Source organism: Paraburkholderia humisilvae (assembly GCF_902859855.1).
Taxonomy (GTDB): Bacteria; Pseudomonadota; Gammaproteobacteria; order Burkholderiales; family Burkholderiaceae; genus Paraburkholderia; species Paraburkholderia humisilvae.
Map to the genome: position 1 here is coordinate 1 of NZ_CADIKH010000039.1, position 57,671 is coordinate 57,671.

The 57,671-nt window shown below is 60.3% G+C and carries 51 protein-coding genes and 1 pseudogene (1 of these 52 running past the window's edge); 14 read left to right on the top strand and 38 right to left on the bottom strand.

The features are described 5' to 3' along the window. The 9 genes and pseudogenes from HV796_RS29415 to HV796_RS29455 all read right to left on the bottom strand — a co-directional run. Positions 1 to 304 (bottom strand): annotated as a pseudogene (locus HV796_RS29415) (acetaldehyde dehydrogenase (acetylating)); the annotation flags it as partial. A gap of 140 nt (positions 305 to 444) precedes the next feature. Beyond that, positions 445 to 870 carry a DUF3331 domain-containing protein gene (locus HV796_RS29420; protein WP_175230593.1) on the bottom strand — a complete coding sequence of 142 codons (426 nt, stop codon included), beginning with the start codon at positions 868 to 870 and terminating at the stop codon, positions 445 to 447. Between the two features lie 41 nt (positions 871 to 911). Continuing rightward, complete coding sequence (locus HV796_RS29425) at positions 912 to 1,427, bottom strand: Ohr family peroxiredoxin (protein ID WP_175230596.1); 516 nt, start codon at positions 1,425 to 1,427, stop codon at positions 912 to 914. A 25-nt stretch (positions 1,428 to 1,452) separates the two neighbouring features. Further along, on the bottom strand, positions 1,453 to 2,244 hold the full coding sequence (locus tag HV796_RS29430) for an SDR family oxidoreductase (protein ID WP_175230599.1): 792 nt from the start codon (positions 2,242 to 2,244) through the stop codon (positions 1,453 to 1,455). Between the two features lie 199 nt (positions 2,245 to 2,443). Next, positions 2,444 to 3,472, bottom strand: a complete 1,029-nt coding sequence (locus HV796_RS29435; RefSeq protein WP_175230604.1) for a LysR family transcriptional regulator — start codon at positions 3,470 to 3,472, stop codon at positions 2,444 to 2,446. Positions 3,473 to 3,579: 107 nt separating this feature from the next. Then, positions 3,580 to 3,987, bottom strand: a complete 408-nt coding sequence (locus tag HV796_RS29440; protein ID WP_175230607.1) for a cupin domain-containing protein — start codon at positions 3,985 to 3,987, stop codon at positions 3,580 to 3,582. A gap of 75 nt (positions 3,988 to 4,062) precedes the next feature. Further along, complete coding sequence (locus HV796_RS29445; RefSeq protein ID WP_175230610.1) at positions 4,063 to 4,542, bottom strand: carboxymuconolactone decarboxylase family protein; 480 nt, start codon at positions 4,540 to 4,542, stop codon at positions 4,063 to 4,065. 163 nt (positions 4,543 to 4,705) lie between these two features. Then, entirely contained in the window at positions 4,706 to 5,596 is an 891-nt protein-coding gene (locus HV796_RS29450; RefSeq protein WP_175230613.1) for an RNA polymerase sigma-70 factor, read from the bottom strand. Position 5,597: 1 nt separating this feature from the next. Then, on the bottom strand, positions 5,598 to 6,017 hold the full coding sequence (locus HV796_RS29455; protein ID WP_175230615.1) for a VOC family protein: 420 nt from the start codon (positions 6,015 to 6,017) through the stop codon (positions 5,598 to 5,600). A gap of 596 nt (positions 6,018 to 6,613) precedes the next feature. On the opposite strand from HV796_RS29455, the gene HV796_RS29460 reads away from it, so the two are divergent. Genes HV796_RS29460 through HV796_RS29470 form a run of 3 tightly spaced genes read left to right on the top strand, consistent with a single transcriptional unit; the run spans position 6,614 to position 12,619 of the window. Continuing rightward, entirely contained in the window at positions 6,614 to 7,864 is a 1,251-nt protein-coding gene (locus HV796_RS29460; RefSeq protein WP_246356106.1) for an efflux RND transporter periplasmic adaptor subunit, read from the top strand. Positions 7,865 to 7,886: 22 nt separating this feature from the next. After that, positions 7,887 to 11,024 carry an efflux RND transporter permease subunit gene (locus HV796_RS29465; RefSeq protein WP_175230618.1) on the top strand — a complete coding sequence of 1,046 codons (3,138 nt, stop codon included), beginning with the start codon at positions 7,887 to 7,889 and terminating at the stop codon, positions 11,022 to 11,024. After that, positions 11,024 to 12,619: an efflux transporter outer membrane subunit gene (locus HV796_RS29470; protein ID WP_175230621.1), complete on the top strand. Its 1,596-nt coding sequence runs from the start codon at positions 11,024 to 11,026 to the stop codon at positions 12,617 to 12,619. Before HV796_RS29465 ends, HV796_RS29470 begins: the two co-directional genes overlap by 1 nt. A 118-nt stretch (positions 12,620 to 12,737) precedes the next feature. On the opposite strand, the gene HV796_RS29475 is transcribed toward HV796_RS29470, so the two are convergent. After that, entirely contained in the window at positions 12,738 to 13,307 is a 570-nt protein-coding gene (locus tag HV796_RS29475; protein ID WP_175230622.1) for a TetR/AcrR family transcriptional regulator, read from the bottom strand. A gap of 188 nt (positions 13,308 to 13,495) precedes the next feature. Between HV796_RS29475 and yghU the strand changes: the two genes are divergently transcribed. Continuing rightward, positions 13,496 to 14,371 carry a glutathione-dependent disulfide-bond oxidoreductase gene (yghU, locus tag HV796_RS29480; protein ID WP_175230625.1) on the top strand — a complete coding sequence of 292 codons (876 nt, stop codon included), beginning with the start codon at positions 13,496 to 13,498 and terminating at the stop codon, positions 14,369 to 14,371. Positions 14,372 to 14,516: 145 nt separating this feature from the next. Here the strand turns inward: yghU and HV796_RS29485 are convergent, their stop codons facing one another. Beyond that, positions 14,517 to 15,014 carry a winged helix-turn-helix transcriptional regulator gene (locus HV796_RS29485; RefSeq protein ID WP_175230628.1) on the bottom strand — a complete coding sequence of 166 codons (498 nt, stop codon included), beginning with the start codon at positions 15,012 to 15,014 and terminating at the stop codon, positions 14,517 to 14,519. Between the two features lie 223 nt (positions 15,015 to 15,237). Here HV796_RS29485 and HV796_RS29490 point away from each other — a divergent pair, with 223 nt between their 5' ends. Both HV796_RS29490 and HV796_RS29495 read left to right on the top strand, forming a co-directional pair. Beyond that, on the top strand, positions 15,238 to 15,873 hold the full coding sequence (locus HV796_RS29490; RefSeq protein ID WP_175230631.1) for a cysteine hydrolase family protein: 636 nt from the start codon (positions 15,238 to 15,240) through the stop codon (positions 15,871 to 15,873). 17 nt (positions 15,874 to 15,890) lie between these two features. Next, positions 15,891 to 17,468, top strand: coding sequence for an aldehyde dehydrogenase (NADP(+)) (locus HV796_RS29495; RefSeq protein WP_175230634.1), 1,578 nt, complete (start codon positions 15,891 to 15,893; stop codon positions 17,466 to 17,468). Positions 17,469 to 17,620: 152 nt separating this feature from the next. Here the strand turns inward: HV796_RS29495 and HV796_RS29500 are convergent, their stop codons facing one another. The 6 genes from HV796_RS29500 to HV796_RS29520 form a co-directional block, all read right to left on the bottom strand. Further along, positions 17,621 to 18,754, bottom strand: coding sequence for a porin (locus HV796_RS29500; protein ID WP_175230637.1), 1,134 nt, complete (start codon positions 18,752 to 18,754; stop codon positions 17,621 to 17,623). A gap of 266 nt (positions 18,755 to 19,020) precedes the next feature. Continuing rightward, positions 19,021 to 19,386 carry a DUF6984 family protein gene (locus HV796_RS45900; protein WP_377694869.1) on the bottom strand — a complete coding sequence of 122 codons (366 nt, stop codon included), beginning with the start codon at positions 19,384 to 19,386 and terminating at the stop codon, positions 19,021 to 19,023. Between the two features lies 1 nt (position 19,387). Further along, positions 19,388 to 21,562 carry a DUF6531 domain-containing protein gene (locus tag HV796_RS29505; protein WP_175230640.1) on the bottom strand — a complete coding sequence of 725 codons (2,175 nt, stop codon included), beginning with the start codon at positions 21,560 to 21,562 and terminating at the stop codon, positions 19,388 to 19,390. A 334-nt stretch (positions 21,563 to 21,896) separates the two neighbouring features. Further along, on the bottom strand, positions 21,897 to 22,739 hold the full coding sequence (locus HV796_RS29510; protein ID WP_175230644.1) for a MerR family transcriptional regulator: 843 nt from the start codon (positions 22,737 to 22,739) through the stop codon (positions 21,897 to 21,899). After that, positions 22,736 to 23,665 (bottom strand): non-homologous end joining protein Ku, encoded by a 930-nt coding sequence (gene ku / locus HV796_RS29515; RefSeq protein WP_175230647.1) that lies wholly within the window; start codon positions 23,663 to 23,665, stop codon positions 22,736 to 22,738. Before ku ends, HV796_RS29510 begins: the two co-directional genes overlap by 4 nt. A gap of 185 nt (positions 23,666 to 23,850) precedes the next feature. Then, a complete protein-coding gene (locus HV796_RS29520) occupies positions 23,851 to 24,828 on the bottom strand; it encodes a zinc-binding dehydrogenase (protein ID WP_175230650.1) in 978 nt (325 codons plus the stop codon). 548 nt (positions 24,829 to 25,376) lie between these two features. Between HV796_RS29520 and HV796_RS29525 the strand changes: the two genes are divergently transcribed. Next, complete coding sequence (locus HV796_RS29525) at positions 25,377 to 26,939, top strand: methyl-accepting chemotaxis protein (protein WP_246356107.1); 1,563 nt, start codon at positions 25,377 to 25,379, stop codon at positions 26,937 to 26,939. Positions 26,940 to 27,040: 101 nt separating this feature from the next. Here the strand turns inward: HV796_RS29525 and HV796_RS29530 are convergent, their stop codons facing one another. Further along, positions 27,041 to 28,066, bottom strand: coding sequence for a TauD/TfdA family dioxygenase (locus tag HV796_RS29530; protein WP_175230653.1), 1,026 nt, complete (start codon positions 28,064 to 28,066; stop codon positions 27,041 to 27,043). Between the two features lie 134 nt (positions 28,067 to 28,200). Between HV796_RS29530 and HV796_RS29535 the strand changes: the two genes are divergently transcribed. Then, positions 28,201 to 29,091 carry a LysR family transcriptional regulator gene (locus tag HV796_RS29535; RefSeq protein WP_175230656.1) on the top strand — a complete coding sequence of 297 codons (891 nt, stop codon included), beginning with the start codon at positions 28,201 to 28,203 and terminating at the stop codon, positions 29,089 to 29,091. Positions 29,092 to 29,116: 25 nt separating this feature from the next. Here HV796_RS29535 and tcuC read toward each other — a convergent pair whose 3' ends face one another. From tcuC to HV796_RS29560, 5 genes are all read right to left on the bottom strand, one after another. Next, positions 29,117 to 30,439: an MFS transporter gene (gene tcuC, locus HV796_RS29540; protein WP_175230659.1), complete on the bottom strand. Its 1,323-nt coding sequence runs from the start codon at positions 30,437 to 30,439 to the stop codon at positions 29,117 to 29,119. 102 nt (positions 30,440 to 30,541) lie between these two features. Beyond that, positions 30,542 to 31,693, bottom strand: a complete 1,152-nt coding sequence (locus tag HV796_RS29545) for a CaiB/BaiF CoA transferase family protein (protein ID WP_175230663.1) — start codon at positions 31,691 to 31,693, stop codon at positions 30,542 to 30,544. Positions 31,694 to 32,042: 349 nt separating this feature from the next. Beyond that, positions 32,043 to 32,813, bottom strand: coding sequence for an IclR family transcriptional regulator (locus HV796_RS29550; RefSeq protein ID WP_175230666.1), 771 nt, complete (start codon positions 32,811 to 32,813; stop codon positions 32,043 to 32,045). Between the two features lie 151 nt (positions 32,814 to 32,964). After that, positions 32,965 to 33,678 (bottom strand): response regulator transcription factor, encoded by a 714-nt coding sequence (locus HV796_RS29555; RefSeq protein WP_175230668.1) that lies wholly within the window; start codon positions 33,676 to 33,678, stop codon positions 32,965 to 32,967. A 201-nt stretch (positions 33,679 to 33,879) separates the two neighbouring features. Continuing rightward, the gene (locus tag HV796_RS29560; RefSeq protein WP_175230671.1) at positions 33,880 to 35,631 is read right to left on the bottom strand and encodes a sensor histidine kinase; all 1,752 of its coding nucleotides are present in this window, start codon (positions 35,629 to 35,631) and stop codon (positions 33,880 to 33,882) included. A gap of 856 nt (positions 35,632 to 36,487) precedes the next feature. Between HV796_RS29560 and HV796_RS29565 the strand changes: the two genes are divergently transcribed. Together HV796_RS29565 and HV796_RS29570 are read left to right on the top strand one after the other, a co-directional pair. Continuing rightward, positions 36,488 to 37,288, top strand: a complete 801-nt coding sequence (locus tag HV796_RS29565; RefSeq protein WP_246356108.1) for an EAL domain-containing protein — start codon at positions 36,488 to 36,490, stop codon at positions 37,286 to 37,288. 174 nt (positions 37,289 to 37,462) lie between these two features. Beyond that, complete coding sequence (locus HV796_RS29570) at positions 37,463 to 38,461, top strand: ligand-gated ion channel (RefSeq protein WP_175230674.1); 999 nt, start codon at positions 37,463 to 37,465, stop codon at positions 38,459 to 38,461. An 84-nt stretch (positions 38,462 to 38,545) separates the two neighbouring features. On the opposite strand, the gene HV796_RS29575 is transcribed toward HV796_RS29570, so the two are convergent. Further along, positions 38,546 to 38,995 carry an ester cyclase gene (locus HV796_RS29575; RefSeq protein ID WP_175230676.1) on the bottom strand — a complete coding sequence of 150 codons (450 nt, stop codon included), beginning with the start codon at positions 38,993 to 38,995 and terminating at the stop codon, positions 38,546 to 38,548. Between the two features lie 326 nt (positions 38,996 to 39,321). Here HV796_RS29575 and HV796_RS29580 point away from each other — a divergent pair, with 326 nt between their 5' ends. The 3 genes from HV796_RS29580 (at position 39,322) to HV796_RS29590 (ending at position 43,418) form a co-directional block, all read left to right on the top strand. Beyond that, complete coding sequence (locus HV796_RS29580; protein WP_175230679.1) at positions 39,322 to 39,783, top strand: (2Fe-2S)-binding protein; 462 nt, start codon at positions 39,322 to 39,324, stop codon at positions 39,781 to 39,783. A 3-nt stretch (positions 39,784 to 39,786) separates the two neighbouring features. Continuing rightward, positions 39,787 to 41,994 carry a xanthine dehydrogenase family protein molybdopterin-binding subunit gene (locus tag HV796_RS29585; protein ID WP_175230682.1) on the top strand — a complete coding sequence of 736 codons (2,208 nt, stop codon included), beginning with the start codon at positions 39,787 to 39,789 and terminating at the stop codon, positions 41,992 to 41,994. 218 nt (positions 41,995 to 42,212) lie between these two features. Continuing rightward, positions 42,213 to 43,418, top strand: coding sequence for a M14 family metallopeptidase (locus HV796_RS29590; protein WP_175230685.1), 1,206 nt, complete (start codon positions 42,213 to 42,215; stop codon positions 43,416 to 43,418). Positions 43,419 to 43,526: 108 nt separating this feature from the next. Here HV796_RS29590 and HV796_RS29595 read toward each other — a convergent pair whose 3' ends face one another. From HV796_RS29595 to HV796_RS29615, 5 genes are all read right to left on the bottom strand, one after another. Then, the gene (locus HV796_RS29595; protein WP_175230687.1) at positions 43,527 to 44,348 is read right to left on the bottom strand and encodes a hypothetical protein; all 822 of its coding nucleotides are present in this window, start codon (positions 44,346 to 44,348) and stop codon (positions 43,527 to 43,529) included. 135 nt (positions 44,349 to 44,483) lie between these two features. Further along, a complete protein-coding gene (locus HV796_RS29600; protein ID WP_175230690.1) occupies positions 44,484 to 45,140 on the bottom strand; it encodes a DapH/DapD/GlmU-related protein in 657 nt (218 codons plus the stop codon). A gap of 48 nt (positions 45,141 to 45,188) precedes the next feature. Continuing rightward, positions 45,189 to 45,989, bottom strand: coding sequence for a phosphonate ABC transporter, permease protein PhnE (gene phnE, locus HV796_RS29605; protein WP_175230693.1), 801 nt, complete (start codon positions 45,987 to 45,989; stop codon positions 45,189 to 45,191). Continuing rightward, a complete protein-coding gene (gene phnC / locus HV796_RS29610; protein WP_246356109.1) occupies positions 45,986 to 46,837 on the bottom strand; it encodes a phosphonate ABC transporter ATP-binding protein in 852 nt (283 codons plus the stop codon). Before phnC ends, phnE begins: the two co-directional genes overlap by 4 nt. Positions 46,838 to 46,842: 5 nt before the next feature. Beyond that, a complete protein-coding gene (locus HV796_RS29615; protein ID WP_175230698.1) occupies positions 46,843 to 47,742 on the bottom strand; it encodes a phosphate/phosphite/phosphonate ABC transporter substrate-binding protein in 900 nt (299 codons plus the stop codon). Positions 47,743 to 48,405: 663 nt separating this feature from the next. Here HV796_RS29615 and HV796_RS29620 point away from each other — a divergent pair. Continuing rightward, positions 48,406 to 49,617 (top strand): pyridoxal phosphate-dependent aminotransferase, encoded by a 1,212-nt coding sequence (locus tag HV796_RS29620; RefSeq protein ID WP_175230701.1) that lies wholly within the window; start codon positions 48,406 to 48,408, stop codon positions 49,615 to 49,617. A gap of 107 nt (positions 49,618 to 49,724) precedes the next feature. Here HV796_RS29620 and HV796_RS29625 read toward each other — a convergent pair whose 3' ends face one another. The 9 genes from HV796_RS29625 to HV796_RS29665 all read right to left on the bottom strand — a co-directional run. Beyond that, positions 49,725 to 50,468, bottom strand: coding sequence for a hypothetical protein (locus tag HV796_RS29625; RefSeq protein ID WP_175230704.1), 744 nt, complete (start codon positions 50,466 to 50,468; stop codon positions 49,725 to 49,727). A gap of 340 nt (positions 50,469 to 50,808) precedes the next feature. Then, positions 50,809 to 52,164, bottom strand: a complete 1,356-nt coding sequence (locus HV796_RS29630) for a DUF445 domain-containing protein (RefSeq protein ID WP_246356110.1) — start codon at positions 52,162 to 52,164, stop codon at positions 50,809 to 50,811. An 80-nt stretch (positions 52,165 to 52,244) separates the two neighbouring features. Beyond that, on the bottom strand, positions 52,245 to 53,072 hold the full coding sequence (gene phaZ, locus HV796_RS29635) for a poly(3-hydroxyalkanoate) depolymerase (RefSeq protein ID WP_175230707.1): 828 nt from the start codon (positions 53,070 to 53,072) through the stop codon (positions 52,245 to 52,247). A gap of 76 nt (positions 53,073 to 53,148) precedes the next feature. Next, on the bottom strand, positions 53,149 to 53,571 hold the full coding sequence (phaP, locus tag HV796_RS29640) for a TIGR01841 family phasin (protein WP_175230710.1): 423 nt from the start codon (positions 53,569 to 53,571) through the stop codon (positions 53,149 to 53,151). A 61-nt stretch (positions 53,572 to 53,632) separates the two neighbouring features. Next, on the bottom strand, positions 53,633 to 55,267 hold the full coding sequence (locus tag HV796_RS29645; protein WP_175230758.1) for an alpha/beta fold hydrolase: 1,635 nt from the start codon (positions 55,265 to 55,267) through the stop codon (positions 53,633 to 53,635). A gap of 91 nt (positions 55,268 to 55,358) precedes the next feature. Beyond that, entirely contained in the window at positions 55,359 to 55,859 is a 501-nt protein-coding gene (locus HV796_RS29650; RefSeq protein WP_175230713.1) for a MaoC family dehydratase, read from the bottom strand. Positions 55,860 to 55,868: 9 nt separating this feature from the next. Continuing rightward, on the bottom strand, positions 55,869 to 56,246 hold the full coding sequence (locus HV796_RS29655) for a BON domain-containing protein (RefSeq protein WP_175230715.1): 378 nt from the start codon (positions 56,244 to 56,246) through the stop codon (positions 55,869 to 55,871). Between the two features lie 30 nt (positions 56,247 to 56,276). Beyond that, positions 56,277 to 57,428 (bottom strand): porin, encoded by a 1,152-nt coding sequence (locus tag HV796_RS29660; RefSeq protein WP_175230718.1) that lies wholly within the window; start codon positions 57,426 to 57,428, stop codon positions 56,277 to 56,279. 97 nt (positions 57,429 to 57,525) lie between these two features. Continuing rightward, on the bottom strand, positions 57,526 to 57,671 hold the 3' portion of the coding sequence (locus HV796_RS29665; protein WP_175230721.1) for a 3-(methylthio)propionyl-CoA ligase. The gene runs 1,486 nt beyond the window's last position; only the last 146 of its 1,632 coding nucleotides appear in the window; its start codon lies beyond the right edge, outside the window; its stop codon occupies positions 57,526 to 57,528.

Genomic DNA, 57,671 nt, shown 5'->3' on the forward strand with positions numbered 1-57,671 from the left:
CCGGCGTCAGGTCGATCGCGAACTTTCCGGCCGCCGAGAAAAACGCGTTATGTTGCGCATGCGCGTACGCCGACGTCGCATCGAATACGATGTCAAATGCGTTGGCATGGGACTTCAGGAAGTCGATCCCTTCTGAGGATGTCTCGACGTGACGCTCTTTGGCAATCGCGAGACCGGTGCTCTTCGCATCGCGCCCAACCATGAACGCAAGATTGAAGACTTCCGATTCGATAACCTTGCACATCAGGTCGGTCCCGATCGTTCCGGAACCGATAATGGCAACCGACGTACGTGCAGCTTTCATTTCACGCCCCCCGAAAGTGAACAGGTCACACGCAGATTCACTGTGACAGGCGACAACATCGCCGGGATGATGATCACGCATTTCGCATCGCGCATCTGTCAACATTTGTGAACTGCGCGATCGGAGGGGAGTCGCTGCCGTCAGAGCATGAGTTGCACGAGTGGATCGCCGGATAGGCGCATGCAGGCAAGCGGCAACGCGCTAGCCAGAATCATATCGAACGCGTTGAGCGGTTTCGCACCGCCACGCACGACCGGTTTGTAAACCGCATCTCCACGGCACACCGGCATCCCTGTCAACCCGCAAACGCCAGGCCTACGCGCAAAACCGGCTCGCCATGTCTGATCCTGGTAACGGCCGAGCGTCGGGTCGCTCCATGAAACCAGCAGGGTCGACTCGGTCTGCCGTTCGATACGGCGAATAGTCGAAACATTGGCCATCGAGAATGGCGGCCGTTCGTCGAAATCGCACGATGCGTACGCCGCCCGGCGAATCGCGTGTGCGATTTCGGGAGCACGTCCGCGCAAGCCTTTGACGATATGCGACCAGCGGTCGATGCCATTCATATCCCACATCCCTTCGACTTCAGAATTGCAGACAGGCAGCGTTACGACTCACCCACCCGATCCGGTAGGACAAGCGCAACGATATTGTCGATTCCTTGTCGTGCCATCTTCGTATACGGACAAAATCGCTCTGTATTGCGAACCAGTTCTTCAGCAACGGCGCGCTCGACGCCCGGCAAATGGACCGACGTGCGCGTGCTCAGCATGAACAGGCCGTCCACCGGGTCGCGGTTGAAATCGACCGATACATCGACCGATGCATCGGGTATGCGGATGCCGAGCCGCTCGGCTAGCAGACTTAGCGCGCCATGAAGGCACGCCGCATACGCGGCGGCGAATAGCTGCTCCGGATTCGTGCCGCCACCCGGACCATCGAGCGCGACCGGCAAGCGCAGTTCGACGGCGAGATTGCCGTCGTCGGAACGTGCGATACCCGACGCGCGCCCATTCGATGCGCAGCCTCCCGTTACGGTGACGGTGGTCGAATACAGCGTTTTGACGTCTTTGCCGTGGTATTTGTCGAGCAACGTCAGCGGGAGGGGACGCAAATTCGGCATGGCGCGCGTGGTCCGTGCTTGCCGTTTATCGCGCGACCTGCGGCTTGGCTTGCGGCTTTTCCTGCGATTCCGCTTGCGACTGTGCGAACCATGTATCGAAGTGAGTCGCACCAAGGCGCGCATTCGCGCGCGGCACGAGCGTGTCGTCATCCAGCTCCGCGCCGAAGTATCGGGCCTGCGGATCTTCGATCACGTTGCGCGCATCGTCCGTCGCAATCAGATAACGGCGCACCAGTTCGGCAAGCCGCACGCGATCCGGGCCGGCAATCTCGACAACACCGTTACGCGGGGACTCAACCACAAAATCCGCGACGGCTGCCGCCACGTCGTCCGACGAGATCGGCTGAAAGAAGGCCGAGGGAATCCGTACGTTTTTCCCTTCGCTGCCCGATTGCGAAATACCGCTGAGAAACTCGAAGAACTGTGTCGACTGAATGATCGTGTACGGCACGCCCGATTCGCGAATCCGTTTCTCTTGCGCGATCTTGCCGCGAAAATAACCGCTTTGAGCAAGACGGTCCGTCCCGACGATGGATAGCGCGACGTGATGCTGTACGCCCGCCTCAATCTCCGCCGCAAACAGATTCCGGCCTGACGTCTCGAAGAATTCGAGCACGGCTTGATCTTCGAACGACGGTGAATTGGAGAGGTCGATCACCACGTTTGCGCCCACCAATGCGTCCCTCAGCCCTTCACCGGTGATGGTGTTCACGCCCGATGCAGGCGACGCTGCAATAACGGAGTGGCCGCGCGCGCGCAGGTTCTTCACGACTTTACGGCCAATCAGGCCCGTACCGCCTATCACTACGATGTTCATGGTCTTCCTTCATGAGCTTGTGTGGCCATCAGGCCATCCGCGATGTTCGGATCCGGTCAGCGCCATCGTGTCGCGCTGCCGGTGTTCTGCCGGATTCACCGCAAAGCGTATGGCGTCCGTGCAGCAATCATCGTAGGGGCGCATGCCATCAAACGGTAGCACCGCGATGCCACGCATGGTGTTGCCTGTGCGGCATCAATTAGCGTGTGACCGCCAACGGCATCGACGATAGACTCGTCACAGCCGCAGGCATCCTCGTCAAACAATCGAGATCGAGTTTCCTCGTGTGCTCGATCATGTAGTCGACGAAGACCCGGATTCTCGCCGGCAAATGTTTGCGGCTCAGATAGCAGATATAGTGGCCGCCGTCGTCCGGCGCATACTGCGACAGGCAACTGACAAGCTGTCCTTGCTCGATCAGATTGCACACCTGATAAGCCGGCAGCTGCGCGACGCCATGCCCGTCAAGCACCGCTTGCACGATCAGGTCCGGGTCGTTGAACGTATGCCGCGCAACCGGCAGGCGCCGGTACGGGAGACCGCCGACCTTGAACTCCCACTCCTTGACGCGGCCCGACGCCATCCGGAAGTTGATGCAGCGGTGCGCGGCCAACCCGTCGATATCGCATGGCAAGCCGTGAGCACACGCATATTCGCGCGATGCGCAAACGATCATTTGCATTGGTATCAGCTGCCGCGCGACGATTTCGCTATCCGCCAGTTGCCCGTCGCGAAACGACACGTCGATACGATCGGCGGTGAAGTCCGCGAGACGCTCGTTGAGCACCAATTCCAGCTTGATGTCCGGATACTGAGCGTGAAAGCCCCGCAGCAGCGGCGCAACAATCTTGCGGCCGAATCCGGGCGTCGAGCAGATGCGCAAGTGACCTCGCGGAGGTCCGTTGCGCAACTCGCGCATCTCTTCGAGCGCCCGCACGATGCGCTCGACGCCTGGCCGACAGTTCTCATAGAAGCGTTCGCCCTCGCGCGTCAGCGACGTGTTTCGCGTCGTACGAAGAAAAAGACGCGTATCGAGCTGGGCCTCAAGCTTCTGCACATTACGGCTGACCGATGAACGGCCGATGCCGAGGCGGTCTCCCGCTCTGGCAAAACTGCCTTCATCTGCAACAGCAAGGAAAGAGACGACGCCGGCATAACTGGTTGCAAAACTGCTGGCAAACGGATCATCGGCGCCGCTAACGCATCGTCGGGAGTCGGTGTCTGACATGGAAGCGCAAAGTAGTTGGGTCCACACCCACCTAGACGTTTGAGCGCCACCGTTTGTGACATCGACCGCCGTTTTTTTCCGCTGGATGTCGGCGGCGCGAGCCGCGCTTACTTGACAGGTACGAGAACCGGCGCGCCTTTTTTCTTCAGCAGCAGCACGAGAAACTTCGCCGGCTTGGTCTGACTCGCGTTGCGTCCCACGGTGTGGATATCGTTAGGGCCTTCATAGAAGGACTGCCCGGGCGTCAGCGTGACTTCCTTGCCGCCCTTCAACTGCATCACGATGGACCCTTCAAGCACGTAGACAAACGCATCCGCGTTGTGCCGATGCACCGGATCGACTGCGCCGGGCGGATACTCGACGGTGATCATCAGCGCTTCCTTGCCGGGGTAATCGGGAAGCGGCTGCGTCATCACAGGTGTGACGATGGCTTGGGGCGCCGCAGCGTGCGCCTGTCCGATCAACGATCCCGCTGCGACGAACGTGGCGATGGCAGTGGCTTTCAAGCGAAACATAATGCGTTCTCCAAAAGGACGCGGCCCGCGACGCGGGCCGACGATGGGCAAAGAAAACAGCAATGCGTCACGCATTCAGGCGAGGTTGGCCTTGTCGAGACCGTATGCCTTGTCGGCGGAACCGGGTGCGGTCCTGAATGCGACATTCGCACGATTCCAGCCGTTGATCGCCATCACAGCATAGGTCAAATCCGACAACTCCTTTTCCGAAAATTCGCCGCGCACACTCTCGTAAATGTCGTCAGGTACGCCGTGCTCGGGCAGTTTGGTCAGCACCTCCGTCCAGGCCAGCGCCGCACGCTCACGCGGTGCAAAGAGCGTCGACTCGCGCCAGATCGCGGTATGGTAGAGGCGCAGTTCACGCTCGCCGTGGAGGCGCGCCTCCTTTACGTGCATGTCTAGGCAAAATCCGCAACCATTCATCTGTGATGCACGGATTGAAACGAGGTCGAGAATCGTCTGTTCGATCCCGCAGTCCTTCACCTGATTGCTAAATGCCTGAAACTTCTTGAACAGCTCGGGCGATTGCTGAATGTAGTTGATACGCTGAGTCATGATGTCTCCTTGCGACGATAAACGGCGGTGGTCGTCATGGCGACGGCCGCACGAGATCATGTTAAGTCTGTAGCGCGCACAGCGCTAGATAGACGATTGGACTCACGGCGTTGCCCGTCAGGCACCAATCGATTACCGCCACGCGCTGCCGCGCCGGAGCGCTTCAGCGTTCGGGGGGAGTGCCGTGTGTCGCGGCAATCAGCGCTAGCTTGTCGGGATTGCGTTGAAGGAAGACACGAACGATGCGATGGCCATCTGTTTCGAACGATTGTGCCGATTCGAGCCTGCCGTCCAGAAAGCGCAATAGCGCCCACCGCCCATTGAGTTCGATAAACTCGAAGCGAAGCTCGCTTTTGAAACGCAGCAACGTCGCATAAAAAAGCTGCGCGATGCGCTTGCCGCCCACCAGCGGCTTCGGGAAGCTGATCACCTTGCCTCCGCCATCGCTGAACAGCATCGCGTCCTCGGCAAGCAACGCGTTGATCGTCGCGAAGTCGCCGCCCTCCACCGCCTGCGTGAAGCTCAGCAGCAAGCGCCGGTGGGTCTCGCGCGACACCTCGAAGCGCGACCACCCATCACGCAGTTGCGCTTTCGCGCGGCTCACCAGTTGACGGCATGCTGCCTCCGTTTTGCCGACCGCCCCGGCCACTTCGTCATAGTCCATATCGAACACCTCGCGCAGCAGGAACGCCGCGCGTGCCTCCGGCGTCAGCCGTTCGAGCAGCAGCATGAACGCGACCGACACGTCGTCGGCGCGTTCGCTGACCTCTTCCGGCGTAGCCGGCGACTCGCTCAACAGTGGCTCGGGCAGCCAGATGCCCGTGTACTGTTCGCGTTGAATCTTCGCCGCGCGCAGACGGTCGATCGACATCCGCGTGGTCACCGCGACCAGCCACGCTTCCGCGTTATCGATGCCGTCACGGGCCACCGAATGCCAGCGCAGCCAGACGTCCTGCACGATGTCCTCGGCTTCGGCCACGGACCCGAGCATCCGGTACGCCAGTTTCTGCAAACGTGGGCGGAGCGGATCAAACGCGTGGAGGTTCTCGTCCATATCAGCGCACGCGGTAACCGCGCTCCTGGAGCGTCCAGGTGTTGCCGTCCGGGTCTTCAAAGTCCGCAAAGCTCGCGTAATCGCGACGCTCAGCATCGAGCCCCGGACTCCATCCGCCGGCCCATGTATCGAGCGGCGCCTTGTGCCGGAACGCGCCGACCGCGACGCCCCGTTCGATCAGCGCCTCCCGTTCGGCCGCGAGGTCGGCCGTGACGAGATACAGGTTACGCACTCGCGCGGGCGAGTCGGCGGCCACCAGTTGCACCGAACACGACGACCCGGGCGGCGTGAGCTGGACGACCCGGAACGTCGGAGTCGGATGATAGTCGACATCGAGATTGAAACCGACCTTCTCCTTATAGAAGGCAAGCGCGCGGTCGACGTCGGCAACCGGCAGCGAAACGACTTCCAGGGCAAGCATGACGGCTCCTGCGAGAGTGGGTCGACGCTATCGTAGGTGGGGAGCGTGCGCCGTAAGGGCGCGAGGGTGAGCGGTCGACGTTGAACAAATCACGAGGATAGCTCGAATCGGGTGAAGCCGGCAAAACCTCGCCGCAGCCCTTGTAATGTAGGGCAATTGCATGGCCGAACACGAAAAAAAAACGCACGAGCGAGGCTCGTGCGTGACAACAACAAAAGGCCAAAGGTATGGAGGGAGTCGTCCTTCTGTTGTGGCGCCAAGATTACCGTATCGGACCCCCGCGGATATATCCAGCTCGCTTGAATTCACTTGCCGACACGCGTGAACAATCTCGCGAACGCCCGCCAGACATGAGGTTCAGCCCATCTGAAGCGCAGCGATCGCAACGCTTGATCAAATTTGCCTTGACCATTTAGATTACACATGCAATCTTTCTGCACGATTAGAAGGTCAATAACATCTATACGATCGCGAAACCGCACGCCTCTCGCGCACGCGGTCCACGTGGATGCAAGCCTTCCTCGCACGGCATGACAGATCACGCCCGTGCACCGATCGTTCAGATGGCTCGTCAACATTGCCAAGGATGCAATCAGGTGGATACGGAAACACAACTGCAAGACGATCGGGTGCAGGAGCGCGACGCCCAACGCACCCGCAAGCGTTCGCCGCTGAAAAGCTGGAGCGCGGTGCTGCTCGCGATGGCTGCGATCAGCGGCGGCTGGTGGCTATACCTGCACCGCGGCGGTAACGCGTCTCCTGCGGCTGGGCAGCCCGCCGCGCAGCCGGAAGTGACGGTGAGCAAGCCACTGCTGGAAAATCTCGACACGCGTCTTGGCTTTCTCGGGCAATACTCAGCGGTCGATCAGGTTGAGCTTCGCGCGCAGGTCGGCGGCACGCTGACGGGCATTGACTTCAAGGACGGCAACATCGTTCATAAGGGCGATCTGCTGTTTACGGTCGACCCCGTGCCCTATGAGATCAAGCTCGCGCAGGCCAAAGCGCAGCTCGAAAGCGCAACCGCGAGGCGCGTGCTCGCAGACCAGGAGTTGCGCCGCGCCCAGGAGCTCGAGCGCAACGACGCGGGAACGGTCGAAAACGTGCAGCAACGCACATCGGACCTGAACGCCGCGCAGGCCGCCATAGACGATGCCCAGGCGCAGATTCGCGATGCACGCTTTGACCTCGATCATTGCCGGATCACCGCGCCGTTTACCGGCCGCATCGGCAGGCACCTGGTGTCGATCGGCAATCTGATCGCCGGCAGCCGCGCGGCCACCAGTCCGACCACCCTGTTGGCGACCCTCGTGTCACTCGATCCGATTTATCTGGATTTCGACATGAGCGAGGCCGATTTCAAAACGTTCACCCGTTACCGGACCAACGTGAAAGCCCCGCTCGCGAACAAAGTCGAGCTGATGTCGGGCAACGGTAACGATACGGTCGCGACACGGCAAGGGACGCTTGACTTCGTCGACAACGTACTGGACCGCTCGAGCGGCACCATCCATGCGCGCGCAACGGTTGCCAATCCGGACCTGCGCCTCACACCGGGCGAGTTCGCGCGCGTGCGCCTCGCCGTCGCGGCGCCGGAGCCCACCTTGCTCATCCCCGACGCGTCGGTGCTGCCCGATCAGTCAGAGCATATCGTGCTGACGGTCGCCGCGGACGGCACGGTCGTGCCGAAGCAGGTGGAAGTGGGCGATCTGCGCGGCGGACTGCGTGTGATCCGGTCCGGCCTGACGCGCGACGACCGCGTCATCGTCGACGGCCTGCCCTATGCGGCGCCCGGCTCCAAGGTGAAGACGCGTGACAGCGCGCTTCGCTACGCGGCCAAACAGGACTAGCCGAACAGGACCGAACGAAGCCATGCGCATCGCCCATTTCTTTATCGACCGCCCGCGTTTTGCGACGGTGGTCAGTGCCTTCCTGACGTTGATCGGCCTCGGCGCAATGTTCGTATTGCCCGTCGCGCAATATCCGGAAATCGTTCCGCCGACCGTGCAGGTGACCACGACCTACCCCGGTGCGTCGGCGGAAACGATCGCACGGACGGTCGCGACACCGCTCGAGCAGCAGATCAACGGTGTCGAAAACATGCTCTATATGAGCAGCCAGTCGACCGGCGACGGCAAGCTGACCGTCACGGTGACGTTCCGCATCGGCACCGATCTGAACGTCGCGCAAATGCTCACGCAAAACCGCGTGCAGGACGCTTTGCCGCGCTTGCCCGACGATGTTCAGCGACTCGGCGTGCAGGTCAGAAAATCGACGCCCAGTATTTTGCTGGCCGTGCATCTGGATTCGCCGGACAAATCGCGGGACACGCTCTATCTGTCCAACTACGCGACGCTACATGTGAAAGACGCATTAGCCCGCTTACAAGGGGTCGGCGATGTGCAGTTTATCGGTGGCCGCGAATACGCGATGCGTATCTGGGTCGATCCGGACAAGGCCGCCGCAAGCAACCTGAGCGCCGGCGAAGTGCTCGCCGCGCTGCGTGCGCAGAACCTGCAGGTTTCCGCAGGCGTGCTGAACCAGCCGCCGACCAGGAGCAATGCCGCTTATCAGATCAACGTCGAAGCGCTCGGCCGCCTGTCCACGCCGGATCAATTCGCCGACATTGTCGTGAAATCGGACCCACAAGGGCGCGTCACGCATATTCGCGATATCGCGCGCGTCGAGGTCGGCGCCGCCGACTATGGATCGACCGCGTTCATGGACCGCAACAACGCGGCGACCATGCTGATCTACGCCGAACCCGGTGCCAATTCGCTGGCGGTCGAACAGGAAGTGTTGTCCACGATGCGCGACCTGAGCCGCGACTTCCCGCCAGGTGTCGAGTACAGGATCATCTACGACCCGACGATCTTTATCGGCAAATCGGTCCACGAAGTCGTGTTGACGATTTTCGTCGCGATCCTGCTGGTGGTCGGCGTGGTCTTTCTGTTTCTGCAGAACTGGCGCGCGACGATTATTCCGGTGGTGGCCATTCCGGTTTCGCTGCTGGGTTCGTTCATTGTGCTGTCAACCTTCGGCATCTCGCTGAACAACCTGTCGCTATTCGGACTGGTGCTTGCGGTCGGTATTGTGGTCGACGATGCGATCGTGGTTGTTGAGAATGTCGAGCGTAATATGCGTGGGGGTATGTCTCCGGTGGAAGCCGCACACCGGACGATGGACGAAGTGGGCGGCGCGCTGCTGTCGATCGCGCTGACACTGTGCGCAGTGTTTGTACCGTCCGCGTTCCTGAGCGGTATATCCGGGTTGTTCTTCCGCCAGTTCGCGGTGACGATCGCCGCATCGACGGTGATTTCCTGCTTCGTATCGCTGACGCTGAGTCCCGCACTCTGCGCGGTGCTGTTCAAACCGCATGCCGTGCACGATACGCGTCCGGCAGGGTGGGCTTCACGGCTGCTGCACGCCGGCTTCGAGCGGTTCAATCACGGTTTTGAAAAGCTGTCGTTCGGCTACGGCAATCTCACGAAGCGTCTGGTTCGCGGCCTGACTGTGATGCTCGCCCTCTATGTCGTGTTGATCGGTCTTGCGGCGGTCGAGTTCTCACGCACACCGACCGGCTTTATTCCTGAGCAGGATCAGGGCTATCTGATCACGGTCGTGCAATTGCCGCCGGGCGCATCGCTCGAACGCACTGAAAAGGTCGTACGCAGTGCCATCGACATCATTCTGTCGACGCCCGGCATCGAGCACGTTGCGCCGTTCGTCGGCCTCGACGCAACGACACTGACGGTCGCGTCGAATTCGGGAACCATCTTTTCCGGATTACCGTCGCTGTACAACCACGAGCTTCCCGGCGTGACCGCGGAAACGGTGCTCGCCGACTTGCGCAAGCGCCTGTCGGTCATTAAAGACGCGTACGTGCTGACCATTCCACCCCCGCCTGTCCAGGGCATCGGCAATGCAGGCGGCTTCAAGATGATGCTCGAAGACCGCGCGGGGCTCGGGCCGGATGCGCTCGTGCACGCCGCGAAAAGCCTCGTCGCCGCAGCCAACAAGGACCCGGATTTCGCCGGCGTGTTTACGCTCTTCAATGCGGGGTCGCCGTCGGTGTTCGCGGATATCGACCGCGTCAAGGCGGAAAAAGTCGGACTCACGCCAACCGACGTTTTCTCGACGTTACAGGTGTACCTCGGCTCGCAGTACGTGAACGACTTCAACTATCTCGGCCGCACTTACGAGGTGATCGTTCAGGGCGATGGGCCCTATCGAGGCAGCGCCGAAGACATCACGCGACTCAAGGTACGCAATCAGTCAGGCGAAATGGTGCCGATCGGCACGGTCGCGCGGATGGAAACCCGCACGATTCCGTATCGCGTGCCGCGCTACAACCTGTATCCGGCCGCGGAAGTCCAGGGCGTCGCCGCACCGGGCGTCGCGACCGGCACCGCGTTGCACCGGATGGAAGAGCTCGCGCACCAGGTGCTGCCGCAAGGAATCGGCTTCGAGTGGACCGAACTCGCCTATCAGCAGCAACAGCGCGGTACGCCGACGTTACTGGTGTTCGGTGCGGCCGCACTGTTCGTGTTCCTCGTGCTGGTCGCGCAGTATGAAAGCTGGAAACTGCCGCTCGCGATCGTGCTGATTGTGCCGATGTGCATTCTTGCATCGGTGACGGGGCTCGCGATTCGCGGCATGCCGATCGATATCCTCGCGCAAATCGGCTTCGTCGTGCTGGTCGGGCTCGCCGCGAAAAACGCGATTCTGATCGTCGAGTTCGCGCGACAGAAAGAGGATGACGGCTCGTCGCCGGCAAGCGCCGCCGTGCATGCGGCGCGCACGCGCCTGCGGCCAATCCTGATGACGTCGTTCGCCTTTATCCTCGGCGTCGCGCCGCTCGCGGTCGCGACCGGCGCGGGCGCTGAAATGCGGCAATCGCTGGGCACCGCGGTGCTGTTCGGCATGCTCGGGGTCACCGGCTTCGGCCTGCTGTTTACGCCAGCGTTTTATGTCTTCATTCGCAAATTCGGTCGTAGGGAGCGCACGTGATGGCTTTTGTCTTGTTTGATGCCGCGCCGTCACCTGCCGCGCGATCCGAACCATCAGGTTTATCGTCGCCGGTTCGCATACCTGTCACAGATGTCAACCTTCAGGCTCGACGCCGGATCGTCGGTATCGCATCGGCGTTGACATTGGCGGCGACGCTCGCGGGTTGCGCGGTCGGGCCCGACTATGTGAAGCCGGCGCAGCAGTTTGCGCCCTTCCACAACCGGATCTCCACCGCCGAGCAGACCGGACCCGTTGCGCCGCCACCGCTCGACACGTGGTGGACCGGCTTTAACGATCCGATGCTGATCACGATTGTCCAGCGAGCGCTGGCGCAGAACCTCGATCTCGCAGCTTCATTCGCCCGCGTCCAGCAGGCACGCGCGGCCGCCGCGGCGGCCGGCGCGCAGCTGCTGCCGACGGTCGATCTGGACGCCGCGGCGTCAATCGAGCATCAAAGTACGGTCAGCCCGCTGGGTTCGGTCGCCAGCACCTTCCCCGGCTACTCGCGCGATCAGCGTGAGTACACCGTCGGCGCCGCGGCCAGTTGGGAAATCGACCTGTTCGGCGGCTTGCGGCGCGACGCCGCGGCGGCGCGAAACGAGGCGCAAGCCGCGGACGCCGACCAGTTGGGCACCCGCGTCACCGTGGCGGCGGACGCGGCCGACGCGTATATGCAGATCCGCGGGTTCCAGGCCCGCCTTGTGGTTGCGCAGGATCAGATCGATACCGACGCGCGCCTGCTCGAACTGGTGCGCGTGCGGCGTCGGGCTGGCGCGGCGGACGAACGGGAAATCGCGCAGGCCGACGCGCTGCTGAAGCAGGCCAGAACGATCGTGCCGACGCTGCGCACCGCACTGGAAGCGCAATTGAACCGCCTCGATGTGCTGATGGGTGCGCAGCCCGGCACCTATGCAAAGGAACTATCGCAACCCGGCGACATTCCGGGCATTCCATCGATCGACGACAACAGTCAGCCATTGGACGTGCTGCGCCGCCGGCCCGACGTGATCGCCGCCGAACGCCGGCTTGCGGCATCGAACGAAAGGATAGGCGCGGCGATTTCCGACTATTACCCGAAGATTTCGATCTCCGGTTTGCTCGGCGTCGACAGCATCAGCTCAGGCGATCTGTTTACCGCGCGCGCTTTTCAGCCTGCGGTGACAGGCGGCCTGCGCTGGCGCCTGTTCGACTTCGGCAAGGTCGATGCCGAAGTCGCGGCCGCACGCGGCGCGAATGCGCAAGCGCTCGCTCAATACCGTCAAACGGTGTTGAAAGCGGCCGAAGATGTCGAGAACGCTTTCACGACGTTATCGCAGACGGACACGCGCCGCCACGAACTTGAGGACGAAGTGGCGGCGCTAAAGCGCTCGCGCGATCTTTCCGAGCGCGCGTACAAGGCCGGCGCGATCACGTTGACCGATGTGCTCGACGCTGACCGTCAATTGCTGTTTGCACGCGACGATCTCGATGGCACTCGCGCGGATGCCGCTCGTGCCGCGGTGGCCACGTTCCGCGCACTGGGTGGAGGGTGGCAGGTCGATGCGACGCCGCAAATCGCCAGCAGCGACGCGACGAAGGCTGCTACGCCGCGTTGATATCGCGAGTCATCAGGATGTGCAGCGGCGTGAGCGGATCAGCAGATCGAAGCCCTGCTGCCGTATTGAGTCGAAACGCGAGCTGGAAAACGAGCCGAAACGCGATCGGAAACGCGCTTTACGGATATAGCGACTTGCGCGCGTCGCGCAGTATCGACGCCGACAGTGCATCATCGTTGACCATCCGCGCGATACTCAACGCGCCGACCATCGTCGACAGCATGACCCACGCTTTCTTTCGCGCAGCGGCCACCGGCATATCGGGCAGCTGCGCGACAAGCAGCTCGACAACTTCCGTCAGACCCGAGGTCACGACCGCGCGGACCTCGTCACTGCAGCGCGTCAGCTCGCCGGATAGCGCGACGAACGGGCAGCCTTCCATCACGTTGTCGCGATGTTCGGTCGAAAGATACAGGTCGACGATGCCCTTGAGGCCGCGGCCGGCCGGTGGCGCATCCGACGCTTCGTGCAGCTTGTCACGCAGCGCGTCGACCGCAAGCGCGACCGATTCCTGTACGACCTGCTCCTTCGACGCAAAGTGTTTGTAAAACCCGCCGTGCGTCAACCCGGCTTCGCCCATGAAGTCTGCAAGACCCGTGCTGCCGATACCTTGCAAACGGAACCTGTTCGATGCGGCTTCAACAATGCGCTGCCGTGTTTCGGCGGCTTCCTGCCGTGACTTTCTCATGGCTGCGATCTCCATCTATGCCGTGGGCGTCGGATCTCCAATAGCTTGGATTGACTATAACATCCAATCGCACCGGCACAGTACTTGCGGCGCATAAGTTTCCATGCCTAATCAGCTTTCAGCGCGTTATGTGGCGATTTGCTAAGCTTGCCCGACATGCAATTCTCAAAGTAAGGAGACTTAAAGCAATGACGCAATCATCCGAATACCACCCCCCTAAAGTCTGGGCGTGGACCCAACCCAACGGCGGTCAGTTCGCCAGCATCAACCGGCCGGTTTCCGGTCCCACGCATGACAAGCCGCTGCCCGTCGGCCGTCATCCATTGCAGCTTTATTCGCAGGGCACGCCGAACGGCGTCAAGGTCACGGTCATGCTGGAAGAGTTGCTCGCGCGGGGTCACCGCGGCGCCGAATACGATGCGTGGCTCATTCGAATCGGCGATGGCAACCAGTTTGGCAGCGGCTTCGTCGAAATCAATCCGAATTCGAAAATTCCCGCGCTGGTGGATCGTAGTGGCGCCACGCCTGTCCGTGTGTTCGAATCTGGTGCGATCCTGCTCTATCTCGCGGAGAAGTTCGGCGAGTTTCTGCCGAAAGACACGGCCAAACGGGCTGAATGCCTGTCATGGCTGTTCTGGCAGATGGGCAGTGCGCCGTATCTCGGTGGCGGCTTCGGGCATTTTTATGCATACGCGCCAGCGAAGATGGAGTATGCAATCGACCGCTTTGCGATGGAAGTGAAGCGTCAACTCGACGTGCTCGACAAACAGCTGGCGAACCACGAGTACGTGGCCGGCGACGAATACACGATTGCCGATATCGCGATCTGGCCTTGGTACGGCGGCCTCGTCAAAGGCAGGCTGTACGACGCAGCCGACTTCCTTTCGGTGCAGGACTATCAGCACGTGCAGCGCTGGGCCGATGCGATCGACAAACGCCCCACTGTGCGACGCGGACGAATGGTCAATCGGACTTCGGGCGAACCGTCCGGCCAGTTGCTCGAGCGCCATGACGCGGCCGACTTCGAGACACGCACGCAGGACAAGCTGTCCGCGCAAACGTAACGCGCGTTGCCGGGCATGGCGAGGGCGATGTTTGTTGTCGATACACTCATCGCCCGCGCCCGCCTGCCGCTGCCACGCAGAAGGTTGACAGATGTGTCATGCATGAAGTTGTCGAGCCAATGATCACCGCGGCCTGTTCCGCTCTTTATTTGCCCTTGAACGCGGCGCGGCGTTCCTCACGCTCCCGCTTGTACCGGCTGCTCAGCGTCGCTTCGAGGTCTTCCCGCTCCACCGGTACACCGCAATTCGGGCATACGTTGCCCAGCCCGACATCGTGGCCGCATTCGCGATGCACGAAGCCCACCGCGACGCCCTCGCTCGCGTCCTTGCACCAGGTCTCGCCCCACTGACGCAATGCATAGATAACCGGATAAAACGCCCGAGCCTTTTCGGTCAACCGATACTCATACCGCAACGGCTTTTCGCTATACGGATGCCGCTCGACCATCCCATCCGCCTCGAGCGCCTTCAGACGTCCCGCCAGCATTTGCGGCGTCGCTTCGGTCTGAATCTGCAGTTCTTCGAACCGCGATGCGCCCATGTACATCTCCCTCAGGACCAGCACGGTCCACCGGTCGCCGACGATATCGAGCGACCGCGCGACCGGACACACGGTACTCACCTTCTCCGCAACACGCGCCACGACTTTCTCCCACTGAAACTATTAATTTCATAGTAACACATCGCTCGCGCGCCCCCGCCAGCGCGGGAATCCCCATCGAACTTGACGCTATGATTTTCATAGTGATAAATTGCCTGCACTGTCGCGATTCGTGAGGCGTCACGAAATCGTCTGATCCAGGCAGCCGGCGCCGACTGCGACACGCGAACCTGTTCGCACACTTATTCCCGAAAGGAGAACCGAGATGACCAATCCTGTGTATCCCGTCGAGCGCACCGGCCTGCTACTGGTGGACCCGTACAACGACTTCCTGTCTCACGGCGGCAAGCTCTTTCCGATGATCGAGTCGATCGCGAAAGACGTCGGATTGCTGGACAACCTGCGCGCCACAGTCGCCGCCGCGCGCAAGGCCGGCATCCAGGTGTTTTACGTGCCGCACCGCCGCTGGCAACCCGGCGACTATGACCACTGGGACCATCCGAACCCGACGCAGCGCCTCGTTCAGCAACGTCACACGTTCGAAAAAGGATCGTGGGGCGGCGAATGGCATCCGGACTTCCTGCCGCACGATGACGACATCATCATTCACGAACACTGGGCACAAAGCGGCTTTGCCAACACCGATCTGGATTTCCAGCTGAAGCAGCAAGGTGTGACGCACGTCATCGTGATCGGCCTGCTGGCCAATACCTGCATCGAATCCACCAGCCGCTTTGCGATGGAGCTGGGTTACCACGTGACGCTCGTGCGCGATGCGACGGCCGCGTTCACGCAGGAAATGATGCGCGCCGCACACGAATTGAACGGCCCGACTTTCGCGCACGAAATCCTGACGACGGCGCAACTGGTCGCCGCGCTGCCCTCAGCCCTTCCTGTTTGAAGCGCAAGGAAACCCCTATGAAACTCACCGGCAATCTGTTTATCGGCGCACAGGAAGTGTCCGCGACCGCGGGCACAATGAAAGCGCTCAATCCCGCGACCAACGCAGAGATCGAACCGTCATTCGCATTCGGCGGCCCCGCCGAAGTCGATCGCGCGGCGCGTCTCGCCGACGCCGCATTCGATAGTTACAACAACACGAGTCTCGCCGAACGCGCCGCGTTCCTCGAACGCATTGCGGTTGGACTCGACGCGATCGCGCCCGAACTCGCACAACGCGCGTCGCTTGAAACCGGGCTGCCCGTCGCGCAACTCGAAGGCGAAGCCACCAAGTCGGCCGCCCAGTTTCGCCAGTTTGCGACGGTGGTCCGTCAAGGACGTTTTCGCGACGCGACGATCGACGTTGCACAACCGGAACGTCAACCACGCGCGCGGATGGACCACCGGATGCAGAAGATCGCGCTCGGGCCGATCGCGATCTTCGGCGCCAGCAATTTCCCGATCTCGTATTCGGTCGCGGGCGGCGATACGGCATCGGCACTGGCCGCCGGCGCTCCGGTCATTCTGAAAGCGCACAACGCGCATCCCGGCGCATCGGAATTGCAAGCGCGCGTTATTCAGCAAGCCGTCAAGGATTCGGGCTTGCATGAAGGCGTGTTTTCAATGGTACGTGGCGCGGGTAACGAAATCGGCGAGGCGCTCGTTGATCACCCGCTGATTAAAGGCGTGACGTTCACGGGCTCGGAAGCCGGCGGCATGGCGCTGTTCCGGCGCGCACAGCAGCGGCCGGACCCGATCCCCGTGTTTACCGAAATGACCAGCGTCAATCCGACTTTCGTGCTTCCGACCGCGCTCGCAGCACGCGGCGCGGCGCTCGGCGACGGCTTCGCCGAGCGGATGCTGGTCACCGTCGGACAAGCGTGCCTGAAGCCTGCGATTCTGCTCGCCATCGATGGCCCCGGCTACGCCGAACTGAAGCACGCGATGATCACGCGTGTCGGGGCAATGTCGGCTCGCACGATGCTGACGCCCGGTATTGCGACCGCGTACCGCAAGAATGTCGAACGGCAGCACGACGCGGGTGCCGAGCGCATCGCCGCAGGCGGTGATCCGCAACGCAAGTGGGACGGTCAATCGATTCTGTTCGAAGTCGATGGTGCGCACATGCTCGAAGACGCTTCGCTATCCGAAGAAGTATTCGGTCCTGCGGCACTGCTGGTGCGCGTGAAAGACGTGACTCAGTTGATCGCGCTCGCAAAGAAGTTCCGCGGCCAGCTTTCGGCGACGATGCAGATCGATCAGCCCGATCATCCGCTCGCCGCGCGTCTGTTGCCGATATTGGAACGGCGCACGGGGCGCATTGTGATCAACGCGTTCTCGCATCCGCAAGAAGTGTCGTACGCATCGATTCACGGCGGCCCGTTTCCCGCAACCTCCGATAGCCGCTTTACTTCTGTCGGCATGAGCGCGATCGAGCGTTTTTTGCGGCCCGTTTCCTACCAGGGCTTCCCGGATGATCTGTTACCGGAGGCGCTGAAGTATGACAATCCGCTCGGATTGTGGCGTGTCACGGACGGGGAGGTTTCGAAAACGTGATTTGGTCGGCGTAGCGCCGCCGCTTTGGGAACCGGGCGCATGCGTGCTGCTGAGACAGCCGGCATGCGCCCGATGTAATTGAAACAACCTGATTGCGGCAGTGTGCGCGGCGCACTGGCCGCGCACACTGCCGTCAGATCAACGCAGCGCGATCAGAAGCGCGTGCGCATACCCACCGTCGCCACAACCTGATTGCCCGTCGAAGACTGTGCGAGGCCATTGATAAACGCACCTTCGAACGCGGTGCCGGCAGCACCGTACGCGTGCTGATAGACACCTTCCACGTAGACATCCGTGCGCTTGCTGAACGAATAGTCCGCCATCAGCGTCACCTGATGCCACTTCGGATCGGCCGTGCCGGTCGCGCCGCTCACCGAGGCTTGCGTGAACGTGTAGGCGCCGGCCAGCGAGATCGCCGGCGTCACCGCATAGTGGACGTTGAATTCGTAGTTGTCGAAGTGCAGCGAGTCGAACGGTTGCTGAATCACCGAGTTCGCGCCAGGCTGCGTGTTGTCAAACAGCGAATGCGTCCACAGCAAGCCGATCACGGCCGGTCCGATCGTATAGTTGCCGCCCACGCCCATCACACGCTGCCGCGAAGCGGGGAAATTGACGAAGTCGTTGTTCGACACCGCGCCGCTCGAGCTCAGCGAGCCGTTGTTGAGCTGCAGGTAAGCCGCCGCGAGGTTGATCGGACCGATGCTGTACGTCAGGCCGAAGCTATATGCGCGGTTGTCCGCAAAGCCACCCGCCGCGTTGCTGAAGCCATACAGCGCCTCGGCTTGCACGCCACGATAGGCCGGGCTTACATATTTGACCGAGTTGTTGATATAGAACGAATCGTCGACGTTGTCGTTATCGAACGGGTGCGCGGCGAGGTTGTTGCCGTCGCCGTTGTTGGCGAGTGCGATCGGGCCGAGATCGTCAACCACGGAGTCGTACTGGCGACCGAGCGTGACCGTACCGAACTGGTCGTGCTGCAGACCGACATACGCCTGACGGCCGAACATCGTATTCGCGTAAGTGGTCTTGCCGTTCTGGATATTGAATCCGTTCTCGAGCTTGAAGATCGCATGCAGATTGCTGCCGAGGTCTTCACTACCCTTCAAGCCCCAGACTTCGTTCGACAGCATGCTGCTTTGTACCTGCCACGCGCTGCTGCCACCCTGGTTATTCGTATAGACGATACCAGTGTCGATCAAGCCATAGAGCGTGACGCTGCTTTGTGCGTGAGCTGCCGCGGCAAAGACGAACAATGCGGCGGCGCCGATAATCTTCTTTTTCACTTAATCCCCAACGAAAGATCAAGCCGGGCGGGCGTACCCGGGGTACAACACAAAGCCCGGGTGACGCTCGGCTTGCTTGACAAGCGTGTTCAACGAAAGACCCGTACAACCACGAGAGTGGGCCGTCCCTTGCATGAGGTCCGCCTGGGTACCTATAGCCCGACGATTCTATGAAGTTTGTATGTGAGGTGCATCAAAAGAGTTGAGGGGTTTTTGCAAAGAATGTATAAACGGCACGGCCTTCGTAGTCGTAGCTAAAGCGAGTATCAGCGTGACCTTTGCCCCTCGATCAACTTTAAGCTAGCCCAGTCTGGGGCCTGCAGCGGGCCGTCCCCCCACCGCAAAAACTCGAGTTCGTATAGCCTGTCAGCCGGGTCCGCGTACAGCAGAACGTGTACAGGCGTACCGTCACAATCATTCAATTGACCTTCCACGGGATAGGTGTGTTGCCCGTGGTAGTCACCTCGCTCATATCCGAAGAGATGAAAGCGGATTAGCGAAGCATCGTCCAACATCTCTTCAGCGCGAGCGAGGCTCAAGTCTGAAAGAAGCCTGCGCTTTTGGGCAGAATCGAGTTTTTCTGCCAAAGCGCGAACGAACGATACTTCTCCTGCTGTTAGATCTCTCAACATGTCAGCGCACCGGAAATATGGTTCCGACGGTTATCTGGCCATCGGAGTGCATGAACGCCCGAAATTCCACCAACACACCATCGACGGTAATTCGCCGGATCTCGATCTTGTCGGGCGTCATTTCAGTTCTCATCATGTCAACCTCCTCTGCGACCCTTGCCTCAACGGCCGAGACATCAAGTCCTTCCTTTTGGAGTCTGGGAGAATAGTGCTCTGTTTTGAAGCTAACGTTGTTTCCGACCTGCGCGCCCGTGCTTTTGCAATGTCCACTGCTATTCCGGGCAATCGACATCCACCAGTTCACCGCTTCCGCGGTCCATCGGACCGGAGGCAGCACGCACTCGACGCAAACATGCTCAAGTCCCGGCTCTGGCAACGCTCCAAGCGCCTTGAGCAACGCAAGCGGGCCACCCGACGGCGTTGTCGCCAGCGCTCCCGCCTCGTAATTATCTATCCACAGATCAATTTCGTCGCTGCTGACTACCAACTCCGCGCCACCGTTCGTCGCAACGGTGCCAGTCCGGGACACCACTCGCCCATCCGCAGAATACCCATAGCTAACGGTCAATCGCTTTTCTATCTTCTCGTTAGCCGGAGTCGCGAATTCCGTGTACGAGAACTTACTGACCCGACCACGAACGTCGTAGCCCACCCTGACATCAATGACATCTGTCGCGAGATTCAACGGCCGATGCGCCGCATCCCTCATGAAAATGCCAACCCTCCGCCCGCTGACCAGTTCGCTCCAGCTACGACTGTTGCCGCTCGCATCTGTCATCAAATGCCAGTTCTCGCTCAACTCGTCGTTCGTGTGCACCTGCATCGTCTTCAAATGATTGAACGAGTCATACGTCATCCCGTATGTCCGTTTCTGGCCTCCAGCCGTCGACGCATCGAGTCCGCGTGCACCCGTCGGATCGTCGGTAGTCAGTTCGCTTATGCCCGTCGTGTTGCCCTCGTTGTCGTAGACGAAAGCCCGCATCTTGCCCGGCATTGCGACCAGCGACGGGCGAAGGCTCGTATCGTCCGCGTAGCGCATTGTCGTGATCTGCGTGCCGAGGCGGTTGTGTCGCACGGACCGCACCGGTCTGCCCGCCAGGTCGTAGCTGAGCTCGATGTCGCTGCCGTCGGCTACCGCGTCTGTCAGCAAATTCCCCGAGGCGTCCCACCTCGTACTCGTCGACCCGGCAAACGAACTACTGCTCACCGGTCGCTGAATGCCGCCAATGGAAGCGAAACCTATTGTGGTGCTCCGCTGGCTGTCCGTGACTGTCGTCGTCCCAGTACCGTATGCGAACTGCACGTTGCGCGTAGTGTCCGGATGGCTGACCGCAATCGCCCTGCCTTTCGCGTCATACGACCAGGTGGAAACGCGCGAGCCCGTCTCGTCAATTACACCCGTCAACAGCGTCCAGAACGCCGTGTTCTCGTATGCAAAGCGCCGAACATAACCGTCGGGCCATGTGACCGAAATCAGGTTGTCGTGCTGGTCATATCCGTAGCGTGTTACAGCGCCGCCTGGAGCAGTCACTTGCGTGATACGCGATCGCGTGTCGTAAGCAAAGTTCAGCACGAGATCGTAATACGCGACGGAGTCAGCCGCGTGCTCAGTAACGGCGATGAGCAAGCCAGGCCCAGGCGCGACCGAAGCCGGCGTCGTCGCGTTGCTATAGGTCAGCGACGTCACCCGCTGCTCGCGCGTGCGAACCGTCTGTAGAACGCCGCTTGTCGAGTACTCTTCACGCGTATCGGTGGTCAGGTTCGTGACGATCCAGCCTGACGCCTTCTCCGCGAGCGTGAACGGCATGCCTCCCGTTGCCCGCCACATTCCGGCATCCTTGACGAAAGTCAGCTTCGCCCCGTCCTCGCGATAAGCGATCACTTGTGGCGAAACGCTACCAGTCTTCGCCACATCCAATTGGCGTTGCCAGTTGTGAAACCAGTTGGTGCCAAACCCGGAGTCAGTCCGTGTGAATGGTGCGGAGCGATAGGTTCGCTTGAGCACCAACGGCACGTCACCGCCGCTGACGAAGTCCGTTTCACCAAGCGTCGTCACACCCGTCGCCGGATAGACCGGATCGCCGACTGGGCAGCTCGCCTCGGGCGGAAGGGTAGACGGCGTGTTGCAAAAGCTGTCAATCAACTCAAGCCGGTTGATGCAGCTATAGTTGCCCATCCCGCCTGGCGTACCGCCAGCCACGCTGATCGCACAACCGCGTGTGCCCGGCACCGCGTGAGATTGTGAGTACAGCCCAAAACACGATGCATCTCCCGAATTCGCCTGTGCACCGGTTGCGAAGACAACGATCAACCCTATAGCGAGCACGCACGCAACGCGTGCACATCCCTGACTCAACGTCCCTAGGTCAAACATAAGCGCTCCAGATTCATTGTTTGGTATCACCTTTTACGAACAGGTCTGCCAAACATATCTAGAGAACCGCGCCTTGGATCTACGAACGCACTGAAATCGGATGCAGAAACTTCTGCAATGCATTCAAGCATCGCCGCTAGCTGCTGAGCTTGCGATACGCGCTCATATGCCGGACGAGCCCTTGCTGGTCGCCAAGTTGTTCTTTGATCAACGCGAGGTTGTGATGCGCGTCGGCGTAACGCGGATTGATTTCCAGACAGCGCGCGTAACTCCGTTCCGCTTCGATAAGCCGGCCGAGCAGTTCAAGCGCCACTGCCCGATTGAAGTTCAAAACCGCGTCTTCAGGAAAATGCGCAAGGGCTTCGTCAAAAACCGCTAGCGCGTCAAGATAGCGCGAGTCGCTCTCGCACAATAACGCACCCAGGTCCACATAAGCGCTATAGAAAGGCATAGGCGAAATCGCGAGTGCGTTGCGATATGCCCGCTCGGCCCCGGTTGCATCCGCATCGGCCGCCATCTGATCCGCCAGCGCATACCAGTCGTCAGCCTGCTTGCGCGCGTCCTTTTTTGCCGATGATGCATCCAGAAAGACAACATCACCTTTGATATCGGCGACTTCGAAATCAAACGCAAGCTGCCCGGTATTCGCGTCCCACTGCGACGGGCCGGTCCTGACCATGATCGTATTGCCCACCGCGCTCACCCGTATGCCGGAAAGCGGAATCTCGTCGGGAAGTTGCGCACGCAAACGCTTGAGCGCCGCAAGAATCTTGCGTGACGATATCCTTGCAGATTGCAACTGAAATGCCGTACGCAACAGCACCACGTCCTGAAACGTAAAGCGCAGTTCGTTGCGTGACCCGCGCGCCGGCGTCACGAAACCAGCGTCGATGAGCCCGGCAAGCACGCTTCGCGAAACGCCGAGCAATGACTGGAGCTTGCGTACCGAGATGTCGGCGCGATCGGTCTGATGCTTCACTTGCGCGCGCGGACCTTGGCGGGAGCGGCGGAAACAGCGGGCGCCTTTTCAGCACGCTGCGCAGGTTTCCTCGTTCGCGGCGCAGGAATCTCGGCCACCTCGGCCTCTTCTTTCGCTTTGCGCGCCGCAGGCTTTTGCCGCGCGCCACCGCCGCCCTTCGACAAACTCGCGCGCAGCGCCTCCATCAGATCAATCACCTGACCGCTGGATTCTGTCTCGTCGGGTTCGTTCGACACGACTTCCTTGCCTTCGATTTTCTGGTCGATTGCAGCAAGAATGCGCTTCTTCTCTTCATTTTCGTACGCGGTCGGGTCGTACGATTCCTCGGTGCCTTGTTCAATGATTTGCAATGCCAGCTTGAGCTCCGCAGCCGACACCGGAACCTGCTCGATATGCAAATCGGCAAGCGAACGGACCTCGTCCGCGAACAGCAGTTGTTGGAAAATCAGGCCGTCTTGTGCCGGCCGAATCAGCACAATGTGCGTTTTGCCCTTCGACGCCCATTTCGCCAGCGCCCCTCTCTGGCTTTCGCGCAGCGCCTGCTGCAGCAGGCTATACGGCTTGCCGCCGCGTTTATCCGGCGCGATGAAATAGGCCTTGTCGTAATAGATCGGATCGACCGACTTCTCCGGAATAAACGCGACGATCTCAACGACGTGACTCGCGCTGTCTTCAAGTGCCTTTAGCTCGTCCGCGGTAAATACGACGAATCGGTCTTTTTCGAACTCGTAGCCTTTCTTCATCGTGCTACGCTCGACGACCTCACCGCTCGCTTCTGAAACGTACTGCTGCTTGACCCGGGAGCCGTCCGACGCGAGCAGATTGAAGCGGACATCCGCCGCACTCTCCGTTGCGGAATAGAGCTTGACGGGTATCGACACAAGACCAAAAGACAGAGAAAGCGATGCGATCGAGCGCGCAGGCATGGGCTTCTCCTCATGAACCGGCGCGAGCGCACCGGCTCCTGCCGCAACTGCCCCGCGGGCGGCGCGGTCAGTTACAAGTCGGCCCCGAGGGCCGGGGCGAGTTCTGGAAGAATAGCACCGCTCCCGGCCCTATGTCGTCCTGTGACAAACGGCAGCTTGCAATTGCGCGCAGCGCTGTCTACGGCTCACTCGTCATGCACCACCACCATCTTGCCCTTCGCTTCACCTGCTTCCATGATCCGGTGAGTCTCGGGAACCTCGTCGAAGCGGAACACCCGCCACGGTTTCGCCGTGAACTTGCCGGCCTCCACGTCGGCGGCAATCGCTTGCAGCGGAACGTCCGAAAACGGGAAGCCCGGCGTGCCGAACACGAAGCTCCCAAAGAACGTCAGATCGACCCCGCTCGGCATCTGCAGCAGCGGGTTGAAATCCGCAATCGGCGCGAGGCCACCCAGCCAGCCCGCGAGGCACACCTTGCCCTCGCGGCGCACCATATCCAGCGAATCGAGCATCGTGCTGTTGCCGACCAGATCCAGCACGCCATCCAGTTCCTTGCGCTCCGCGATATGCTTCGACAGATCCGGCCGCTCGATTTCGCAACGGCTTACGCCATGCGCCTTTAGTTGTGCAAAGCTCGCTTCGCTGGTTGTCGTGCCAATCACCTTCACGCCGGCGTTCACCGCCAGGTTGACCGCAGCCAACCCGAACGCTGACGACGCGCCTCGAATCACAATCGTTTGTCCGCGCTGAATTTTCAGGTTACGAAACAGGCACGTCCACGCGGTCGCATACGATTGCGGAATCGCAGCAAGCTCGGCCCACGGCAGATCCGATTCGATCGATGCCACGTTGCTTACCTTTGCACGCGTGTACTCGGCATAGCTGCCATTGATCGTGCGACCGAGTCCGCCCATCATCGTCGCCACTTTGGTGCCCACCGCAAACTCGCCGCCGGGGCATGAGTCGACGATACCCACGCATTCGATACCGCTCACCGGCGCGGCTTCGGCCCATTCGCCGCGACGCATATGCAGCTCCGCGTGGTTGATGCCGAATGCCTTGATCTTGATAACGACAGTTCCTTCCTGCGGCTCCGGCTTCGGGATGTCCTTGTACACCAGTGCTTCCAGGCCACCAAAACCATCTAGAACAATCGCCTTCACGTCACTCTCCTATCACACGTCCCATTGACTGACTTCGCCGACCTGAAAGTCACCCGTCAATCACCCGGCGCTTCCCTGACGTCGACTCGACGAAACGCATCATAGCGATGCGACGTAACTTATCAAAGATATTTTTATAGGTTACATAGCGTCCAGCTACGATCGTCTTGCGATCTGAACGAATCGGGCATGCCGGATCCGGACAGCCGTTGAAGCGCGCAACGCACGCGGATCAAGGCGCTCCGACGCGAACGCGTCCAGACATCGAAACCAGGATGGCGGAACGCGAAACTCCGCCCGCATTTCAGAATCTCGGTGCGCAATACAATCCGGCGCCCAGAGGACCCCATCGGACGATTGACAGCCGTGTGAAAGCTAAGGGAGCAGCCCGAACGATCGCGAGCCGCGAATATGACATCTGGAAGTCTAAACGACGAACGTCAGCGTTAACCCTTATTCATCAGACGCACAAACGTTCCGTTACCTGCAAGGAACGACCGTGAATTTTCATCCCGTGCACAGCACACGTGTTTCTCAAGGAGTAGCAATTGAGCCGTCTCAGCGTAAATACAAAACTATGGATGGCGCTTGTCGTGACCTGGTTGGGTCTCCTCATCCTCGGCGGCTGGGCTGCGCGCGAATCACGCAACACGATGCTGGCCGAGCGGCAAGGGGCCGTGCAAAACGTCGTGGAAGCCGCATACGGCATCGCGGATCAGTACGCGAAACTTGCCGACGAACGCAAAATGCCGCTTGAACAGGCTCGCGCGGAAGCGATGGCACGGATTGGCGCGATGCGTTACCCGAACAACGGCTACATCATTATCTGCGATGCGCATCCGACAGTGATCATGCATCCGATCCTCGCCGATATGCGCAATCGCGACGTCACCCACTACAAAGACCCCAATGGCAAGCTGTTCTGGCTCGACATGGTCAAGATCGCTCAGGAGAAAGGTCAGGGCTTCGTCCAGTATGAAGGCCGGCTTAACGATGGCATTGCGACCAAAATCGCGTTCGTCAAGCGATTCGCCCCATGGGACTGGTATCTGACGTCCGGTGTCTACGTTAACGATATCGACAGCGCGTTCTACGCAAACCTGCGAAATTACCTGATCGTCGTGCTCGCAATCGGTGGACTGATCACCGTGGCGATGGTGATGATCATCCGCAACGTCGAGCGTTCCCTTGGCGGTGAGCCGTCGTACGCGGTAGAAATCGCGGAAACGATTGCAAGCGGCGATCTGACCAGCACGCTCAATCTGCGCGCCAATGACAAACAAAGCATGTTGTTCGCGATGCACAACATGCAGCAGCGTCTGATTGATACGATCGCGCGCATTCGCAGCGGCACGGAAACGATCACGGTCGCCGCCCAGCAGATTTCCGCCGGTAATCAGGACCTGTCGTCGCGCACCGAGGAGCAGGCGGGCTCGCTAAGCGAGACCGCCGCCAGCATGGAACAGCTCACCGCGACCGTCAAACAGAACGCCGACAATGCGCGCCAGGCAAACCAGCTGGCCGCGAATGCCTCGGAGATCGCCGGCGAAGGGGGCAACGTCGTACATCAGGTGGTCGACCGCATGCAAAGCATTGCTGCCAGTTCGAGCCGCATTGTCGAAATTATCTCCGTGATCGAAGGCATCGCGTTCCAGACCAACATTCTCGCGCTCAACGCGGCCGTCGAAGCGGCGCGGGCCGGCGAGGACGGCCGGGGCTTCGCGGTCGTCGCCGGCGAGGTGCGCAGCCTTGCGCAACGCAGCGCGGAAGCCGCGAAGGAAATCAAGGCGCTCATCGAAGCGTCGGTGCACGAAATCGAGTCGGGCCGCGGGCTTGCGGAACGCGCGGGCGAGACCATCGATTCGATCATGAAGGCGGTCAAGCACGTGACCGATATCATCGGCGAGATCTCAGCGGCTTCGTCCGAACAGACTCAGGGAATCGAACAGGTCAATATCGCGATCGCGCAGATGGACGAAACAACGCAGCAAAACGCCGCCATGGTCGAACAGGCGGCTGCGGCCGCGCAGTCGATGGAAGAACAGGCGCGCAGCTTGCGGGAGACCGTCAACGTGTTTCGTGTGGACACCCACGCATTGATGCCGGCGTAGTCCGCCACAGCGAAGGTCATAAAATGGGGGAATCGAACGATTCCCCCATTTTTATTCCGCGCCGTTCGGCTGCGCCAAACCGCCCGCTAAACGCAATACGGTTAGCCGTTATAGAAGCGCCGACCCGCATTGCGCAACCACAAACGCACCAGGTGCCGCTTGCGCTCGGGTTCGGGATAGTCGACGAATCCGGTGCGGCGATGCCCGCAGCGCCTGTTGTCGACGATCTGAATCTGTCCGGGCTCGAAGAAGAACTCCCTGCATAGATGCGGCTCGCGCATCGTCTGCTCAAGCGCTTCAAGCGCTTCAGCGGTTTCGTCGTCCATCACCAGGCCCGCCATGGCGTAACCGTTAACCACATGGCGATGCGACAGCCGGCAAAGCAGTTGCTGACCGACCGTCTGAAACAGCGGATGGCTGATCACGGTCGCGTCGTCGGGCGCGTGCTCGCGCTGCCGATCAAACAGATAAGGCCGATAGAGCCGCGGCAGCAGATCCGGAGTGCGCTTGAGCATTTCGTTATACACCGTATAGAAGCTGACGATACTGCTCACCCCGCCTTCCATCGCCGGTTGCAGACACAACAATGCGACATAGTCCGGCGGATACAGGTTGTAGCTGTTATCCGTATGAAAGTTTTGCTCGGCATTCGTGATGTCCGGGCGCACGCCGTTGCCGGGCGGCTTGCCGAGATCGCGCACGTCGTAAATCATCTTGCCGTCCCAGCTCTGCGCAACGGGCCTTGCGACGAGTTGCGACAGAATCCAGTAGACCGCCTGAGACGCTTGTACGCCGTATTCGTGCACCGGCAGCTTGTCGATGATCACAAACCCGGGGCCCGCTTCGAGTTCGGCTTGCGCATCGAGCATCATCTGTTTGCAGGCAGGCAGATCGAAGTCCGCGGCATCGAGCAGGACCGTCGGCAACGGATTCGCACGCAAGGTGCCGACCAGTTCATCGAGCTCGCGACGACATGCGGCACTGACCTTGATCATGCCGTCGTGCGGGCTCAGGCTTTTGCCGGTCCACGCAATACGGCCGTCAAATGGCAGGGTTCGGATGTCCGGGCTCGCGGACGGGGTCCCCTCTTCGAGTATCAACGCGCTGTGGTTCACGCTGTCATTCATTCACCCGCTCCTGTATGAAGTTGTCTGCACGGCATAGCCACTCTAGGGTTTTTGCGTGCTGCCGAATAGCGATATATTTCGATCAACCCCGATCGAAAAACCCGATGAACGGTGCGAACTTCCGACTACACCCTATGGATATCCGACAGCTCGAAACCCTGATCCGTATCGTCGAAACCGGCAGCTTCGCAGGCGCCGCCGACGCGCTCTGCGCCACCCAGTCGACCATCTCCGCACGCATTGGCGCGCTGGAGCGATCGCTCGGCGTGGAGCTGTTCGACCGTTCGTCGCATCGTGCCCGGCTCACGCCGAAGGGTCAGGAACTGCTGAAGCCAGCGCAGGAAATCGTCGCGCTCGCGGCACGCGTACGGCATCAGATCGGCAATGCGCAAGCCCTCACCGGCACCGTGAGAGTGGGCGTGGTCGGACTCGTCGCGCTCACCTCGCTGCCGAAGCTGATGTCCGCCGTGCGCGATCGCTATCCTGGCGTATCGGTCATGCTCGACATCTCACTGACCGCGTCGCTGGTCGACAAGCTGCGCGAAGGCGCGATCGATGTCGCGATCGTCACCGGCCCGCTCGATAAGTCCGGTGTCACGTGCGTTCCCCTTGGGCACGACGAGTTTGTCTGGATCGCACCCAGTACGCTCAATGTGCCGTCCGGGCGCATGACGCCGGTCGACCTCGCACGCTGGCCGGTACTGGGCCTGTCGTCGCAGTCGCATCATTACCCGGTCATCGAACGCTGGTTCCGCGAAGGCGGCGCGGAGTACAACCCGGTCATCTCATGCAATACCGTGCGCGTATTAGGCGACCTGACGCTTGCCGGACTCGGCGTCAGCTTGCTGCCGCGCCGCTCGTATGCGGCGGAAATCGCCGCCGGCATGCTAAAGGTGCTCAACACCACGCCGGAGATCGCTCCCGTTGAACTGGTCGCGCTATACCGCACCAGCACAACGAATTCGCTGACCCACGCGATCGCCGCGCTGGCCAGCGAAATCAGCGAGTTTTCAGGTCGCCTTTGAAGCCATCGCGTGTCGCGTGTATCGCTCACGAGTGACGCTGTGACAGCCCCTCTTCGAAGGCCATGCCGGCCGAAGCCGATGACGCTTCGGCTTTCGGAAACATCCGGAATGTCGCGATCAGCGCGACCGCTGCCGCACCACTCAACCAGACGGCCGGCATCGCGTTGTTCCCGGTCGTGTGGATCAGCAACGTGCAAATGACCGGCGTAAATCCGCCGAAAACCGCCTGCGCAACACTCCAGACCAGCGAGAACCCGGTGCTGCGAATATGCGCAGGCATGATCTCCGTCAGCGCGACGACCATCCCCCCCTGATACGAGCCATAAATAAACGCATACCAGACTTCGACCGCCATTAGCCGCGCAAAGCTAGGCGCCTGAACGAGCCAGTACATCGCCGGATAGGCAGTCAGGATGACGAGCGCCGCGCACACGGTGAGCACGGGCCGGCGTCCCACCTTGTCGGAAAGCGCGCCGATAATCGGTAGCATGGCGAAGTTGGTCAGACCGACGGCCATCGTGACGAGGAACGTGTCCATGGCCGGCAGCTTAAGCACACTTTGACCATAAGTCGGCGTATACGCGGTAATCAGGTTGAACATCACCGCGGTCATTGTCACCAGCATCACCGCACCGCCGATCTTGCGGCGATGGTCGCGCAGCGACTGGAAAATCTGCCGCGGCGTGGGCGTCGTTTTACGCGCTTTGAATACATCGGTTTCGCGCAAACGGCGGCGCATCGAAAACAGCACAGGGATGATCAGGCAGCCGATCACAAACGGAATGCGCCAACCCCATGAATCCATCTGCTGCGGGGTCAACTGCCATCGCAACACGACGCCCAGCACCGCTGCAAACACCACCGCCAGTTGCTGACTGGCCGATTGCCAGCTGACGAAAAATCCACGCCGCTTTGGCGGCGCGATTTCGGCGAGATAGACAGACACACCGCCCAGCTCCGCGCCGGCGGAGAACCCTTGCAGCAAACGTCCGCACACGACGATGATCGGCGCGGCGATGCCGATCGTCGAATACCCGGGCACACAGGTAATCATCAGCATGCCGATCGCCATCAAACCGAGCGTCAGCAACAAACCCTTGCGCCGTCCCTTCCGATCGATATATCCGCCGAGCACCAGCGCACCGATGGGTCTCATCAGGAAGCCGACGCCGAACGTCGCAAGAGACAGCAACAGCGAAACGAACTCATTGCCGCGCGGAAACAGCGCGTGCGCGATGGAAACCGCATAAAAGCCGTAGACGGAGAAGTCGTACATCTCCAGAAAGTTTCCGCTTGTGACGCGGAAGATGGTTCTTGCCCACGGTTCTGATCTGGAATGCGCCTGCATGGGTGGTGGTCCCCTTTTCTTTGTACTGCTGCTAACCCCGTATTCGTGTTGGTTCAGGCTAACGCCAATGCGACTTTATCTGCTATGTATGACGAAATAATCTCAGTCCGCTCGCACATCGACTCGCCACAGTAGCTCGTCGTTATGCTCACCCAACGCCGGAGGCCGGCGGCGAATGCTCGCACGCTTGCCGGAAAACCGCACCGGCGACGTGAACGTGCGCGTCACCTTTCCGTTGGGCAACTCGACGGGCTGAACCCATTGCATATGCTCGACCTGTTCGTCCTGAAGCACTTGCGAATAGCGGTTGATCGGCGCGCACGGTACGCCGGCTGTTCGGAAGCAATGGATCCAGTGCGCCGCGTCGGCCGTCGCGAAGACGGTCTCGAGTATTTCGCCTAGCTCGACCTGATGCTGCGCGCGCAGCGTGGTGGTCAGGAATCTTGAATCGTTCGCGAGATCGTCGCGATTGACGGCCCGGCAAACCGACCGCCAGAGCACATCGTTGCCGGCCGCCATGCCGAAATACGTGTCGCGTGCCTTGAACGCCTGATATGGCGCGTTACGCGGATGAGCGGAGCCGAGCTTGACGGGGTCCTTTCCGGTGCCGAAGTATTCAGAGGTCTGCAATGCGGCTATCGCAAGCGTAGCGCCCAGCATCGGCACGTCGATATGCGTGCCCTGGCCGGTTTGCGCGACGCCGCGCAATGCGGATACCACCGAAAACGCCGCGTACAGGCCTGCCGAGAAATCGGCGAGCGGCACGCCGCACTTCACCGGCACACCGCCCGCCTCCCCCGTGATGCTCATGATCCCGCTCATCGCCTGAACGGTCAGATCGAACCCACCCTCCTGCGAACGCGGTCCGTCCTGACCATAGGCGGAAATCGAGCAATAGACGAGCTGCGGATTGAGCCGGCTTAATTGCGCATAACCCAGCCCGAGTCGATCCATCGCGCCGGGACGGTTGTTCTCGATGACCACTTGCGCGTCGCGCACCAGCAACCGCGCCTGTTCGGCGTCGATCGGGTCTTTCAGATCGAGCGCGACGGAGCGCTTGTTGCGATTAAGGGACGCGAAATTTTCACTGTAGCCGTCCGTAATCGGTGGCCACGTACGCAGCGTATCGCCACCCTTCGGGTTTTCGACCTTGATGACGTCCGCCCCCATGTCGCCAAGCAGCATGCCGCAATAGGGGCCCGCGGCGACATTGCAAAACTCGATGACACGAATTCCCTCGAGCGGCATCTCCATGCGATTCCTCGGCGGTAGTACACGCAGGATGTCTGCGTGTCTCGCCCGCTGTCATCTCGAGCAATGTGTGGCGATCGAGCCAGCGGCGTCGAAAACATTGTGCAGTGATCCCGCAGATGTGTAAACCCAAATATCGTTATGAACGTCCTAACCTTTAGGACGACATGCAGGCCGAAACAAAGGCCCGGATTCGAGCCCGGAGGTTGTCGGTATCGCGCGGGAAAACTTGAGGAAAACGCAGCGTTGTCATCGTCGCACTCGGGCGACAGACTGGGTGCGTTGTCAGATTACCGGTTACTGTACGGTACCGAAGAGGCCCGCCGCAGCAAGCCCGACGCAGAAGACGGCACTACGCACTTGTATTGAAGTACGGTTGCCTGAATCCCATTGATCGGGAAATTTGAGCCCCCGCTTTCAGGACTTCGGGCGTGAGGGCTTTTATGCGTTTTGGGCTCAAACGCTCCAACGGCCCCGATATGCCGATCGCCGCGACGACGACGCCCATTCCGTCGAAAACGGGTGATGCAAGCCCGCCTACAGAGTCGCGCCATTCGCCGCGATTGACCGAACACCCCGTCCGCCCGATCCTGCGCAGCTCGGCCTGCAACGCCGCGCGATCGGTGATGGTCGCGGGCGTGTGTGCGTGCAGATCGCGGACCCGGCGATCGAGATAGTCCGCGGCCTGGAAGGCAAGCAGTGCTTTGCCGGTGGCCACGCAATACGCAGGCGCTCGGCCGCCCACCACCGAATAGGCGCGTACGGGCTGCGGACTATCAAGCTTGTCGACGTAGATCACCGTATCGCCGTCCAGCACCGATAGATGCACAGTTTCTTCGGTAAGGTCGGCGAGCTGCCGCATAACCGGCGCCGCCTGATGCCGTACATCCAGTCGAGAAATCTGCAGCGTGCCGAGTTCGAACAGCTTCAGCGTGCTGCGATACACGCCGCTTGCTTCGTCCCGGACTGCATAGCCCGCATGCGCAAGCGTCTGTAGCGTGCGATGAGCGTTGCTTTTGGTGAGGCCAAGCCGGACTGCCAGCGCCTGTATGGTCAAAGGCTCGCCATCTAGCGCGGCGAGCGCTTCGAGCACCATGAGCCCCTTGAGTAGCGTTTTGTCCATGCTTCGATTGCCGCTGACGGGAAAGCGACATTCTTGCATAGGCCGGTGCGCGCACGCCCTCCGACCGATCAATCTGTTTTCCATTTACTTCGGAATACGATTTTTCTGTCGTGGTGACCACGGTGCACACACGCTTCGTGAGCCGACACGCTTACATACAGGGCTCACTTTCGACGCCGACCTTGACCAGGTCCAGCCGGTATCCAAGCGTGTAAATGGACGACAGCCGCAAACCATTCTCGGGGCTCAACTTCAGTTTTTGCCGGATTCTATAGATATGCGTGTCGAGCGAGCGCGACTCGACACTGAGTTCCCGCCCCCAGGCAGTCATTGCCAGCAGATCTCTCGACAATATCTTGCCGAGGTTACCGAACAGCGCCAATACGAGTTGAAACTCCTTGGTCGTCAGCTCGATCTTGCTGCCGCGCAGCGTCACGCTGCGCTCCAGTGGATCGAGAACGTAGTCGCCGGCTCGGATCGGCGCATCGTGCACGGCCGTTCGCGCGACACGCCGTAACAACGCCTTCACTCTCGCGGCAAGTTCCTCCGCGCGAAACGGCTTGACCATATAGTCGTCCGCGCCGGCATCGAGCGCCCTGACGACATCGACTTCGTGAACGCGGCTCGTCAGAAACAGCACGCCATATTTCACATTGGTGCGCGCGCGAATCCAGTTCAGCACTTCAATGCCGCTCATTCGCGGCAAATGCCAATCGAGAACGACAGCATCGATCGGTTCCGATCGCAAGCAGCGTACCGCTCGCTCGCCATCGTCAACGATCGTGAGTGTGTGGCTCAACGAACTCAATGCATTCGATACGGCTTGCGCCTGAATCGGATCGTCCTCGACAACAAGAATGCGCATGTGTGACCCCGAGCATTGTGACTTTCTTATGTCCGACTCGCGTACAGTTAAAGCTTTCGCTATTCACGCAAACGTTTGCGCTAACGGCAGTGTCGACACGTCGAATGATCCTAGAGTACCAACTATAAATATGTTTGAACTTTTGTGAACTTCGCAATCGTGGACATTGACGCGCAATGCGCATTGCATTAGCCAGCACGATCACGCAGGAGACACCGCGTCACCCGGCCCGTTCAGCTTAGGCAGAAACACCATAAAAGTCGTCCCTTTGCCAGGTACTGAATCGACCTGCAGTTTGCCGCCGAGCGAATCGACCACCGTCTTGACGAAGGCAAGCCCTAAGCCGTGTCCAAAACGCGATGACTTTTCATCGAGCTGGCTGAACTCATGAAAGAGGGCTTCCGTTTGATGCTCCGGAATTCCAACACCACGATCGATCACGGATATCTTCAAGTGCCGGTCCGTCTCCACAAGCTGAACGTCCACAGTCGAATATCGCGGGCTATACTTGATCGCGTTGCCGATCAGATTGGCGAACGCGCGCCGTAGTAGCTGAACATCGGCAATAGTGCTTTTCCCCGGTTCCGCAGCAAGGTTGACCGTGGTCGACCTCGCCGTTGCCTGAGGCCATAGATCGTCGATTGCGTCCCCTAGTACAAGAGCGGGGTCCACTTGCGCCAACTTCGGTGGCAAACTTTCCGCACGCGCGAGAAAGAGGAAATCGTCCGCGAGACTAAGCGCCGTTGTTGCGTATTGACCGACCAGCGTCGCGAACTGACTGGCGGTAAAGCGCGGCGGGTCCCGCTGCATTTGTTCGACCAGCGCCAAAATGGCGGCTTGCGGCGAGCGCATGTCGTGCGACAGGAAGCGAAGCGCCGTGTCGCGTTGACGCTCCGCCTTGCGTACCGACGAAACGTCGGCCAAATGGAAAATCAAAGCGCCGTCCCGGCCTGCGGACGGCTTGATTTGCGCGCATTTGATCAACAGCGAGCGCCCTCCTCGCGCGTTTGCGATTTCGATGCCTTGCGAGAACATCGAATCGCTATAGGCGGGAGGGTCCTCGTCGCCGGACCAGAGCGTGAACAGCGCGAGCGCCTGCGACGCAAACTCGATTGCCCGATGCGACGCGGTGATTTCGAAGAGCACATCCGATACCGGGCGGCCCGCGGGTGACACGTACTCGATTCGCGGAAGTTCGGAACTCTGACACAGCGCCTTGACTCGTTCATTGGCGAGGATGACTTCTCCTGCTGGCGTGGTAACCAGCGTGGCCGCAGGAAGGCTATCGACCCATTCAGAAATAAACTCGCGGTGGCGACGCACCCGATCGAACAGAGAGGCTGCGGCCGCCAGCCGGCTCTGGACGGGATCTTCAAAGAACCTGGCAGGCCCAGGTTCATCCGGCAGCGACGGCTCCGTCGCCGCCCTTTCGGCTTCCATCGAGAGAACGTTCAGAAGGGCTTCCTGACGTCGCCAGGCCCAAAGCGGATACGCGATGACGCAGGCGAAAATGCCTGCGCACGGAGACACGAAAAGTTGTCCGTATCTCAGCATCGCGCTCGATGCGCCTGCCGCTATTCCGGCAACGATGACGGACGCGACCAGGCCCGCGCGAGGACCCAGAAGATAGAGCAGCAGACAGATCGACGAAGCCACGCCCACGCTAAAGAACGACTGATACCCGACTCCGGTGGCGCGAAACGGCGTGGCAGGGATCGCCACCGTATCGATGAAGATCAGATCCGCGCGATGCAGAAAATGAGTCGCCGTTATGCACCAGCACAACACCATGAGCGCTGTGGTCAGCCAGATGCAATCCCGTGCCAGATTGGGATGCCCTTTCGTCAATGGCAATACTCCAGCACCTAATTGTGCATGTGAAAAAACACGGCGAGGACCTAAAGCTTTTTCCCATATATTACGTATTCTCTGCTTTACCCGATCAATTGCCATTTATTCTAAAAAGCTTATATTCGCCTTTCACCCTTGATATGGAATGAATACATTTCCCGTTAGCTTAATTTATCTGTCACGTTGCATGCCCGCCAACCAGCAGGCATCGCCGGCAAACTGTGTCCTGCCAGCAACGACCGTCGGTTTTTGGCCGCGCGCCGTTGCGTAAGGGCGCAGACCCCTCTGCGTCGTGTCGCCCGGGTGACCACGGCCACGCTATGCTCCCGGGTTTTGCAACGCATCGGCCGGCTGCCGCCAGATGACGAATACGTGACAGAACCCGCATTTGTCAGACCATTGCGCCTACCATACCGGAATCGAACAGCTTGCAAATGTCAACAATTGTCACGAAAGGCGATATTCGCCGCTTGGACCGACGTTTTTCGGCCTCATGCATCCGTCTTTCCGTTCTTTTATGTGTAAAATGCGCACAATCGGCAGGGTTCCCCGCGCCAGGTGCATATTTTTTCACTGAATTCGCATTGACCGCCTTTCGCCTTTCGCGTCTGCACACGCAAGATCGGGAGCGAGAATTTCCGGCCGCAGGAATCCAAAAGCACCAGTGAATGCTTTCTCAAGTAGATCGACTTCGGAACACTAAGAAACTAGTGTTCCTGGATAATCGCTGCACGCTGAATGACTAAAATAATTTCGCGAATTCACTATCTTGACTTGCGGGAAACAACCTTCTATACAGAACGTGAAGCCGCAAACAGTCATATAAAAATCCAGCGCCGCATCAGGCACCACGCCCTCGCTCTCTGGCCACGACGTGCGGTTCGCCGCGCAAACTAACCGCATCAGAGGAAGCGGAACGCCAATGCGACAAACTTCACCATTACAAAGCACGTCCACGTTGATCAGCGACGCGGAACGTGGCCTCGGCCAGAACGAGTTTTTTTTCGTTCTCCAGCCGAAGCTAAGACTGCAGGAAAACAAACTATCCGGCTTTGAGTCCCTGATCAGATGGCAACATCCTGAGAGCGGCGTGCTCGAGCCGGCTTACTTTATCAGCGTTGTCGAAGACTCCGACCTGGCGGGAAGGTTTACCGATCTGCTCATTGCCCGAGCGGCAAAGACCCTTGTGCAATGGAAGATCGCTGGCCGCGGCGACCTATCTCTCGCGATCAATCTGTCGGCCATGGAACTCGGCCGTAAAGATTTACCCGACCGGCTCAAGGCGCTGTTCGCCTCTCTCGACGTCAGGCCATGCGCGTTCGAAATTGAACTCACCGGTGTTGTGCATCCTGATCAGTTGGACTGGCTGGTCGATGTCATTCAAGCGGTCCAGGCCGTCGGCGTGCGCGTCGCACTCGACGACTTCGGCGCGGGCTTCAACTCGTTGACGCTCCTTCAGCAATTACCGGTCGACACGGTGAAATTCGATCGCTCGCTGATCAGGCAGGTCACGGTCAACGAAGAATCGAGGAGGATGGTGGAGACCCTCGTGCGCCTTGCGCGAAATCACGGAAAGCGGATCGTCCTGACCGGGCTCGAAACGTCCGAACAGTTCACGTGGGCGAAAACACTGCCTGACATCGAAGGTCAGGGCTTCTTTATCTCCGAGCCGATCGACGAAGCTGAGGTTGACGAAGTCTTTTTTCGCCCCGCGCATGCCAAGCACGTTGCGTCGTCCCGCTTTGACCTCGCTCGATAGAACGTGAGCCGGTAGACGGGCCAGGTGCCGACCGCCAGCACCGGCATTCGCAACCGGGCGAAGCGCTCAATTGTCTGTGCGCCAGGGCACAGAGCCGGTTCAACTCATGGAGCATCATGAGCCGTTGAGACAGGCTTCCGAACCCTTTGCCGCCCGCAAGAGGGAAAACGTGCGATGAATCTGACGCGTCAGTGCTCGCTGTCCAGCAGGTTCGCGTGCTGCGCGTGGACATGGCTCGCCATTTTTTTTCTGCTGCCCTCCGTGGCGATGTGCCAGGTGTCGAAGGCGCCGGCCGAACGCTTCAAGATAGGGATGTTCATCACGTCGATCTACTCGGTTGACACCGCGGAGGGCACGTATGCGGCGGATCTGTGGATATGGAGCGTCGGACGATCGTCCACGAAGAACCCGCTGCAGACGATGGAATTCGTCGATTCGAATGGTGTCACGCGGCGCCTCGAAAGCAACACCAAACGCGGCGACCTGTCCTGGCGGCAGGTCAAGATCATCGGCACGTTTAGACAGGACTGGGATCTGCGACGGTTTCCATTCGACGAGCAGGTCTTGCACCTGACCATCGAAGAAGGCGTCGACGATAACTCGGCCCTCCTCTATGTCGCCGACACGTCCAACACCGGCTATCTGCCGACCGCCAGCCCGCAGGGGTGGCGCATCACAAGCCAGAAAATCGAAGTCGGAACCTCTCACTACGGCACCGGGTTTGGCGATCCAGCAGGCGGCACAGGCTCCGACTATACGAACATGCAGATGACGATTACATTGCAGCGCGCCAGCATCGCCACATTCCTCAACCTCGCGGCGCCGTTGTATGCCGCGTTTCTGCTCTGTACGGTCAGCTTTCTGCTCCACAAGGACGGCCGACCGCTGGTTGAATCGCGCATGACGCTACTGGCCGGGGCGCTTTTCGCTGTCGTGCTGAATTTCCGGGCGGTCAGCAACGTCCTCGGCAACGAGCATCATTTGACCATCGTCGATCGTCTGAACATCGTCGTATTGATTGACATCGTATTCGCCACCATTGTCACCATTACCGCAGCAATCACAACCAACAAGGGAAAAGCGTTCTCGCTGCACCTCGAATATATTTGCGGCGCAATCGTTGCGGTATCGTTCGTCGCGTTCAATCTGTTTCTGATTGTCGGCGCCGTTTGATCCGGAACAGGATGCAAGAAGTCTCACGCGGACCGACTCTCATCGGCCCGCGAGGTCGGCACACGCGGCCCACGATAACCGCACTCAAACCGCTTTGATCAACCCCAATTGCGTAAGGGCCGTCACGCCGTCATCAAGGCCGCGCTCTTCGAGAATCTTGCCGTCCTGCAAACGCAGCACCGTCGTGCCGGTAAAGTGCATCTTGCGGCCCGTTGCTGCCGGCAGCGAGCCGGCGAGAAAGTCACTGAAGGCCGCACCCGTATGCGTGCCGCCGCCCTCCCACTGACCCACCACGTAGTCACCCTCGGCAATCAGGTCGGCGACACCCCAGAAATTGAGGTTGGGGAACGCCGCGCGAAAATCCGTCATGAATGCCTTGATGTCTTCGCGGCCACGACGCGGCTCGTGCAGTGAATATTTGAGCAGCATGTCCGGCGCGGCGATTTCGTCAACGATGCCCAGATCGCACTTCTCGCCCCAGAAGCTCGTGAACCAGCGGCCCACAATCGCCTTGTTGTCATCTTGCTTCGACATGTTCGACTCCTTGCTGATCTTTCGCCGGGCGAAGCGGGATTGCTCCGCCCGGAATCAACGATATCGATCGATGTGGATCAGCCGCGATCCGTTTCTTGCGGTCACATCCGGTTAAGCAGATTCACCATTCTTATAAACAGGATTAGGCAAAACTTCCGGAGTTTCGAACAAGCCACAAAGCTCATTTTTCGATCAAACTCACACGACGGCGGACGCCGCAATGGTCGTCCCTTGCCCGAACCATTGGCGAAGCATCCAAAGACCATTCGTCAATACGACAAGCTTCCCCAACAATTCCACCAAGCGAGCTCTCTGCGGAGTCGTCCATGTCCACCACTTTCATTCTGAACGGCCAGTCCACGACGCTGGACGCCGATCCCAACATGCCCATGCTATGGGCAATACGCGAGGTCGCCGGCCTGCACGGCACCAAATTCGGCTGCGGAATGGCCCAATGCGGCGCATGCACGATCCATCTCGACGGGCAGCCGCTGCGCTCATGCATTACACCGCTGTCCGCGGTCTCGGGCCGCAAGGTCACGACGATCGAAGGTCTGCAAGGCAAGCCCGCGAAGGCGGTGCAAGCCGCATGGGTCAAGCTGCAGGTGCCGCAGTGCGGCTACTGTCAGTCCGGGCAGATCATGTCCGCCGCCGCGCTGCTGACCGAAAACCCGAAACCCACCGACGCGGATATCGATGCGGCAATGAGCGGCAACATCTGCCGCTGTGCGACCTATACGCGTATTCGCGCTGCGATTCACGACGCCGCCCATTCAATGGAGGCGTGAAATATGACAACCGACATCAATGTCGTTCGGCGTCCCGCACGCCGGACATTCCTGAAGAGCGCCGGCACCGTCGCCGCCGTCGCGCTGACGATCGGCTTCGAATGGGGCGGCCTGACACGGCGCGCCATTGGCGCGGAACCGTCCGGCACGGCATCGGCCGCGGGCACCTTCGCACCCAATGCCTTCCTGCGAGTCAGCCCCGACAACAGCGTGACCGTCATCGCCAAGCACGTCGAGATGGGCCAGGGCGCGTATAACGGCATCGCCACGATCGTCGCGGAAGAGCTCGACACGGACTGGTCGCAGGTTCGCGTCGAAAGCGCGCCCGCCGATGCGAAACGTTACGCGAACCTCGCGTTCGGCACGATACAAGGCACTGGCGGCAGTTCGGCGATGGCCAATTCGTGGATGCAGTTGCGCGACGCGGGCGCCAAGGCGCGCGCGATGCTTGTCACTGCGGCCGCACACCAATGGCAGGTGCCCGCTGCCACGTTGCGCACCGAGCGCGGCGTCGTCTATCACGATGCAAGCGGCAAGCAGGCCACGTACGGCTCGCTCGTATCCGCGGCTGCGGCGCTGCCGGTGCCCGACCAGGTCACACTCAAAGACCCGCGCAATTTCCGGCTGATCGGCCAGCCACTACCGCGTGTGGATGTGCCCGCGAAAACCGATGGCACTGCGCAATTCACGATCGACGTCACGTTCCCCGGCATGCTGGTGGCGGTCATCCAGCGTCCGCCGCGCTTTGGCGCAACCGTGCATTCGTTCGATCCGACAGCCGCGAAAGCGGTGCCGGGCGTCGTCGACGTCGTGCAGGTGCCGCGCGGCGTCGCGGTCGTCGGCAAGAGCTTCTGGGCGGCCAAGCAAGGTCGCGACGCGCTGAAAGTCGAATGGGACGACTCGCAGGCGGAAAAGCGCAGCTCCGCTGACATCATGGCCGAATACCGCCGCATGGCCGACAAGCCCGGTGCAAGCGCGCGCGCCGATGGCGACGCGAACAAGGCGATTCAAGGCGCGGCGCGCAAGATTTCCGCGAGCTATGAATTTCCGTACCTGGCGCATGCACCGATGGAACCGCTCGACGCGGTCGTCAAACTAACCGCCAACCAGTGCGAAATCTGGGCGGGCGACCAGTTCCAGACCATCGACCAGGCCAACGCCGCGAAAGCGGCGGGGCTGCAACCGCAACAGGTGAGCATCCATACGCTGTACGCAGGCGGCAGTTTCGGCCGGCGCGCGAATCCGGGTTCCGACTACATCGCGGAAGCGGTGTCGGTTGCGAAGGCGCTCGGCGCGACCGGCACGCCTGTCAAACTTCAATGGACACGCGAGGATGACATTCACGGTGGGCTCTACCGGCCGATGTATTTCCACAAGCTCGAAGCCGGGCTGACGCGCGACGGCCATCTGGTGGGTTGGCGGCATCAGATCGTCGGGCAGTCGATCGTGTCGGATACGCCGTTCGCGGGGATGGTCAAGAATGGCATCGATCCGACGTCGGTGGAAGGCGCCGCCAACATCGCGTACGCGATTCCGAACGTTTCCGTTGAGCTGACAACGACGCACACGGGCGTGCCGGTCCTCTGGTGGCGCGTGGTCGGCAGCTCTCACACCGCATTCGCAGTCGAAGCGTTTATCGACGAAGCCGCGCACGCGGCCGGCAAAGACCCGTATGCATTCCGGCGCGACCTGCTCGCGAACCAGCCGCGGATGCGCGCCGTTCTCGATCTGGCCGCGCAGCAGGCCGGCTGGAATGACAAGCCGCTGCCGAAGGGCAAGGGGCGCGGCATCGCAGTGGCCGAGGCGTTCAAAACGTTTGTCGCGCAGGTCGCCGAGGTCTCCATCGACAAGGATGGCAAGGTCACGGTTGACCGTGTGGTCTGCGCAGTGGACTGCGGCACACCGATCAACCCTGACGTGATTGCCGCGCAGATAGAAGGCGGCATCGGCTTCGGGCTCGGGGCGATGCTGTATGGAGCGATCACGCTGAAGGACGGCCAGGTCGAGCAGAACAATTTCGACGGCTACCAGGTGCTGCGGATGAATGCGATGCCTAAGGTCGAAGTGCATATTGTCCGTTCGACTGTGGCGCCTACCGGCATTGGCGAACCCGGTGTCGCGCCGGTCGGACCCGCCGTTGCCAACGCGATCTATGCGGCCACCGGTAAGCGTGTCTACGCATTGCCGCTTACGACGCAGGGCCTTGCCTGACGCGGACAGGCGGTTCAATCCGATCGTCAACCAGTTGGGGGCGGCTTGAAAAAGCCGCCCCTTTGATTTTAAAAACCGCTGCGGCGATGGCATAAACTGGAAATCCAGGTGTATGACCATTCTCGTCGGGAGCCCATAGCACCTGAGCAGATCGCACAGATCCGGATGAGCCGACACGCTCGACTCATCTCCACACCCAACGTAAGGACCCCCTCATCATGCAAAACGACTCGAAAGACGGTGTCGCTCGTCGCGACTTCATCAAGACGGCGGTTGCGATGGTCGGCGCGACCTCCGCGCTGATCGCACAAGGCGGGACCGCAAATGCGCAGGGCACCAATGCGCCAACCGCTGGCGCACCCACTGGCGGTCAAAAAGGAACGGTCTACACCGGCGACGTGATTCAGGGAAAGAAGGTCATTAGCGCGCTCGATGTCGACGACCTGGAACGCGGCAAGAAGCACCTGCTCTATTTCCAGGGCGTGCAAATGCCGACCGGGCAGCATTGGTATGTGACGGTGATCGTCGTCCGCGGGGCGAAGCCGGGCAAGCGCGTCGCGCTGATCAGCGGCGTACATGGCGACGAGATGAGTCCCGTGCATACGATACAAACCGTGATCAGCCAGCTCGATCCGGCGCAGATGTCGGGCACGGTGCTGGCGGTTCTCGACGTATCGCGCCCTGCGCTCGAAGCCATGGAACGCCGATGGCCCAATTCGGGACGAGGCATCGACCTGATCGACATCAACCGCGAATGGCCGGGCAATGAGAATGGCCCAAGCGCGCCGAGCCGGCATGCGGGACTGCTGTTCAACCGGCTGCTGCGGCCGAACGCCGACTATGCCATCGATTTTCACACCGGCACAACCGGTATGGACCTGACCTCGTTCAATCTGGCCAGAATGGAACTGCCCGAGCCGCGGGCGATGGCGGAACTCTATCCGATCGCACAGATCTTCGATAACCCCGCGTATCCCACACTGCTCGCGAATGCGTTTATCAATGTGGGGATTCCGGCGATCACGCCCGAGATCGGCGCTGCCCGGGTCTTCGATTTCGACATGATCCCGTTGTTCGTCGAGGGCACGATGAATGTACTCAAGCGCTATAGCGTGATTCCCGGGCCAATGGGACGCACCGGGCGAGATGTCGGCATCTACGTCGGCAATAGCGCCCACACGATCATGACGACGCATGGCGGATTCGTCGAACTGCTGGTCAAGCTGAACGACAAGGTCAAGGTGGGACAAAAAGTGGCGATCCAGCGCAATACCTTTGGCGAGGTAGTCGCCGAGTATACGGCCGAGGTTGCGGGCGAGGTGACAGGACGCCGGAACGATGCGACGGCGGAACCTCGCATTCCGCTCATGATGATTCTTTATCAGAGTCCGGCTAAGGAAAACCCGGAGGACTACTCTGAGTAACGTCGGTGACTGGGGAGCGAGCGTTTGCGGGCTGGCCGTCGTCGCGTTTCAGGCGGCTCATCCTGACGTGCCGGTGTAATTCCGCCTCGAGCAGCGGATAACGGATTGTCAGGCCTTCTCTCGCAACCCCAACGTTTGGGTGTCCGACGGAGGAAAAAAGCTTGGCATGGCGGCGCTGTTCGTTTCGAAGATGTTCATTTGCAGGACCCCATACATCGTTCTTCCCGACGAAGTCACAAAATGCGACGTTCCGTTCGCCGCTGCCCGAACGCTTCGCATAAAGTCCAGGAATCCGGCAGCACTGCTCGGGTCCTGCGCGAGGTTCAGCTTCTCGCCATCTGTTGCGCGGTACGTGCCATCCGTCATAAGGGATGACTGTGCGTCTGATCCCAGGCCTCTGAATAACGCCATAAAGCCGGTCAACCCGTCGGCCTGCTGATTGACTGCGTCGAGATCGGATTGTGCAAGCGGCGTACCGTCTGCCTCGGCCCATGTCGCATATCCCGACACCGCATCGTCATGAAACGACTGCACGGCGTGAACCAGCGACGCATTGCTGTTCAACTGCGCCTGTAGCCATGTCCTGTCGCCCGTGCTCATCGATGTTGACGTGACCCGAATGCTTCCGTTATCCGATTCAAAGTCAAAATGTGCGTTAGCGAGATCAGGGCGTTCCCGCATAAGCGACTGCATTGTCGGGACGAGTGCGTTAGCAATGTTCTGCGCATCAGCGCCCATTTTCAATGGCGCACCCAGTGCCTTCAGGTATTTGTCGATACGTGTAGGGTCATTTAAGTCTATGGCTGCAATGTCGACGTGCGAATCGGATGCCGTCGAAGCGGACCGCTTTTGCACTAACGCGGTAGATGCGAGCGTGGCGTCGGATGTGATCGACGTCGCCATGCTCGATGAATTGATGGATAGACTCATTTCGCCTCCGGTTTTCGCTTGCAACCGTATTACGGCGATTTCTTACAAAACTTTAAGCCCTCGGGGCTATAGCTGAAAGCGACGCACACCTTCTGCCCGCTTCCCCAGGCACAGATGCCTGATCAACAGGATGCGTCAAGCGCCGTATTTATCCGCGAATTCGACCGCGGTGAGTGTGCGAAAGTCAGCTAGCGCCCCGTCGATTTGCTCGTGCGTCCAGTCCCACCACGCGATCTGCTGCATTCGCTGCGCAGTGCGCTCGTCGACGCGAAAGCGCAGCACGCGCGCCGGCACGCCGACGACAATCGCGTACGGCGGCACATCTTTGGTCACCACCGCGCCCGAACCGACCGCCGCACCCGTGCCAATCCTGACGCCGGGCATCACGATCGAGTTATGCCCAAGCCAAACATCGTGACCGATCTCGACGTCATCTTCCGCTCGCCATTGAAAAATACTGGCATCGTCGTCAAGCGCAAACCCGTAGGATCGCGAACGATACGTGAAGTGATGACTGGTCGCTCGCCACGTCGGATGATTGGACGGATTGATACGCGCGCCGGTGGCAATATTGACGAACTTGCCGATGCGCGCATGAGCGATCTGATTGTCGCCCATCGCGTAACCGTAGTCGCCGATCACCGATTCCGCGACGAGGCTGCGCGGGCCGAGGTACGTGTAGCGACCGAACTCGCTCGCACGCACAAAGGACGTCGGATGGATCTGCGGGTTTTCGGACAGCGTATTGCCCAGCGTCCATGGATCGGCAGGGACGCCGTGATTGATCAACATAAGAAAGTTCGAGTCGACGTTAAACGCACAAGCCGCCGCGCATCGACATCACGTCACGCGGCTGCGCAGAAACGCGGACACGCGTTCGGCGCATGCAACCAGGACGAACGTAGCAATCAGCAGATACGACACCGTCTGGTACTGAAACAGATTCATCGCCGTCAACAACTGGAAGCCGATCCCGCCCGCGCCGACAAAACCCAGTACGAGCGACGAGCGCAGATTCTCATCGAACCGGAACAAGCCAATGCCGAGCAGCGACGGCAACACGCCGGGCACCACCGCATGCGTCAGCACCTGCAGACGGCTTGCGCCGGTCAAAGTCAGCGCTTCGACCGGGCCCATGTCCATGTCTTCGATCACTTCCGCGAAGAGGCGGCCCAACATCCCGACCGAATGGACGGACAACGCCAGCGCGCCTGGAAACGGTCCGAGTCCGACAGCGGTGACGAACAACAGCGCCCATACCAGATCGGGAACCGCGCGGGTGACGCCGATAATCGCACGCGACGCATGATACAAAGGCTTCGCCGGCGTAATATTCGCGGCCGCGAGAATGGCCAGCGGGAACGCGAGCATCACACCGAATACCGTGCCGAAAATGGCCAGATCGATGGTTTCGAGCACCGGCCGAAGGTTCGGGATGAACTGGTCGAAGGCCGGCGGCATCGCGCGCGAAATGATGTCGGCCATCCCGTGTGCGCCCGTCAACAGATCCTGCGGACGGGCCTGAACCACGATCCACGCCTGCACGAATAGCGCGAGGGCAACCACAACCACGCATAGTGTCCAGAATGTGCGCGCCGTAGGCGAACCCGTGGGCGCACGCATCTCCAGTGCCTTGTTCATGATGCGTCGCCCACGTAGAGGCGCGCAATCTGCGCACTGGGAACCTCCGAGGCGTGCCGGTCGAAGTCCAGTTCGCCCTTGCGCAGGCCGACCAGGCGATCGGCGTAACGCGCAGCGAGCTCCGGCTGGTGCAGCACGCATACGACGGCAAGGCCGTCTTCCGTGGCAAGGCGGCGCAGCAGCCGCATCACTTCATCGGCCGCTTCCGGATCGAGGCTTGCGACGGGTTCATCAGCGAGCAGCACGTGCGGACGCTGCACCAGGGCGCGCGCCACCGCAACGCGTTGCGCCTGTCCGCCGGACAAGGTGCTCGCGCGTTGTCCAGCCAGATGCAGCAGGCCGACTTCTTCAAGGCAGGCGCGCGACGTTTCGATTTCGTCGCGTGGCAGCCGCCCCAACGCGGTCGCCAGCGTCCGGTGCCGGCCGAGCGCGCCGCAGCAGACATTCGCGAGCACACTACGCCGCTTGACCAGATTCGCATTCTGCGAAATCAGCGCAAGCGGCAGTCGCGCTTGCCGCAACGCGTTGCCCGATAGCGCAGCCAGGTCACAACCCGCGACCTCGACCGACCCGGCGGTTGGCCGGTTCAATCCAACCACGCACTTCATGAGGGTCGACTTGCCGCTGCCATTGCTGCCCAGCACGACCACCATTTCGCCCGCTTTGACGGACAGGTTGAAATCGCGCAACGCCGTATGGCCATTGCCATAGCGCATCGTCAGGTTGCGCACGGCGAGCTTCACGCCGGAAGCCCGCGCGTCGCGCGACGCGGTGACACGTGCACCGGACCCATCGGACCCGAATGCGGCCGACGGGTCCAGCGAGATATTGCCAGTGGTACTCGACAAGGTGTTCAAAGCTTTGCCAGATCGATATGAAGCGTTGAGACAAGGTCGCGAATCTGGTTGTACGCGGAATCCGATTGCGGCACCGTGCGCAGTTCCGGATTCTGGTTCGCCGCGAGGAATTTCTGATCGGCTTCCGGCAACTGACGAAGATCAAGCGAACTCAGCACACTCGTCAGACGGGCCTTGAAATCCGCGGGCAAATCGCCGCGCACAGCGAGCGGGTCGATAGGAATCGGGTCCGATTTCCACAGCGTCACGTAAGCCGCGGAATCGTATTCGTTGTGCAGCTTCGCGCTCGCGATTTCCTCGCTGTTAAGCTCACCGGCCTCGACCTTATGGTTGCGCAGCGCTTCGAACGACGCCGTGTGACTGCCCGCATAAATGGCCTTGATGCCCTTATCGGGGTCGATGCCGTTCTTGCTCAGACCGTAAGCGGGAAACAGATGCCCGGAGGTGGAAGCCGCATCGGCGTACGCAAACGAATGACCACTCGTATCGGCCAGCGTCTTGATGCCCGAACCCGGCCACGTCACGATTGACGCGTAGTAGGTGGCCGGCTTGCCCTGCTCGCCCGCGAACGTCGCCACCGCTTCGGCATGCGCGACCTGGTGCGCAAGAACATAGCCAAGCGGGCCGAATTCGCCGAATTCCAGTTTGTTGTTACGCATCGCTTCGATCTCGGCGTTATAGCTGGTCGCGACATAAAGCTGCACCGTGCAGCCGAGCTTGTCGCCGATCAGCTTCGCGAGATCCGTATAGACCGGCAACATCCGCTGCGCCGATTCGTATGGCTCGACCCCGAAGCGCACCACGCCGTCGTTCGGGCAGGTACCGGCCGCATGTGCCACACCGGAGAAAAGCCCCGCTAGAACGGTCGCGGCAGCCAGAACCTTCAATACCTTCATATCTTCCTCACATTCACATTAATCGCGCCGATCGATACTCGCGGCGGTTTCTGGTCCTGCTCAACGCTGATGTGACACATCGATGAACTTATACGGACGTCTAGACGACTGTCATTGTCACAAACATCGCTTCTCCGTCGAGACACGGTGCTCGTTGACCGGTGAGTATTTTGAGCAGGGAGGAATGACAGCGCCATGACAACAGCCGAAAACATCGACGTCAATGCGGAGCGTCTGCGTGGTGAACGATTTTCGTCAATGTCGCGTAACTGAAATCGCCCTTATTTGAAGCCTGAATGTAAGTGAATTTTCGAAGTTCGCGACAACGTCCTGAAGCAGGCTTTTCGCCATGAGGCGCAAGAAAAAGTGCTGTTTCGTATGAGTGTTGCCGTAGCGTGCAAGTGTCTATTACGATACGTCATCCGAAGTAACGAGTGTGCCAGTCACGAAGAACGGCGCTGTAGAACACCTATACCGTAATCTGATGTCGCGATCAGTATATGTTATTCGACTCGCCATCACAGCGACTCTTAATATCGAACGCAGTCACGCTGTGCAGCGAAATTCTCGAATTCTCAACAACAAATGAGGATACAAACGATCGGGTTTCGCCAGCGTAAGTCAATCGATGGCCCGTATGCCACCCCGATGGTGAATGTCCGAATGAGCAATTCAGTTTCAAACGTATCGCCAATTCCTGAAGCCCGCGCCACAGTACAGTCGTTGCGTTCCTCGCAGATTCGCGAGGTGGCCAATGCCGGCATCGGCTTACCCAATGTTCTGCCATTCTGGTTCGGGGAATCCGATCGCGTGACACCTTCGTTCATCCGGGACGCGGCGATGGCGGCTTTGGCTGATGGCGCAACGTTCTACACACACAATCTTGGCATCGAGCCGCTGCGCGCAGCGCTTGCCCGTTACGTGAGCGGACTGCATGGCGCGACGGCGCTGGATCATGTCGCGGTAACCAGCGCAGGCGTGAACGCGCTGATGCTGGCCACTCAGTTGATCGTGGAGGCAGGTGACCGCGTCGTCGAAGTCACACCACTATGGCCCAATCTCGTCGAGATGCCGAGGATTTTAGGCGCGCATGTGGAGACGGTCCCACTACGGTATGGCCGGAACGGCTGGTCGCTCGATCTTGACGAATTGCTCGCCGCGTTGACGCCCGATACCCGGATGCTGATGGTCAACTCTCCGAACAATCCGACCGGTTGGGTGATGAGTCGCGACGACCAGCGAGCCGTGCTCGATCATTGCCGCAGACACGGCATCTGGATCATCGCCGATGAAGTGTATGAACGCCTCTACTACGGCGCGGAACTCGCGTTGAACGAGATCGGTTCGCGGGTTGCGCCGTCGTTTCTCGATCTGGCCGCACGCGACGAACGCGTGATCTGCGTGAACTCGTTTTCGAAGGCATGGCTGATGACGGGTTGGCGGCTCGGCTGGATGATTGCGCCATCCGCGCTGATGGACGATCTTTGCAAGCTCGTCGAATACAACACATCGTGCGCACCGTCCTTTGTACAGCGTGCGGGAATCGCCGCCGTTGAACAGGGCGAAACCCTCATTCGGACTTTAACGCGAGACCTGCACGCGTCACGCGACCATCTTTTGCACGCGCTGTCGCGGATGCCCGACGTTGACGTCAAGGCGCCCGCGGGTGCGATGTACCTCTTCTTCTCGCTGCCCGGTGCAACCGATAGCCTTGCGTTATGCAAGTCGCTTGTGCGCGACGCCGGTCTTGGTCTCGCGCCGGGCAGCGCATTCGGTCCAGAAGGTGAAGGCTTCGTACGTTGGTGCTACGCGTGCGACCGAACGCGCCTGAATACGGGACTCGACCGGTTGACGCGTTTCCTGAAGGCTGGCTAGGGAAGCGACTCGAAGAACGCCTATTTTTAAAAAAGGAATGCGTGTTCGCGGGCTCAGGTCGGAAACCGCCCCCGAGCCCGCACCGTTCACACCGTCCGCGCCGTCCGCTATTGCCAGACCTGGTAAATCATCGGCCCCGCGCTGTACGGGCGAGGATATGACCCGGCCCAGTATCCCCCCCGGTAAACCGGATAAGGGCTGGCGACCGCGATCACCGGCTGCACCATCGGCGGTGCCGCATATTCCATCTCCTGCGGATACACAGGAACGTACGGCATCGCACGCACGGGCGGCGGCGGCGGCGCATAGGCCTGTTGCACATAGACCGGCTGTTGATACGCTACCGGAGCGTTGCTGTAAGCCGGCGCTTGCGCATAAACGGGCTGTGCCTGATAGCGCGCCGGGGGTGGCGCGTATCCCGGTTGCGCAACGGCCTGGGCCCGGGCCTGTGCCGGCAAAGCGCGTTGCGTGACCGGCGGTTGCGGAACCGGCGTCTGCGACGCCTCATCGTCTTCGTCGTCGGGCATGCCCGGCGGCAGCGGCGGCACATCGTGCGCTTTGACCGGCGTCGCCGCCGGACGCTTCAACTGATCCCGCAACGACGCGTACGTCTCGGCGTCCTCCTTCGCCCGCGCGTTATAGCCGTTGTGATACGCATCGCTCAGGTCCTTCTGACGGGCCTGGTTTTCCTCATCGGCCGTCATGCGTTCTTCGCCGGGGTCGAGCGACACATCCGATCCGCCATGGTCATAAGCGGACTTTGGGCCGTCGGCCCATGCTGGAATGGATTGCAACGATGGCACCACGACCACCGAAGCAACCGCAATCCCTAACAACGATTTAATTCTCATGGTTTCACCTCGCAGCTAGAGAGATACAAAGGGAAATGCCAGAGCGATCGTCTGGTGGACCGCGTGCCGACACGCAACCTTGTGCGTCGCACCAGAAGGTATCGTCCTCGTGGCTGCGCAGCGCTCTCGGGTAGTCCGATCTCTTGAGCATTTCACGGTCTCTCTAGCGACGGTGCGATCCGGCCAATTCAATGACGCCGATCACAGGCCGTTTGCCAATCGCGCCTGGCGGAATTCGCGGTGCCACGCGGCACGACATATTCCGCCATTAGCGATGAGGCTATTCAATTCTCGTTTTGCGTCTTCTCTTTCTCGGATAAAGCCGCGGACGCGAAATCACTCACGGTCCGCGCAATTGAAACCACATCAGCAATCGCATCGTGTTCGATCGCGAAAAGAAACTCCGTGCGGGAATACTCACAGCGCGCGAACAAGACACACGACGATCGCGCATTGCAGGCGATGCGAAAGAAACGATGCCGACGCCGGCGGCAACGCGGCGCCTAAAGCATTGCGATCGCGTGCAGCAACACCCCGTCGCGCCGCCCACCAGCGCGCCGTTGATGCGAATGAATTGCAGATCGTGGCCGATCTCCGCTTCAATCCTGCGGCTGACCTCTTGCGCACTCCAACCTTTGACAACATCCGCAATGAGCGCCGATAGCGGGTGGCGGTAGCGCACTACCAGCGCGTGGGCCACCTCCAGCCACCATTCATTCAGCCTGTGCTGAAGCGCTGGCGCACGGGCCACGCCCTTGCCGATGGAAATCAGCGCACCTGCCGCCATGCTGCGGAGTAGGGATCGTTTGCCGTTGAGATCGGAAGCGACGCTGCCCCGCAGATACTCGAGCAACACGCTGTGATACCCGCGGCTCCTGAAATGCCGAAGGCAATCGCGCAGCAGCATCCGGCCATAGCGGCGATGGATTGGGGACGTGCGCAGCCGGACAATCAGCTCCTGCACCGCTTCGCCGAACTGGCGACGAAGTTCGTGATCGGGCCGTGCGATCACTTCATGAAGCAATGCAATGACTCCGTTGACAAATCTGCCAACAATGTATGTATCAAGCATGGCCGGCGTAAACTTCGACGCTGCACTGAATTTCGCGGCGATTAGGTCGACGTTGGAGGTCAACCACTTTTCGAACATGCGCAGACCGTGATCGAGCAAAGGCTGATGCTTTTCCAGTTCGGTGCAAAGCTGCAACACCGTGCCGCCGATGCGAGACACGTCGACGGTGCGCAGTGGCGGCACAACGGCGTGGTCGAAAAACCGCGCGACATCGGCTTCGTCGATTTCTCCAAGCCATACCGGCAACGATTCCGCGAGCACGCCCGCCACAGTTTCACTGTTTGCGCGATTGCTTAGCCACTCTGCCATTGCCTTTGCTGCGTTGTGCGTGCGCAGACTCGCGACGATCAGCTCCGGCCTGAGAAAGTTCACCTCGACGAACTCGCCGAAGCGCGCCGCAATGCGCTGCTGGTTGCGTGGAATGATCGCGGTATGCGGAACCGGCAGCCCGAGCGGATGGCGGAACAGCGCGACCGCGGCGTACCAGTCGGCTATCGCGCCTACCGTGCCAGCCTCGGCGAACGCGCGTATCCAGACAAGCCACGGATGCGCAGCCTGATAAACCGTGCAGACGCAAAGCAGCACGATCAAAGCGATGAGCAGACTGGTCGCGATTCGTCTCATGCGCTTCAGGCGCGTCTGTTCAACCCGGCCCGGCGCATCGGCTGACGCACGCCGCAGCCAAGTGTCGTCGCCGGGACCGTTCAACGGGATTCCCGGCGCAGAAATTCGCGCACCACAGGAGCGACTTCCGGCGCACGTGTAATCAGCAACAGGTGACCGTCATCGACCACATGAAGCGTTGCATTGCGGATGCAGGTCGCCAGAATCTTCGCGTTGGAAAGCGGCACGATCGGATCGTCGTCGCCGTGCAGCACGAGCGTCGTCTGGCGCAATGCGGCAAGCCAGGGAAGGCTCGTCCAGCCGGCGACCGCGAGCAATTGATACAGATACCCGCGTCCGCCTGGCGCCTGGATATGCCGGCTGTGCTCTTCCAGCAATGCAGGGTCCTGTCTGTACTTGCCACCGTAAATTTCCGCCCCGACCCGCTGAAGATAGGCCGAATCCGTGTAGCGGCGCGGTCCGACCAGTTTCGACAGCACCGAAAGCCTGCCCGGCAGCATGACGATTCCGGACGAGGTCGACGCGAGGACGAGCCTGCGGCAGCGCACCGGATGCATCAACGCGAATTGCTGTGCCAGTGCGCCGCCCCAGGAGACGCCAAGCACGTCGACCGGTCCGTTGTGGCCGAGCCGCGTCAGCAGCCTGTCGGTCAGGACCGATAGCGTCGAGAACCGATACGGCATCAGCGGTGCGGGCGACCCGCCGACGCCCGGAATATCGAAGACGATCACACTCACGTCTTCCAGCGCTTCGACAAACGGCTCGACTAGTTCGAGGTTGGCGCCGATCCCATTGAATATGACGAGCGGCGGAGAAGCGTCACTACGATACCGGGTGGCGACTCGCAGCATCTGGCCGTCCAGATCCACGGTGCCGATCTGCATGCTGCTGACAAACTCGGAATTCATTCGCAATACTTTATTCAATCGATCCGATGGCGGGACACGAGGTCCCGGGCGGCAGCATCACACTCATCGCGTAGCGTTACCTTCTGACCGAAAGCAGCGCCTTCCACTCCTCCACATTCTCAGTCACGCGTTTGCCCAATACCGCAAGACTGTCGAACTGCGTTTTGCACGCGATATCGACCAGCGAGCGCACGTCCGCGACCGTGCTGCGCAACGCCTGTTGCACCGACTCGGCCTGCCCGTCGGCCGCCTTGTGTTCCGAGGTCGTTTGCGGCGCAATCCGCGACTGCAGACCCGTTACCGCCGTGCGAACGATTTCGGCCTGTTTCTGGCCCAGCGATTGCATGCCGGCGATTTCGGTTGTGAGCGCGACCATCACGGCCTCGAGATCTTTGCGCCGCGATTCAAGAATAACGGCGGCGTCGATGCCTGGCAGCTTGAACTGGCCGATGAGGTTTGCAAAGACGCCATGCACGTTAAAGCTTTGGGTGGACTCCATAGTCAATCTCCAAAAGGACACGATTAAAAATACCCGCTAGCAACACGGGACAAACTCACGCTTACGCGTCGAGAACATAGGTTCCAGGCGCTTCGGCAAGTGGCGCGTGGCGCTTGTTGCCCGGCGTCTTGCGCGCGTTTTTCCGGTTACCCGAGCGACCGGCGAGCCAACCCCGCCAATGGCACCACCACGAATCGCTTTCGGCCTGCGCGCCCGAGAGCCACGCATCGGCACTCGCCGGCAGTTCCGGATTGACGAAGAATTTCGCCTTGGGATTGCCGGGTGGATTGATCAGGCTCTGGATATGACCGCTCGAACTCAGCACAAACTGCGTGTTGCCGCCGAACATACGCGCCGTGTTGTACACGCCCTTCCAAGGCGTAATGTGATCGGTTACGCCTGCGACGACATATTTTTCGCATGTCACGTCGGACAGATCGATGGGCGTGCCGAGCACCGTCAACGCACACGGCTTGCCAAACAGGCAGTCAGCGAAAATGTCGAGCAACTGACCATGAAATTTCGCCGGCAGCCGTGTCGTGTCGTTGTTCCAGTACAGGATGTCGAGCGCCGGCGGTGCGTTGCCCAGCAGATAATTGTTGACCCAGTAGTTCCATACCAGGTCGTTCGGTCTCATCCACGCGAATACCCGTCCCATATCCTCGCCGGCCAGCACGCCTTTTGCCGTGCTGTTCTGTTTAGCGGCGGCAATGGCGTCAGGCGTGGCAAACAGCCCGATCTGCGAATCCTCGTTGAGATCCAGCATCGCAACCATCAGCGTGACCGCATTGACCGTCTTCTCGCCGCGCGCAGCCAGGTGGCCAAGCAACGCCGAGATCGTCATTGCGCCCGAGCAGGCGCCGTGCAGGTTGACATCGTCGCTGCCGGTGATGTCGCGTACCGCCGCGATCGCCTCGTTGAGCGCCCCGACGTAAGTGTCCAGATCCCAGTGGCTTTGTGCCGCGGTGGGATTGCGCCAACTCACGACGAATACCTGGAATTCGCTCTTGACCAGATAGTCGACGACGCTCTTGCCCTCGGACATATCGAACACATAGAACTTGTTGATCTGCGGCGGCACGATCAGTTGCGGCCGGCTGTAGACCTGCGCGGTGGCCGGCGCATACTGGATCAGTTCGAGCACCTCGTTGCGAAACACGACTGCGCCGCGCGTCGTGGCCACGTTCTCGCCGACTTCGAACACCGATTTGTCGACCTGAGCCGGCATGCCCTGATTGTTTATCAGATCCGTGACGACGTTGGCCAGGCCGCCGACCACACTCGCACCGCCCGATTCGAACAGCTTCCTGAGCGCCGCCGGGTTCCCTGGCAACGTATTCGTCGGCGAAAGTGCATCCGTGAATAGCGACAGCATGAACTGCGCACGTTGCCTCGTCTTCGCATCGAGCGTGGACCGGTCGACAAACCCCGACAGCGCATTGCGCCACGCAAAATACCCTTGCGACAGGACGCGATACCAGACACTCTCCTGCCACGCGGGATCGGTAAACCTTCTGTCGCCTTTCTGCGGCGCATGCAACGTGTTGCCGCAAAGCACCGAGATCAGATCGCACGCGAGCGCGACTTCCTGCTCCACGACCAGTGCCGGATGGCTGACGGCATGCGCCGCAATCTGCCGTGCCGTGGCCAGCAGGTCACAGGGACGCAGCCCGACAAACGGATTCGGCCCCAGCATCCCTTCAGTTGCAGACATCGCGAGCGCGTCATGCTCATCGTCTCGCGCCGCATTTTCAGCGTTTTCAGTAACGACCGCCACCTGCTTCTCCTCACACTGCTCCGGCTTCCGGTTCGGCACACGCATGGCGCGCCACCAGCATCGCCAACGTTTCGGCAATCAGCGCCGGCCTGTCGGTGCCATCGATCTGCAGTTCATTCATCACTTTGACGATCACGCTACCGCCGCCCTTCCTCTCCACCGACATCAGCGTCACACGGTTTCTCACCCGTGCTCCAGCCTTCACCGGCGTCATGAAGCGCACCTTGTCGAGCCCATAGTTCAGACCTGCCGACACGCCGTCGGGAATCAGACCGATCTGCATCGCAAGCGGCGCGACTAGCGAAAGCGTCAGATAGCCATGTGCGACCGTGCCGCCAAAGGGACTCTCGCGCCTTGCGCGCTCGACATCCACATGAATCCACTGTGTATCGCCCGTGCACTGCGCGAATGCATCGATGCGTGACTGATCGATGACGACCCAGTCCGACACACCGAGCTGCCGGCCAATGAAATCGTCGATCGTGGCCAGGCTGTAGTTCCGCAAGCTCATCGATTCACCTCACTGACCGCCGAACGGCCTGGTGACGGTCAGCTTGTTGACGACCGACGTGACGCCCGGTACGTTGCGCGCGATATCGGCGACCTGGGTGACCTGTGCCCCGTCCTCCACCGTGCCAAACAGCGTCACCGCACCGTTCTTTGCGCGAATGCTGATATTTCCCGCGTCGATCGCCTTCACCTTGGCAATGGCCGCGTAGACCTTCTTGCGCAACGCGCGATCAGCCTGTTTCGTGGACTTCTGGTCAGACGCACCCGACGCTACGTCGACCGCTGCGCCGGACGCAGGCACCGTTTCGCTACTCTGCGACCACGCATGGATCGACCCCGCCATCATCAACGCACCCACCGCGTAGATGAGTTTGTTACTTGTCTTCATTCAGTTATCCTCTGTTAGTTAAGCGGTGGTTCAGAAACTGTGCCGCATTCCGATCATCGCGGCCGTCGTCGATCTGCCCGGCGCAACCGGCTGCCCATAGACAATCGTCTGGTTCATCGTGCCGTTGTTGTCCACATACCCGACCTGCGCATAAGCCAACGTACGCTTCGAGATGTTGTATTCGGCGCCTACCGCGACTTCGGTCGAGTGATTCGACGAGTTGTTCTTGTCTTTCAGGTAGTAGAAGCCGGATGTCACCTTGAAAGCCGGCGTGAACCGGTATCCGAGGCCCGCCGACCAGAGTTCGAAGTCGACATGATTGCTGTTCGCGGGGTTTTTGCCGTTGCTGTATGAACCCGACACCGAAAAATCGTGGAACGTGTACAACGCGCCGAGATAGTAAAAACGGTTGTTGTTCAGGCCCGTCGCGGGCGCAGCCGGTGCGGTCGGGTAGTTAGCGGGAAAGGGATTCGCGTCGTGCCCGTTGTAATACACTGCCGACAGGTTCAAACCATAGTTCGAATACTTCAGTACCGCCGACTCGCGTGTGCCGCCCTGGAACTTGCCTGCCACGCCGCCGGGCGCGTATTCGAGCGCGACGGATGCGCCGTAGAATTTCGGCGACTGGTAGACAAGCGCGTTGCTGTCGTACAGTGCCCCAATCGGTCCATTGGTGCTCGTCCCCGGCCACCCTGCCGCCTGGTTCATCCCGAGCCATGCGGTAAGAATACTGCCGAAGTATTGCGCGCCGCGCACGTCCGTGTCGTACATCGCGTAGATCATCGGAACGATTTGCCGGCCGGCGTCGAACGTGCCAAATGGACCCGACACGCCGATTGTCGTGTACTGGTTAAAGGCGGCGGCCACGCCCGGCGTATCGCTCAACTGGAACTTGCCGGTGCCGCTGTCGAACGAACCCTGCAACTTGACGTTGACGTGGTAGCCGCCGCCAATATCCTCGCTGCCCTTGAGGCCCCAGTTGCTCGCGTAGATCCCGCCGTCCTTGTATCGAAACACGTGCCCGAGGTCCGGCGCCGTTGGCGCAAACGAAGCGGCGGCCGTGCTTTGATACAGCATGCCGGAATCCATCGTGCCGTAGAGCGTCACGAATGACTGAGCTTGCGCGATACCTGAAAATCCTGCCAGTACCCCGGTCGCAATGTGGACTACTTTAATTTTCATATGGTTTCCTAACTTTATAGGTGATTACCGCATCAACAAACGCAACTGCTAAAGCTTTAGATGTTGAATTCCGCGGCCGCCCGCCGCGTCCGGACGGCTAACGAGCCGAAACGTAGTGATCCTGGTACAGCTCTCGCAGGCGGTTCTTCAATACCTTGCCGGTCGCACCGATCGGCACTTCGTCAATGAACACCACCGCGTCGGGCCGCCACCATTTCGCCACGCGCCCATCGAAGAAGGCGA

Coding starts and splice junctions, on each gene's coding strand:
- HV796_RS29645 (WP_175230758.1), bottom strand. CDS start 55,267: ATGCTGGGGCCGAATCCGTTTGTCGGGCTGCGTCCCTGTGACCTGCTG.
- HV796_RS29530 (WP_175230653.1), bottom strand. CDS start 28,066: ATGAATGACAGCGTGAACCACAGCGCGTTGATACTCGAAGAGGGGACC.
- HV796_RS29570 (WP_175230674.1), top strand. CDS start 37,463: ATGAATCTGACGCGTCAGTGCTCGCTGTCCAGCAGGTTCGCGTGCTGC.
- HV796_RS29620 (WP_175230701.1), top strand. CDS start 48,406: ATGAGCAATTCAGTTTCAAACGTATCGCCAATTCCTGAAGCCCGCGCC.
- HV796_RS29655 (WP_175230715.1), bottom strand. CDS start 56,246: ATGAAGACAAGTAACAAACTCATCTACGCGGTGGGTGCGTTGATGATG.
- HV796_RS45900 (WP_377694869.1), bottom strand. CDS start 19,386: ATGTTGAGAGATCTAACAGCAGGAGAAGTATCGTTCGTTCGCGCTTTG.
- HV796_RS29425 (WP_175230596.1), bottom strand. CDS start 1,427: ATGCCGAATTTGCGTCCCCTCCCGCTGACGTTGCTCGACAAATACCAC.
- HV796_RS29580 (WP_175230679.1), top strand. CDS start 39,322: ATGTCCACCACTTTCATTCTGAACGGCCAGTCCACGACGCTGGACGCC.
- HV796_RS29420 (WP_175230593.1), bottom strand. CDS start 870: ATGAATGGCATCGACCGCTGGTCGCATATCGTCAAAGGCTTGCGCGGA.
- HV796_RS29435 (WP_175230604.1), bottom strand. CDS start 3,472: ATGTCAGACACCGACTCCCGACGATGCGTTAGCGGCGCCGATGATCCG.
- HV796_RS29625 (WP_175230704.1), bottom strand. CDS start 50,468: ATGAGAATTAAATCGTTGTTAGGGATTGCGGTTGCTTCGGTGGTCGTG.
- HV796_RS29615 (WP_175230698.1), bottom strand. CDS start 47,742: ATGAAGGTATTGAAGGTTCTGGCTGCCGCGACCGTTCTAGCGGGGCTT.
- HV796_RS29475 (WP_175230622.1), bottom strand. CDS start 13,307: ATGAGAAAGTCACGGCAGGAAGCCGCCGAAACACGGCAGCGCATTGTT.
- HV796_RS29545 (WP_175230663.1), bottom strand. CDS start 31,693: ATGGAGATGCCGCTCGAGGGAATTCGTGTCATCGAGTTTTGCAATGTC.
- HV796_RS29660 (WP_175230718.1), bottom strand. CDS start 57,428: ATGAAAATTAAAGTAGTCCACATTGCGACCGGGGTACTGGCAGGATTT.
- HV796_RS29590 (WP_175230685.1), top strand. CDS start 42,213: ATGCAAAACGACTCGAAAGACGGTGTCGCTCGTCGCGACTTCATCAAG.
- phnE (WP_175230693.1), bottom strand. CDS start 45,989: ATGAACAAGGCACTGGAGATGCGTGCGCCCACGGGTTCGCCTACGGCG.
- HV796_RS29430 (WP_175230599.1), bottom strand. CDS start 2,244: ATGAACATCGTAGTGATAGGCGGTACGGGCCTGATTGGCCGTAAAGTC.
- ku (WP_175230647.1), bottom strand. CDS start 23,665: ATGCCTGCGCGCTCGATCGCATCGCTTTCTCTGTCTTTTGGTCTTGTG.
- phaZ (WP_175230707.1), bottom strand. CDS start 53,072: ATGAATTCCGAGTTTGTCAGCAGCATGCAGATCGGCACCGTGGATCTG.
- HV796_RS29490 (WP_175230631.1), top strand. CDS start 15,238: ATGACCAATCCTGTGTATCCCGTCGAGCGCACCGGCCTGCTACTGGTG.
- HV796_RS29550 (WP_175230666.1), bottom strand. CDS start 32,813: ATGGACAAAACGCTACTCAAGGGGCTCATGGTGCTCGAAGCGCTCGCC.
- HV796_RS29445 (WP_175230610.1), bottom strand. CDS start 4,542: ATGACTCAGCGTATCAACTACATTCAGCAATCGCCCGAGCTGTTCAAG.
- tcuC (WP_175230659.1), bottom strand. CDS start 30,439: ATGCAGGCGCATTCCAGATCAGAACCGTGGGCAAGAACCATCTTCCGC.
- HV796_RS29495 (WP_175230634.1), top strand. CDS start 15,891: ATGAAACTCACCGGCAATCTGTTTATCGGCGCACAGGAAGTGTCCGCG.
- HV796_RS29585 (WP_175230682.1), top strand. CDS start 39,787: ATGACAACCGACATCAATGTCGTTCGGCGTCCCGCACGCCGGACATTC.
- HV796_RS29505 (WP_175230640.1), bottom strand. CDS start 21,562: ATGGGCAACTATAGCTGCATCAACCGGCTTGAGTTGATTGACAGCTTT.
- HV796_RS29560 (WP_175230671.1), bottom strand. CDS start 35,631: ATGGCAATTGATCGGGTAAAGCAGAGAATACGTAATATATGGGAAAAA.
- HV796_RS29575 (WP_175230676.1), bottom strand. CDS start 38,995: ATGTCGAAGCAAGATGACAACAAGGCGATTGTGGGCCGCTGGTTCACG.
- HV796_RS29455 (WP_175230615.1), bottom strand. CDS start 6,017: ATGCTTGCCCTGGAAGTCGTTTCGCTGCCGGTTGCCGACGTCGACCGC.
- HV796_RS29595 (WP_175230687.1), bottom strand. CDS start 44,348: ATGAGTCTATCCATCAATTCATCGAGCATGGCGACGTCGATCACATCC.
- HV796_RS29535 (WP_175230656.1), top strand. CDS start 28,201: ATGGATATCCGACAGCTCGAAACCCTGATCCGTATCGTCGAAACCGGC.
- HV796_RS29450 (WP_175230613.1), bottom strand. CDS start 5,596: ATGGACGAGAACCTCCACGCGTTTGATCCGCTCCGCCCACGTTTGCAG.
- HV796_RS29555 (WP_175230668.1), bottom strand. CDS start 33,678: ATGCGCATTCTTGTTGTCGAGGACGATCCGATTCAGGCGCAAGCCGTA.
- HV796_RS29465 (WP_175230618.1), top strand. CDS start 7,887: ATGCGCATCGCCCATTTCTTTATCGACCGCCCGCGTTTTGCGACGGTG.
- phaP (WP_175230710.1), bottom strand. CDS start 53,571: ATGGAGTCCACCCAAAGCTTTAACGTGCATGGCGTCTTTGCAAACCTC.
- HV796_RS29630 (WP_246356110.1), bottom strand. CDS start 52,164: ATGAGACGAATCGCGACCAGTCTGCTCATCGCTTTGATCGTGCTGCTT.
- yghU (WP_175230625.1), top strand. CDS start 13,496: ATGACGCAATCATCCGAATACCACCCCCCTAAAGTCTGGGCGTGGACC.
- HV796_RS29600 (WP_175230690.1), bottom strand. CDS start 45,140: ATGTTGATCAATCACGGCGTCCCTGCCGATCCATGGACGCTGGGCAAT.
- HV796_RS29650 (WP_175230713.1), bottom strand. CDS start 55,859: ATGAGCTTGCGGAACTACAGCCTGGCCACGATCGACGATTTCATTGGC.
- HV796_RS29440 (WP_175230607.1), bottom strand. CDS start 3,987: ATGTTTCGCTTGAAAGCCACTGCCATCGCCACGTTCGTCGCAGCGGGA.
- HV796_RS29470 (WP_175230621.1), top strand. CDS start 11,024: ATGGCTTTTGTCTTGTTTGATGCCGCGCCGTCACCTGCCGCGCGATCC.